The 48,286-nt window shown below is 61.8% G+C and carries 39 protein-coding genes; 21 read left to right on the forward strand and 18 right to left on the reverse strand.

The annotated features are described in order from the left end of the window. Positions 1-1,275: serine/threonine transporter (locus tag JV201_RS16375; protein ID WP_008433015.1), on the reverse strand; the 1,275-nt coding region annotated here is incomplete at its 3' end. A gap of 252 nt (positions 1,276-1,527) precedes the next feature. Here JV201_RS16375 and JV201_RS16380 point away from each other — a divergent pair. The 3 genes from JV201_RS16380 to JV201_RS16390 all read left to right on the forward strand — a co-directional run bounded on the left by JV201_RS16380 (position 1,528) and on the right by JV201_RS16390 (position 3,313). Further along, the gene (locus JV201_RS16380) at positions 1,528-1,911 is read left to right on the forward strand and encodes a tautomerase family protein (RefSeq protein WP_003210790.1); all 384 of its coding nucleotides are present in this window, start codon (positions 1,528-1,530) and stop codon (positions 1,909-1,911) included. 52 nt (positions 1,912-1,963) lie between these two features. Beyond that, positions 1,964-2,560, forward strand: a complete 597-nt coding sequence (locus JV201_RS16385; RefSeq protein ID WP_102369272.1) for a TetR/AcrR family transcriptional regulator — start codon at positions 1,964-1,966, stop codon at positions 2,558-2,560. A gap of 216 nt (positions 2,561-2,776) precedes the next feature. Beyond that, positions 2,777-3,313 (forward strand): cysteine hydrolase family protein, encoded by a 537-nt coding sequence (locus tag JV201_RS16390; RefSeq protein ID WP_087692888.1) that lies wholly within the window; start codon positions 2,777-2,779, stop codon positions 3,311-3,313. Positions 3,314-3,328: 15 nt separating this feature from the next. Here JV201_RS16390 and JV201_RS16395 read toward each other — a convergent pair whose 3' ends face one another. After that, on the reverse strand, positions 3,329-3,655 hold the full coding sequence (locus JV201_RS16395; protein ID WP_003210784.1) for a hypothetical protein: 327 nt from the start codon (positions 3,653-3,655) through the stop codon (positions 3,329-3,331). After that, positions 3,652-4,137, reverse strand: a complete 486-nt coding sequence (locus tag JV201_RS16400) for a hypothetical protein (RefSeq protein WP_177123106.1) — start codon at positions 4,135-4,137, stop codon at positions 3,652-3,654. Before JV201_RS16400 ends, JV201_RS16395 begins: the two co-directional genes overlap by 4 nt. A 29-nt stretch (positions 4,138-4,166) precedes the next feature. Between JV201_RS16400 and JV201_RS16405 the strand changes: the two genes are divergently transcribed. The 6 genes from JV201_RS16405 to JV201_RS16430 all read left to right on the forward strand — a co-directional run bounded on the left by JV201_RS16405 (position 4,167) and on the right by JV201_RS16430 (position 11,028). Next, a complete protein-coding gene (locus tag JV201_RS16405) occupies positions 4,167-5,117 on the forward strand; it encodes a 2-hydroxyacid dehydrogenase (protein WP_087692887.1) in 951 nt (316 codons plus the stop codon). A gap of 91 nt (positions 5,118-5,208) precedes the next feature. Beyond that, complete coding sequence (locus tag JV201_RS16410; protein ID WP_219405726.1) at positions 5,209-7,065, forward strand: pilus assembly protein TadG-related protein; 1,857 nt, start codon at positions 5,209-5,211, stop codon at positions 7,063-7,065. A gap of 130 nt (positions 7,066-7,195) precedes the next feature. Further along, positions 7,196-8,263, forward strand: a complete 1,068-nt coding sequence (locus JV201_RS16415; RefSeq protein ID WP_177008208.1) for a phosphotransferase family protein — start codon at positions 7,196-7,198, stop codon at positions 8,261-8,263. Between the two features lie 19 nt (positions 8,264-8,282). Then, on the forward strand, positions 8,283-9,050 hold the full coding sequence (locus tag JV201_RS16420; RefSeq protein ID WP_003210776.1) for an SDR family oxidoreductase: 768 nt from the start codon (positions 8,283-8,285) through the stop codon (positions 9,048-9,050). A gap of 59 nt (positions 9,051-9,109) precedes the next feature. Next, positions 9,110-10,543, forward strand: coding sequence for a PLP-dependent aminotransferase family protein (locus tag JV201_RS16425; RefSeq protein WP_219405727.1), 1,434 nt, complete (start codon positions 9,110-9,112; stop codon positions 10,541-10,543). An 83-nt stretch (positions 10,544-10,626) separates the two neighbouring features. After that, a complete protein-coding gene (locus JV201_RS16430; protein WP_003210770.1) occupies positions 10,627-11,028 on the forward strand; it encodes a cupin domain-containing protein in 402 nt (133 codons plus the stop codon). Positions 11,029-11,162: 134 nt separating this feature from the next. Here JV201_RS16430 and JV201_RS16435 read toward each other — a convergent pair whose 3' ends face one another. After that, entirely contained in the window at positions 11,163-11,792 is a 630-nt protein-coding gene (locus JV201_RS16435; protein WP_023658908.1) for a DNA-3-methyladenine glycosylase I, read from the reverse strand. A 232-nt stretch (positions 11,793-12,024) separates the two neighbouring features. Here JV201_RS16435 and JV201_RS16440 point away from each other — a divergent pair, with 232 nt between their 5' ends. The 3 genes from JV201_RS16440 (at position 12,025) to JV201_RS16450 (ending at position 14,889) form a co-directional block, all read left to right on the forward strand. Further along, positions 12,025-13,335 (forward strand): C4-dicarboxylate transporter DctA, encoded by a 1,311-nt coding sequence (locus JV201_RS16440; protein WP_008433031.1) that lies wholly within the window; start codon positions 12,025-12,027, stop codon positions 13,333-13,335. Between the two features lie 145 nt (positions 13,336-13,480). Beyond that, the gene (locus tag JV201_RS16445) at positions 13,481-14,185 is read left to right on the forward strand and encodes a FadR/GntR family transcriptional regulator (protein ID WP_003212959.1); all 705 of its coding nucleotides are present in this window, start codon (positions 13,481-13,483) and stop codon (positions 14,183-14,185) included. A gap of 17 nt (positions 14,186-14,202) precedes the next feature. Then, complete coding sequence (locus tag JV201_RS16450; protein ID WP_219405728.1) at positions 14,203-14,889, forward strand: GntR family transcriptional regulator; 687 nt, start codon at positions 14,203-14,205, stop codon at positions 14,887-14,889. A 196-nt stretch (positions 14,890-15,085) separates the two neighbouring features. Here JV201_RS16450 and JV201_RS16455 read toward each other — a convergent pair whose 3' ends face one another. Then, complete coding sequence (locus JV201_RS16455; RefSeq protein ID WP_003212956.1) at positions 15,086-19,945, reverse strand: NAD-glutamate dehydrogenase; 4,860 nt, start codon at positions 19,943-19,945, stop codon at positions 15,086-15,088. A gap of 468 nt (positions 19,946-20,413) precedes the next feature. Here JV201_RS16455 and JV201_RS16460 point away from each other — a divergent pair, with 468 nt between their 5' ends. From JV201_RS16460 to JV201_RS16490, 7 genes are all read left to right on the forward strand, one after another. Further along, the gene (locus JV201_RS16460) at positions 20,414-20,770 is read left to right on the forward strand and encodes a hypothetical protein (protein WP_003212949.1); all 357 of its coding nucleotides are present in this window, start codon (positions 20,414-20,416) and stop codon (positions 20,768-20,770) included. 310 nt (positions 20,771-21,080) lie between these two features. Next, positions 21,081-22,040 (forward strand): MoxR family ATPase, encoded by a 960-nt coding sequence (locus JV201_RS16465; protein WP_003218556.1) that lies wholly within the window; start codon positions 21,081-21,083, stop codon positions 22,038-22,040. Positions 22,041-22,045: 5 nt separating this feature from the next. After that, positions 22,046-22,978, forward strand: a complete 933-nt coding sequence (locus JV201_RS16470; RefSeq protein ID WP_003218540.1) for a DUF58 domain-containing protein — start codon at positions 22,046-22,048, stop codon at positions 22,976-22,978. Beyond that, positions 22,975-23,469: a DUF4381 domain-containing protein gene (locus JV201_RS16475; protein ID WP_003218539.1), complete on the forward strand. Its 495-nt coding sequence runs from the start codon at positions 22,975-22,977 to the stop codon at positions 23,467-23,469. The genes JV201_RS16470 and JV201_RS16475 overlap by 4 nt, the downstream gene beginning before the upstream one ends. Beyond that, positions 23,462-24,550: a VWA domain-containing protein gene (locus tag JV201_RS16480; protein WP_003218538.1), complete on the forward strand. Its 1,089-nt coding sequence runs from the start codon at positions 23,462-23,464 to the stop codon at positions 24,548-24,550. The genes JV201_RS16475 and JV201_RS16480 overlap by 8 nt, the downstream gene beginning before the upstream one ends. Beyond that, positions 24,547-26,289, forward strand: a complete 1,743-nt coding sequence (locus JV201_RS16485; RefSeq protein WP_102369281.1) for a tetratricopeptide repeat protein — start codon at positions 24,547-24,549, stop codon at positions 26,287-26,289. The genes JV201_RS16480 and JV201_RS16485 overlap by 4 nt, the downstream gene beginning before the upstream one ends. Further along, the gene (locus JV201_RS16490) at positions 26,286-27,926 is read left to right on the forward strand and encodes a BatD family protein (protein WP_219405729.1); all 1,641 of its coding nucleotides are present in this window, start codon (positions 26,286-26,288) and stop codon (positions 27,924-27,926) included. The genes JV201_RS16485 and JV201_RS16490 overlap by 4 nt, the downstream gene beginning before the upstream one ends. A 170-nt stretch (positions 27,927-28,096) precedes the next feature. Here the strand turns inward: JV201_RS16490 and JV201_RS16495 are convergent, their stop codons facing one another. Genes JV201_RS16495 through JV201_RS16520 form a run of 6 tightly spaced genes read right to left on the reverse strand, consistent with a single transcriptional unit; the run spans position 28,097 to position 34,023 of the window. Then, positions 28,097-29,839: an ABC transporter substrate-binding protein gene (locus JV201_RS16495; protein WP_003218534.1), complete on the reverse strand. Its 1,743-nt coding sequence runs from the start codon at positions 29,837-29,839 to the stop codon at positions 28,097-28,099. Positions 29,840-29,874: 35 nt separating this feature from the next. Further along, entirely contained in the window at positions 29,875-30,147 is a 273-nt protein-coding gene (locus JV201_RS16500; RefSeq protein WP_003218532.1) for a DUF2160 domain-containing protein, read from the reverse strand. Between the two features lie 10 nt (positions 30,148-30,157). Further along, positions 30,158-30,958 (reverse strand): carbohydrate ABC transporter permease, encoded by an 801-nt coding sequence (locus JV201_RS16505; RefSeq protein ID WP_008433050.1) that lies wholly within the window; start codon positions 30,956-30,958, stop codon positions 30,158-30,160. A 10-nt stretch (positions 30,959-30,968) separates the two neighbouring features. Further along, on the reverse strand, positions 30,969-31,835 hold the full coding sequence (locus JV201_RS16510) for a carbohydrate ABC transporter permease (RefSeq protein WP_003218527.1): 867 nt from the start codon (positions 31,833-31,835) through the stop codon (positions 30,969-30,971). Continuing rightward, entirely contained in the window at positions 31,832-32,929 is a 1,098-nt protein-coding gene (locus tag JV201_RS16515) for an ABC transporter ATP-binding protein (RefSeq protein ID WP_219405730.1), read from the reverse strand. Before JV201_RS16515 ends, JV201_RS16510 begins: the two co-directional genes overlap by 4 nt. Next, positions 32,929-34,023 carry an ABC transporter ATP-binding protein gene (locus JV201_RS16520; RefSeq protein WP_003218524.1) on the reverse strand — a complete coding sequence of 365 codons (1,095 nt, stop codon included), beginning with the start codon at positions 34,021-34,023 and terminating at the stop codon, positions 32,929-32,931. The genes JV201_RS16515 and JV201_RS16520 overlap by 1 nt, the downstream gene beginning before the upstream one ends. 237 nt (positions 34,024-34,260) lie before the next feature. Here JV201_RS16520 and JV201_RS16525 point away from each other — a divergent pair, with 237 nt between their 5' ends. Next, positions 34,261-36,087 (forward strand): sigma-54-dependent Fis family transcriptional regulator, encoded by a 1,827-nt coding sequence (locus tag JV201_RS16525; protein ID WP_177029348.1) that lies wholly within the window; start codon positions 34,261-34,263, stop codon positions 36,085-36,087. A gap of 134 nt (positions 36,088-36,221) precedes the next feature. Here JV201_RS16525 and JV201_RS16530 read toward each other — a convergent pair whose 3' ends face one another. The 7 genes from JV201_RS16530 to JV201_RS16560 form a co-directional block, all read right to left on the reverse strand. Next, the gene (locus JV201_RS16530; protein ID WP_219405731.1) at positions 36,222-37,754 is read right to left on the reverse strand and encodes a sodium:solute symporter; all 1,533 of its coding nucleotides are present in this window, start codon (positions 37,752-37,754) and stop codon (positions 36,222-36,224) included. Beyond that, positions 37,751-38,005, reverse strand: coding sequence for a hypothetical protein (locus tag JV201_RS16535; protein WP_219405732.1), 255 nt, complete (start codon positions 38,003-38,005; stop codon positions 37,751-37,753). Before JV201_RS16535 ends, JV201_RS16530 begins: the two co-directional genes overlap by 4 nt. 130 nt (positions 38,006-38,135) lie before the next feature. Then, positions 38,136-39,071, reverse strand: coding sequence for a choline kinase family protein (locus JV201_RS16540; protein WP_003218516.1), 936 nt, complete (start codon positions 39,069-39,071; stop codon positions 38,136-38,138). Next, positions 39,068-40,024: an aminoglycoside phosphotransferase family protein gene (locus JV201_RS16545; protein ID WP_008433059.1), complete on the reverse strand. Its 957-nt coding sequence runs from the start codon at positions 40,022-40,024 to the stop codon at positions 39,068-39,070. Before JV201_RS16545 ends, JV201_RS16540 begins: the two co-directional genes overlap by 4 nt. Before the next feature lie 8 nt (positions 40,025-40,032). Next, complete coding sequence (locus JV201_RS16550; protein WP_219405733.1) at positions 40,033-41,313, reverse strand: M20 family metallo-hydrolase; 1,281 nt, start codon at positions 41,311-41,313, stop codon at positions 40,033-40,035. After that, positions 41,291-42,049, reverse strand: a complete 759-nt coding sequence (locus JV201_RS16555) for a DeoR/GlpR family DNA-binding transcription regulator (protein WP_008433061.1) — start codon at positions 42,047-42,049, stop codon at positions 41,291-41,293. The genes JV201_RS16550 and JV201_RS16555 overlap by 23 nt, the downstream gene beginning before the upstream one ends. A 212-nt stretch (positions 42,050-42,261) precedes the next feature. Beyond that, entirely contained in the window at positions 42,262-43,665 is a 1,404-nt protein-coding gene (locus JV201_RS16560; RefSeq protein WP_219407191.1) for an amidase, read from the reverse strand. A 365-nt stretch (positions 43,666-44,030) separates the two neighbouring features. Here JV201_RS16560 and JV201_RS16565 point away from each other — a divergent pair. Further along, positions 44,031-48,286, forward strand: a 4,256-nt coding sequence (locus JV201_RS16565; RefSeq protein ID WP_219405734.1) for an RHS repeat-associated core domain-containing protein, incomplete at its 3' end; no start/stop codon positions are given.

The following is a 48,286-nucleotide window of genomic DNA, read 5'->3' on the forward strand; positions in this document are numbered from 1 at the left end:
GGACATCAACGAGTAGATCAGCGCGGTGATTGCCACCAAGCCCACCGCCGTGACGAACACGTTGGACGCCTGGCCACGGTACTTGGCCATCGCCGGTACCTTGCGGATCGCGTACATCGGCATCAGGAACAGGATCGACGCAATGATCGGCCCGCCCAGGGTCTCGATCATGCCGAGGATGCTAGGGTTGAGGGTCGCGACGATCCAGCACACCACCAGCATGAAGGCAGCCGTCATGCGGTCCAGGGTCTTGGCAGCCGGGCGACGGCCACTTTTGAGCACCAGGCCCTTGAGGCCTTCACTGGCGCCGATGTAATGGCCCAGGAACGACTTGGCAATCGCCACAAACGCGATCAGCGGCGCGGCGAACTCGATGGTCGGGTTGCTGAAGTGGTTCGCCAGGTAGGACAGGATCGACAGGTTCTGCGCCTTGGCTTCGGCCAGTTGCGCCGGCGACAGGGTCAGTACGCAACTGAACACGAAGAACAGCACCATCACCACCATCAGGATGTGTGCCCGGGACAGGATCTGCGAGCTGCGTTCCTCGGCGTGTTCGCCGTACTGGCGCTTCTGGTCCACCGCAAAGGCCGAGATGATCGGCGAATGGTTGAACGAGAACACCATCACCGGAATCGCCAGCCACAGCGTGTGCAGCAGCGCCGACGGGGCAGGCACGGTGCTGGCGGTGCTGAGGATGCCGCCGTTCCAGTGCGGCACCAGGTACACGGCGAGGAACAGCAAGGCGACGATAAACGGATACACCATCAGGCTCATGGCCTTGACGATCACCTGCTCGCCACACCGCACCACGGCCAGCAGGCCGAGGATCAGCACCAGCGACAGGATCGCCCGCGGTGGCGGCGCGATGTGCAGTTGATGCTCCATGAAGCTGCCGACGGTGTTGGTCAGCGCCACGCTATAGATCAGCAGGATCGGGAAGATCGCGAAGAAGTACAGCAAGGTGATCGCGGCGCCGGCCTTGAGGCCGAAATGTTCTTCGACCACGTCGGTGATGTCCGAGCCTTCACGGCCCGAGAGCACAAAGCGGGTCAGGCCACGGTGCGCGAAAAACGTCATCGGGAATGCCAGCAGCGCGAGGATCACCAGCGGCCAGAAACCGCCAAGGCCCGCGTTGATCGGCAGGAACAAGGTGCCGGCGCCGATGGCCGTACCGAACAGGCCGAGCATCCAGGTGGTGTCCTGGCGGCTCCAGCTTGTGAGGGTTGCAGGTGTCGTTGCGTAGCGTTCGTCGACGCTATTGGCCTGATCATTCATCCGTTCGGATCTCCGCATTCACTCAGTCGAGACGAGTCAGAAAAACCTGACAGGCAGCGCCACGACCGAAACAGGGGCGCGATTGTCCGGGATTCGCTTGAAGAAGCAAAGACTTAGCTGAGGAATGGTTGTGCAGTGCAGAGGATTGAAGACGTTTCCGGCAGCGTCAATTTTACATTTCACAAGAAATCTATTTTATAAATTCATCACGTCATGTATTTTTAAAGCACGCCCCTCACTGGACTACCTGCCATGCCAATCGTGCGCATCGACCTTCGGAAAAACCCCGACGTCACCTACGCCAAGCGCGTCGGCGTATTGATCTACAACGCCATGCACACGGCCATCGGCGTGCCTGAGCACGACAACTTCCAGATCCTCACCGAGCACGATGAACACCACTTCATCTATGACCCGGAGTACCTGGGCATCCAGCGCACCGACAACCTGGTGATCATCCAGATCACCCTGAATGAAGGCCGCAGCACCGAGCAGAAAAAGCTGTTGTACAAGACCATCGCCGAGAGCTTGAACCGTGAACTGGCGGTGCGCCTGGAAGATGTGTTTATCAGCCTGGTGGAGGTCAAGAAGGAAAACTGGTCGTTCGGCAACGGGATCGCGCAGTACGCCAGCTAAACGTTTTATGATGCCACCCATCACTGCCACCACCTGATCCAGAGAGCCCTCGATGCCACGCGTGTCCCGCAAACAAGCCGAACTCAACCGCGAAATCATCGTCGAGGCCGCCACGCGGCTGTTTCGTGAACGGGGCATCCATGGCATCAGCGTGTCGGACGTGATGGCCGCCGCCGGGCTGACCCATGGCGGTTTCTACGGGCACTTCGAGTCCCGCGAGGCGCTGGCCACGGAAGCCTGCAACCGGGCATTCGAGCAATCGAGCGAGCGCTGGCAGGCCAGGGTCGAGCAAAGCCCTGATCCCGAGGCTGCGCGCCTGGCGTTGATTGATCCGTATCTGTCGGCCGCCAATCGTGACAACCCCGGGGACAGTTGCCCGGTTGCGGCTTTTGCCGGGGAGATGTGCCATGAAGCCGCCGACAGCGCGTTGCAACGCAGCTTTATCCGGGGCTTTGAAGCGTCCATGGGCATCCTGGCCGCTACCCAGGCCACCGGAACCCCCGAAGGTGACCGGCAGGCCGCCATTGCCCAGTACGCGACGATGGTCGGCGCCCTCACCCTGGCCCGTGCGACCAAAGGCAACGGCCTGTCTGATGAATTCCTCGCTGCCGCCAGGAATCTCCTGATCCCGGAAAAAAACCTCGGCTGACGCGTTGACAGCCAAACGCCAGCGCCAGCATGATCGGCCCATGAACCTTATTCAGCTGGCCCTCACCCGCACCACCACCACGACCGCTTCCGGCGGGTCGTGTGGTAGCGGTGAGTGGCGCGCAAACTAAGCCACCCGGATTTACCCAAGGCCCCGCCAGCAATGGACGGGGCCTTTTTATTGCTCCGCCATCTGGCAAACACAAGGAGCAGTACCATGCCTGACAACAAGCGCCCCGCCCTGCTGATCATCGACATGCAGACCGGTCTGTACGATGGTCCGGAAAAACCCTACGAACGCCAGCGCGTGCTCGACAACATCAACCAGCTGATTCAGCGCGCCCGACACGCTGGCGTGCCGGTTTTCGCTGTACGTCACACCGGCCCTGCGGGTTCGCCCATCGAGGTGGGCAGCCCGTTTTGGCAACTATGGCCAGCACTGGAGGTTGATGAAGCTCGCGACACGGTTTTCAATAAAACCCGGCCCAGCTGTTTTCTCGGCACCGAGCTGTCGCAGCAACTGGCGGCGGCACAGGTGAATGAACTGGTGATCGTCGGGATGAAAACCCAGTACTGCATCGACACGACGTGCCGAGTGGCCGTGGAGCTGGGGTTCTCGGTGCTGCTGCCGGAGGATGCCCATACTTGCATGGACACTCCGGCGTTATCGGCCGCATCGATTATCGAGCACCATAACGCAACCTTGGCCGGGGCATTTGTGCAGCGTGTGAAAGCTGACGATATCTGCTTCTAAAGCCTGGAGCTTTACCTAAGCCGAGGTTCTCAATACGTTGCGCAGTTCGCCATTGATCGCGCTCTGCGCAACAGCCAGTTGCTCCACCAGATCACCGGCTGCGTGCGCCGTTAACGCAATCACTGGGCGGTCCCAGTCGTAATTTCTTATTACATTGATGCGGAACCCACCATGGGTATCGAAGGAGGGGTACCAGCCGACATCCAATATAAGCCCACCGGCGTATTCAACCTGAAGCATGTCCTCTTTCAACAGGTGAACCTGACTCTCCATCGCCCCATCCTGCAAGATGGAGAGATCATCATGGGTGACGTTTCCGTCAATAAAGCCTAGTGAGATCAACTTGTTAACCTCCTGAATTCCTGCTCGGAAATCGGATGACCATGTATGACGCCCGCGCTTGACTCAATTCGAACCCAGTAACTGGGCTTGCCATCACTGGCACCTATGACTTGCGGATACTCCCTGAGTTTCCAGGGTTTTGCATGAGTGCTTGGCACTCCATTTTTATAGGCTTCTCGCTCAAGCTTTTCAATATTTATACCGGGCTTGTATTTGGCCGGGCCGTATCGGGTGCTGCTGACAATATCTTCCCAAGCTAGGTTTTTTGATGGGCTGTGCTTGTAGCCATAAGGGGTCCACTCGACGATTTCGGGGGTGGCAGGAACATGCATCCATGACGTCTCTGCTAAGGAAAGTCGTCGAAGTCTGCGGCAGTAAAAAGGCCTGGGACGAGCGGTCTGGAAAATCAGATTAGGCTGGTGAGAAATGAAATTTTTCTGCGGTAAAGAAACGATCGGGACTACAAATCCCGCATAATCCAAGCCTCTAATCCTTCAGGAAGAACCTTCCGATGCCCGTCACCGTTCTGGTCCTGGTTGAAACCATCAACGACTACCTGCCGATCATCGAAGGCAATGGCTTTCACGTGATTCTTGCGCCCACCCCGGCCGAACGCGCCAAGGCCATCAAGACCCACGGCGGGCAGGTCCAGGCGGTGCTTACCCGTGGCCCGCTGGGCCTGTACGCCGAGGAAATCGCCGCGCTGCCGCTGCTTGAGATCATCTGCGTGATCGGCGCCGGGTATGAACACGTGGACCTGCAAGCCGCCAGCAACCGTGGAATCGTGGTCACCAATGGCGCCGGGGTGAATGCGCCGTCGGTGGCCGACCACGCCATGGCTTTGCTGCTGTGCCTGGTGCGGGACATTCCCCGGGCGGACGCAGCAGTACGGCGCAGCGAATGGCCCAAGATAATGCGCCCTTCCCTGGCCGGCAAACAGTTGGGCATTCTCGGCCTGGGCGCCGTGGGCCTGGAAATCGCCAAGCGGGCCGCCCTGGGTTTTGGCATGGAGGTGAGTTATCACAACCGCCAGCCCCGCGAGGACGTGGACTACACCTACTGCGCCACCGCCGTGGAACTGGCGCGGGCCTCGGACTTCCTGATCCTGGCCACCCCGGGCGGCGCCAGCACGCGACATTTGATCGACCGCCAGGCCCTCGACGCGCTGGGCCCCAACGGCTTCCTGGTGAACATCGGGCGCGGCAGCGTGGTGGTCACCGCCGACCTGATTACCGCCCTGGAGCAACGGCGCATCGGCGGCGCGGCACTGGACGTGTTCGACGATGAACCCAACGTGCCCGACGCGCTCAAGCGCCTCAGCAATACCGTGCTCACGCCCCACGTCGCCGGCCTGTCACCGGAAGCCGCTCATGACACCGTGCAGCGCGTGGCGGACAACCTGCTGGAATACTTTGCCGGCCGCCCTGTGCTGACGCCCGTGGCACTGCCTCCGCGAAAATAATGGCCAATAGCCATAAATCCTTGCAAAACCTGACTACACTGCCTGAGGGGATACTCAGGATGCCGGTACTGGACCGGCGAAGGAACGCAGGATGGTTTGCCAAGGACCCGGCTCGGTCCGCCAACGCGGCGCAATAGGACTGATGGGTGCGATGACCCTGGGGATCGCACTGTTGTTCCTGTTGGTGGTGGTCGACAGCGGCCGGCTGTACCTGGAAAAGCGCAAGCTGCAACGGGTTGCCGACACCGCGGCCCTGGAAGTGGTCACCCGCGGCGGCGCCTGCGTGACGCCGAATACCAACGCCGCGCAATTCGCGATCCAAAGCGCAGCCCGCAATGATTTCCCGCTCAACGCAGACCGTACCCTGGCGACCACCTGCGGCACCCTGGTCACCGGGGCTGACTTCATGCGCGCCTTCAGCCCCAATCCCTCAAGGTCCGATGCGATCCAGGTCATCGCCACCCACCGCGTCGTCACCAGTATCGCCAACCGCCTGTTCATGCTGCTCTCCACCGGCCCTTTCGAGCCGACCATCCGGTTGCAGGCAGTGGCCGTGGCCGCCGTGCCCGCGCCCCCGGTGGCCGTACTGACCATCCGCAGCACCTTGCTGACAGTGGACAGCACCAAGTCCGCCGCACTCAATGCGTTGATCGGCGGACTGCTGGGGGGCAAATTGCAACTCGACGCGGTGGGCTGGAAGGGCCTGATCAATACCGATATCAACCTGCTCAGTTACCTGGACGCGCTGGCGATTCAATTGAAGGTCAGCGCCGGCAACTACGACGAGTTGCTCAAGACCGACGCCAGCGTCGGCGATCTGATCCAGGCCGCGATAGATGTACTCAAGCTGGGGGGCGATGCGGTCAAGGTGGTGATCAATAACCTGGAAGCGATCAAGCTGATTGCACCCGGCACCAAGATCCTGCACCTGGGCGACCTACTGACCATCCAGAACGGCACCGACAAGAGCGCCCTGGACGTTAACCTGCAACTATTCAACCTGATCCAGGGGTTTGTGCAACTGTCGAACAAGTACAACGCGGTCGCGGTGGAGCTGCCGGTGGATGTGCTGGGACTGCTGAATATCACGGTCAAGACCAAGGTCATTGAACCGGCACAGGTTTCCGCCATAGGTAACCCCAAGCTGATCGCCACCCAGCCGATCTACGTCAGGACCGCGCAAGTCAGGACGTTGATCTCGGTGAAACTGCCGGCAATCGGCGCGGTGAACGATTTACTGGGCGGGGTAACGGCGCTGGTGGGCCTCTTGTTAGGCAGCTCCTTTGACCCCAAAATCGGCCAGCAAATCGATGTAGCACTGGAAGCCGCCAGCGGCAGCAGCACGGTCACCGGATATCGCTGCAATGGGCCTGCGGACAAAGCCTTGTCGGTGCTCGGTACCACCTCGGCGGTTAGGCTGATGGTGGGCCAGATCGACCCAAAAAACCTGTTTTCCTCCACAGCACCACTGAACGTTGACGAATTCCCATTACTCGACCTTGGGGTGAAGACCTGTAGCAACGGTGTCTGCGATCCCCGGCAACCGTATGGCGTGGGTGGCATCAGCCTGAAGATCGACAGCAGCGTGGCCAAGACCGTCCGGAACCACACTTACCTGTCGCCGCCCGAGTTGAAAAGCCCCCCGGACTACTTCAGTTTCAGTTCCAACAACGTGGTGGGCAGCTTGAGCAACACCCTCAATGGCATCCAGTTGATCAACCATCCACCGACACAGGGCGGACTGATTGGGCTGGTGCTGAACCTGGTGGTCGGCCTGGTCACCGGCGTACTGAATCTGCTCAGCGGCATCATCTCCGGACTGCTCAGCCCGCTCCTCGACCCGCTGGTCAATAACCTGCTCGCCGGCCTGGGCATCGACCTGGCAAAAGTCGAAATCGGTGCCAACCTGTCCTGCAACCCCGGCGGGCGCGCAGTTCTGGTGATCTGAGCACATCAAGCCCGCTGATCATCGGCCAACACGCTAACCTATTAAGCCGCCCCAACCTTGTGGCTTGGCGGCCGCGCGCATTAGATTAGCCAATAGTCCAAGGCCTTAAGAATAAGCAGAAGGGATAAGCATGGCGCTTAATGACCAATCGACCCAGATTCGCCCCGGCGAAGAACTTGATGCCAGCCTCATCGATCCCTACCTCAAGGCCCATATCCCGGGCTTGAGCGGCAGCGTCAAAATCAGCCAGTTCCCCGGGGGTGCCTCCAACCTGACGTACCTGCTGGAATACCCCGGCCAGGAATTCGTGCTGCGCCGCCCGCCCTTTGGCCACAAGGCCAAGTCCGCCCACGACATGGGCCGCGAATACCGGATTCTCAACCAGCTCAAGGACGGTTTCCCGTATTGCCCCAAGGCCTACGTGCACTGCACCGACGAGTCGGTGATCGGCGCCGAGTTCTACGTGATGGAGCGGGTCAAGGGGATCATCCTGCGCTCGGACCTGCCGCCGGAACTGGGCCTGGACGCGGCGAAAACCGAAGCCTTGTGCAAAAGCTTTATCGACAAGTTCGTCGAGCTGCACCAGGTCGACTACAGCGCCTGCGGCCTGGCCGACCTGGGCAAGCCCGAAGGTTATGTGGAGCGGCAGATTCGCGGCTGGAGCGACCGCTACGAAAAAGCCCTGACCCCCGACGCCCCCAGCTGGGAAGCGGTACGTGCCTGGCTCAACGACAAGATGCCGGCCGACCACCCCACCTCGAGCATCGTCCACAACGACTACCGCTTCGACAACGTGATTCTCGACCCGCATAACCCGATGCAGATCATCGGCGTGCTGGACTGGGAACTGACCACCCTCGGCGACCCGCTGATGGACCTGGGCAACACCCTCGCCTACTGGATCGAAGCGGCCGACCCGGCCCCGGTGCAACTGATGCGCCGCCAGCCGAGCAACGCCCCCGGCATGCTTACCCGCCGCCAGTTCGTCGACTACTACGCCGAACGCTCCGGGATCCAGATCGACAATTTCGACTTCTACTACACCTACGGCCTGTTCCGCCTGGCCGGCATCGTGCAGCAGATCTACTACCGCTTCTTCCATGGCCAGACCCAGGACAAACGCTTTGCACAGTTCATTCACATGAACAAGCTGCTTGAGCAGATGAGCCTGAATGTCATCAAACAGTCTTCCCTCTGACCCTCTTCAAGGAAAAACCATGTCCAAGACCCAACTGTTCGACCTCGACGGCAAGATTGCTTTCGTTTCCGGCGCCAGCCGCGGTATCGGTGAGGCCATCGCCAAGTTGCTGGCCCAGCAAGGCGCCCACGTGATCGTGTCGAGCCGCAAGATCGACGGCTGCCAGCACGTGGCCGACGCGATCATCGCCGACGGCGGCAAGGCCACGGCAATTGCCTGCCATATCGGCGAAATGGAACAGATCACCAACGTGTTTGCCGCGATCCGCGAACAGTTCGGCCGCCTGGACATCCTGGTCAACAACGCCGCCACCAACCCGCAGTTCTGCAACGTGCTGGACACCGACCTGGGCGCATTCCAGAAGACCGTCGACGTGAACATTCGCGGCTACTTCTTCATGTCGGTGGAAGCCGGCAAGCTGATGCGCGAGAACGGTGGCGGCAGCATCATCAACGTGGCCTCGATCAACGGGATTTCGCCGGGCGTATTCCAGGGCATCTACTCGGTGACCAAGGCCGCGGTGATCAACATGACCAAAGTCTTCGCCAAGGAATGCGCGCCGTTCGGCATTCGTTGCAACGCACTGCTGCCGGGCCTGACCGACACCAAGTTCGCCTCGGCGCTGGTGAAGAACGACTCGATCCTGAAAATGGCCCTGGCGCAGATCCCCCTCAAGCGCGTGGCCGACCCGAGCGAGATGGCCGGCGCGGTGCTGTACCTGGCCAGCGACGCGTCGAGCTACACCACCGGTGTATCGCTGAATGTAGACGGTGGTTTCCTGTCCTGATTCGGCTGGCGGGTGACTTGCGGTAATCTTGCGGGTGATTGCTTGCCTCTGGATGAAACATGGAACTGCACGTCGTTATCAAGGGCCGCAAGGACCTGGCCGAACAGCTTTACCAGCAATTGCGCGCGGCCATTGAGTCGGGACAACTGGTGGCCGGGGCGCAATTGCCTCCCAGCCGCTTGCTGGCCCTGCAACTGGGCGTGTCGCGCAAGACAGTCTCAGACACCTACGCGGCGCTGACCTACGAAGGGTTGTTGGTCGGCAGGATCGGCCGTGGCACGTTCGTCAACGCCTGGGCCACGCGCCGCGAACACCTGCAAAGTGCCGCCGACCTTGCCTGCGCCGCCAACCTGGCCAAGTGGCAGGCCCTTCCCGCGCCCATGGGTCACCCCAACCGTGAAACCCGCCCGAGCCGGGACTTTATCGGCGGTGCCACCGCCCGCAGCCAGTTCCCCCAGGATGAATGGCGGCGCTGCACCCTCGATGCCTTGCGCCGTATCTCACAGGACAGCGGCTTCTACAGCCGGCCGGAAGGCTTGCCGGCCCTGCGCAGTGCAATCGCCGGGCATATCGCATTTTCCCGTGGGGTCAGGTGCAGCGAAGACGACATCGTAGTCACCAACGGCGCCCAGCAGGCGCTTGACCTGATCGCCCGCGTGGTGCTGGAACCGGGCACCGTCGTCGCCATGGAAGACCCCGGCTACACCCCGGTGCGACTGATGTTCGACGCCATGGGGGCGACCGTGGTGGGCGTGCCGGTGGACGAACACGGCCTGCGGGTCGACTTGATTCCCGACGGCACGCGGCTGATCTACGTGACACCGTCCCATCAGTTCCCCCTGGGCATGCCCATGAGCGTGCCGCGCCGTGAGGCGTTGCTGGCACGTGCGCTGGCGTTGGGCGCCATCGTGATCGAGGATGACTACGACAGCGAATTCCGCTACGAGGGCCGCCCCACCGACTCCCTGCAAAGCATGGACACCCGCGGCGTGGTCGCCTACGTCGGGACCTTCTCGAAAACCCTGCTGCCGGAGTTGCGCCTGGGCTACACGGTGTTGCCGCCGGCGATTTTCGGCGCGGTGCTCAAGGCCAAGCAACTCACCGACCAGCACAGCTCCACCCTGCCGCAATGGGCCCTGGCCAAGTTCATCAGCGAAGGCTACCTGCTCAAGCACATTCGGCGCTGCCATGGGGTATATGCCGGGCGCCGGGAACGGATTCTGCAGCGCCTGGCGGGGGACCTCTCGCCGTGGTTCGACGTGGTGCCCACCGTGGCCGGGTTCCATCTGGCCGCACTGTGCAAGGTGCCGGTGAATATTCCGCAGCTCACCCAATTGGCACGGGAGGCTGACGTGGGGCTCTATCCGCTGAGCGTGTTTTTCCACGACACACCGGTACGCGAGGGACTGAAGATCGGGTTTGGCGCGATCGAAACCCTGGACATTGACCCGGCGCTGGACGTGGTGCGGGATATCCTGCGACAGATTGGCTGAGGGAATTTCCGCCGGATTGGCTATTGGTCAAATCCGGATCGGGGCCTAGGGTGAACGGGTCTCGACTCACTCGGAGCCTCACCATGAAAGTACTGCTCGGCACCACCCTGCTGCTGGCCTCGTTAAGCGCCTTTGCCCACGACCCGGTGTACAACCAGGAAAAGATCAACGTGTTGCAGGAACACGCCCTGGCCAACGTACCCGGCAAGAAAACCGTGATGCTCACCGTGGACTATGCGCCGGGCCAGGCCACCGTGCCCCATAGCCACACCGGCACGGCCGTGGCCTATGTGCTGGAAGGTGCAATCACCTCGCGGGTCAACGATGAAAAGGCGATCACCTACAAGGTCGGCCAGTCGTTCTATGAACCTGCCGGCTCGCGGCACTTTGAATCCAGCAATGCCAGCCAGACCCAACCGGCGAAACTGCTGGTAGTGATGGTGATGGATGACAAGGCCGACGTGCTCACGCCGCTGCCCCACTAACCCGCGCCACCGCACCCTCCTGTGGGAGCTGGCTTGCCGGCGATGGCGGTGCATCAGACACAGTTGTGTTTGCTGATCCACCGCCATCGCCGGCAAGCCAGCTCCCACAGTTTTAACCGCGCACAGTCAGTGGCTCAGGGTCGTTTGAAGTGGTGGCGCAGGTGTTCGATTCGAGACCGGCAGGTACAGCCTTCAAGGTGGTCGTTGACCATGCCCATCGCCTGCATGAACGCATACATCGTGGTCGGGCCCACATAGCTCCAGCCACGTTTCTTCAGGGCCTTGGACAAACGTGTTGACGCGGCTGACGTGGGGTTGGCCGTCCAGTACGCCATGTCCACCACCGCCGGGCGCTCATCGGCGGCCGGTTCAAACGACCACAACCACGCCGCCAGCGAGCCGGTCTCATCCACCAGCTCACAGGCGCGCCGGGCGTTGTTGATGGTGGACACGATCTTGGCGCGATTGCGCACGATACCCGGGTCGGCCACCAATCGCTCGATGTCCTGCTCGGTGTACTGCGCCACTCGGCGAAAATCAAAGCCCTCGAACGCCCGGCGAAACGCCTCGCGCTTGCGCAGGATGGTGATCCACGCCATGCCGGCCTGAAAACCTTCCAGGCAAATCTTCTCGTACAGCGCAATGTCATCGGCCACCGGCACGCCCCATTCGTGGTCGTGGTAATCCGGGTACTCCGGCGCCGCCGTGCGCCACGTACAGCTGGTGACGCCCGCCGCGTCCGTGATCAATCCTGGAATATCCATAACTCACCCTGTGAACCAAGCCCGGGATGATAAGCGAAAAAAATTCCGGGCCGCCAACCGCTCAAGTACGAACCTTGCGGACCAACTGGTCAGACCGGGACCTGCCATCCGCGTAATATTTACTTGCGACTTGAAAAAAACCGAGCGTAGACTGGCCCCGCACTGGACATACCGGTCAGACCACAACAATTAAGCCCTGGACCCACCAGGGCACCGAATAGAGATCCTTCCCATGCTCAGATGGTGCTCGCGTTCGATTTTCCTGCAAGTCGTGATTGGCCTGGTGATCGGCATAATCTGCGGCCTCGCCCTCCCTGAATTCTCCTCGCAACTCAAACCCCTGGGTGACGGCTTCATCAAGCTGATCAAAATGCTGATTGGCCTGATCGTATTCTGCGTGGTGGTCAGCGGTATTTCCGGCGCCGGCGACTTGAAGAAAGTCGGACGCATCGGCCTCAAGTCGGTGATCTACTTCGAAGCACTGACCACCGTGGCCCTGGTGATCGGCCTGATCATGGCCTTCAGCACCGGGATCGGCACCGGCGCCAATATCCACCTGGAGCAACTGTCGTCTGCCGGCCTGAATGAACTGGCAGACCGTGGCCAACACATCAAGGGTACCAGCCAGTTCCTGATGGACCTGATCCCCAACTCGGTGATCGGCGCCTTCGCGGACAACAACGTGCTGCAAGTGCTGTTGTTCTCGGTGTTGTTCGGCAGCGCACTGAACCTGGTGGGCGAAGCCGCTTCCGGCATCTCACGGTTGATCAACGAGCTGAGCCACGTGATCTTCCGCATCATGGGCATGATCGTGCGCCTGGCGCCCATCGGCGTGTTCGGCGCCATCGCCTTCACCACCAGCACCTACGGCCTGGATTCCCTGCAACACCTGGGCAGCCTGGTGGGCCTGTTCTACCTTACGTGCTTCCTGTTCGTCGCGGTGATTCTGGGGCTGGTGATGCGCCTGTCGGGCCTGCGGATGATGCCGCTGCTCAAGTACCTGCGGGAAGAACTGTTGATCGTGATGGGCACCGCGTCCTCCGATGCCGTGTTGCCACAGATCATGCGTAAACTGGAACACCTTGGCATTGGCAGCTCCACCGTGGGCCTGGTGATTCCGACCGGGTACTCGTTCAACCTCGATGGTTTCTCGATCTACCTGACCCTGGCCATCGTGTTTATCGCCAATGCCACCGGCACACCGCTGTCGATGACCGACCTGCTGACCATCCTGCTGGTGTCGCTGATCACCTCCAAGGGCGCCCACGGGATTCCGGGTTCGGCACTGGTGATTCTGGCGGCGACACTCACCGCAATCCCGGCGATTCCGGTGGTGGGACTGGTGCTGGTGCTGGCGGTGGACTGGTTCATGGGGATTGGCCGGGCGCTGACCAACCTGATCGGCAACTGCGTCGCCACCGTGGCCATCGCCCGCTGGGAAAAAGACATCGATATCCAGCGCGCCAACAAGGTGCTGGACGGTCAACAAGGGTATGCCTTCCAGGCCAAGAAACCGGTGCTGCCCGCCCACCAAGAGTTCTGATGAGACGGACTCACCCCCTGTGGCGAGGGAGCTTGCTCCCGCTGGGGCGCGAAGCGGCCCCAAAAAATGGGCCTGCTGCGCAGTCCAGCGGGAGCAAGCTCTCTCGCCACACCAAGCAGACAGTTCAATTTAAAGGGAGCCACACGTGATTACCTCGTCAACCGTCGTCAATTCAGTGGTAGAAAAACTGCGCGCCGCCCTGGCGAGGGGTCAGTGGCGGCGCGGCGAGATGCTGCCCGGCCAGCGTGAACTGGCCGAACAAATGGGCATCAGCCGCCCGAGCCTGCGCGAAGCGGTGATCGTGCTGGAAACCCTCGGCCTGGTGCGCTCCATGCCCGGCAAGGGCGTGGTGGTGCTGGAAACCACCCTCAGCGAATCCCAGGCCCAGGACAGCGGCGTGGCGGACGCCAGCCTTGAAGACATCCTGCAACTGCGCTACACCCTCGAGCCCTTTATCGTAGGTTTAGTGGCGCAATCCATCAGCAGCAAGGAAGTCGGGCAACTGCGCCTGACCCTGATGGACATGCGCGAAGCCCTCGACGCCGGCGACAGCGAAGCCGGGATGAACGCCTACATCGCGTTCCACGAAGAACTGTTCGCCCTGACCTCCAACCCGATCTTCCAGAACGTGGTGCAACAAACCAGCAACGCCCTCAAGCAAAGCGCCCAGGTGCTGCGCAACTCCCCCGAACACCTGGCGGAACGCTTGCAGGAAAACGACGCCGTGGTGCGCGCGATCCGCAACAAAAACAGCGCCCTGGCCAGCGCCGAAATGCGCCGGCACATCCTGCAGGAAGGCTTGCGCATGGGCATTCGCTTGAACATCCCGGATGACCATCTGGGTAGCTGACTTCCAGGAGACCGCGCATGACCGCTCACGCCCTGCACACCCCTTTCCCCTTTACGCCGTTGCGCCTGGTGGGCAAGCCGAAACTCTCGGTGGACGACATCTACCCGGCACTGTTCGACGCCATTCTCGAGCAACGCATCGCCCCCGCCAGCCGTTTTACCGAGGAGAGCCTCGGGCAAAGTTTTGGCGTCAGCCGCAGCGTGATTCGCCGGGTGCTGGCGCGGCTGTCGCACCAGCAAGTGATCATCCTGCGGCCCAACCATCGGGCCCAGGTGGCGGCACCGGATGCACAACAGACCCAGCAGATTCTCGAGGCGCGACGCCTGACGGAAATCACCGTAGTGCAGTTGGCGTGTGCCCAGGCGAAACCGGCGCAGATCCGCCAACTGCGGGAGTTGATCGCACGGGAGCGCGACTGCATCGAGCGTGACGAGCGCGGGCCGGCGATTCGCCTTTCCGGGGAATTTCACCTGCAACTGGCAGCCATCGCCGGGAATGCACCGTTGGCACAGTTTCTCAACAGCCTGGTGCCGCTGACCTCATTGGCGATTGCGCAGTTTGAGGCCAAGGCTTGCACGTATTGCGCATGGCAGGAACATAGGGCGATTGTGGATGCGGTGGAGCATGGCGATGCCGGCAAAGCCGTCTACTTGATGACCCGGCATCTGGATCATCTGGAAGCCAAGCTACTACGCAGCAATTGATCACACTGTTTTAACCTGTGGCGAGGGAGCTTGCTCCCGCTGGGACGCGCAGCGGCCCCAAAAACGGGACTGCTGCGCAGCCCAACGGGAGCAAGCTCCCTCGCCACAAGTTGAGATAACACGCCGATAATCAAATGCAAAAAAGCCCGATATCTTTCGATACCGGGCTTTTTGTTTTAACGCTCAGTCAGACCCGTTACAGCACCGACTGGCCGCTCATCGCCAGGTCCAGCAACTCACGGTTGGCTACCGCGTACATGGCGTAGTCCGTGCCGACTGCAGCACGAATCTCCACCATCATGGTGCGCCAGCGATCAGCCATGTCCTGGTGCTGCTCAAGCCACAGGGCCACGCGGGCTTCCATGTCTTCTGGCGCATCGGCCATTTGCAGTACGGAAATGGTGATCGCCCGTTGCTGCCAATCCACGTCATCGCGGAAGGCTTCGCGGGCCTGGGCCTGCCAGTTGTTGCCCACGGGCAGGCTGCTGATCTGCTGCAGGTACCACGGCAAGTCCAGGGCGCTGCCGACGGCGAAGTAAGCCTTCGCGACGTCTGCCGCACTCTGGCCTGTCACGTCGGCGGCTTCGATGATTGGCAGCAGGGTGTACAGGTGGGTAGTGCCTGCAACCATGCGCGCCAACAACTCCGGCACACCGGCTTCGACGTAAGCCTGGTAACGGTTCTGCCAACCTTCGCGGGTCGGGCCTTCCAGCAGTTCGTCGAGCTTGAGGCCCAGCGCGGCAAGGTGTGGACCGAAGTGCGCAACATCACGCCCGGCATCCTGTTCGTTGCGACGGCTGCGCAGGAACCAGCGCGTGGCACGGCGGCCCAGGCGCATCAGCTCGTCCATCAGCTCCAGTTGCACGTCGGCCGAGACCTGGTGGTCCAGGGCTTCGATCTGACGGAACCAGTGCGGGAGGTGGAAGATGTCACGCACGATCACGTAGGCGCCCGCCACGTTCGCCGGGCTCATGCCGGTGGACTCTTTGAGGCGCTGAACGAAGGTGATGCCCATGTGGTTGACCAGGTCGTTGGCGATCTGGGTGCTGACGATCTCGCGCTTCAGACGGTGGCGACGCATGGCTTCGGAGAACTTCGCCACCAGGCTCGGCGGGAAAGCGGTCTCCATGTCACGGGTCAGGTAGTCGTCATCCGGCACCAGGGATTTGAGCAACGCTTCCTTGAGGTCGATCTTGCTGTAGGAGATCAGTACCGACAGCTCCGGACGGGTCAGGCCCTTGCCCGCAGCGGCGCGCTCGTTGAGCTGCTCCTCGGTCGGCAGGTACTCGATGGCACGGTCCAGCTTGCCACGGCCTTCCAGGTCGCTCATCAGGCGCTTGTACTCGGCCACGCGCTCGAAGGCTTTGCGGGCAGCCAGGGACAGGGCCTGGGTTTGCTTGTAGTTGTTGCCCAACACCAGGCTGCCGACTTCGTCGGTCATGCTCGCCAGCAACTGGTTGCGCTGCTTGTCGGTCATGTCACCGGCCTGCACCACTTCGTTGAGCAGGATCTTGATGTTCACTTCGTGGTCGGAGCAGTCCACACCACCGGCGTTGTCGATGAAGTCAGTGTTGGAACCGCCGCCATTGAGGCCGAATTCCACACGACCCAGCTGAGTCATGCCGAGGTTACCGCCCTCGCCCACCACCTTGCAGCGCAGCTCGTTGCCATTGACGCGCAGGGCGTCGTTGGCCTTGTCGCCCACATCGGCGTGGCTCTCGGTGCTGGCCTTGACGTAAGTACCGATACCGCCGTTCCACAACAGGTCCACCGGTGCCTTGAGCAAGGCATTCAGCAGTTCGGTCGGGGTCAGCTTGTCGGCCTGGATGTCGAAGCGTTCTTTCATCTGTGGCGAGATGGCAATGCTCTTCGCGCTGCGCGAGAAGATACCGCCGCCTTCGGACATGATGCTGGTGTCGTAGTCGGTCCAGGCCGAGCGCGGCAGGTCGAACAGGCGCTGACGTTCAGCGAAGCTGTTGGCCGGGTTCGGGTTTGGATCGATGAAGATGTGCAGGTGGTTGAAGGCGGCGACCAGTTGCAGCTTGTCGGACATCAACAGGCCGTTGCCGAACACGTCGCCGGCCATGTCGCCCACGCCCACCACGGTGATGCTGTCTTGCTGGACGTTGATGCCGCGCTCACGGAAGTGACGCTGCACACCCACCCAGGCCCCCTTGGCGGTGATGCCCATTTTCTTGTGGTCGTAACCGGCAGAACCACCGGAAGCGAACGCGTCACCCAGCCAGAACCCGTAGTCGATGGCGATGCCGTTGGCGATGTCGGAGAAGGTCGCAGTGCCCTTGTCCGCGGCCACCACCAGGTACGGGTCATCGTTGTCGTGGCGCACCACGTTCAACGGTGGCACCAGGGCGCCGTCTTTCAGGTTGTCGGTAATGTCCAACAGGCCGGAAATGAAGATGCGGTAGCAGGCGATGCCCTCGGCCGCGATCTCGTCCCGGCTGCCGCCCAACGGCAGGCGACGCGGCAGGAAACCGCCCTTGGCGCCCACCGGCACGATCACCGAGTTCTTCACTTGCTGGGCTTTTACCAGGCCCAATACTTCAGTGCGGAAGTCTTCTTCACGGTCGGACCAGCGCAGGCCGCCGCGAGCGACGTTGCCAAAGCGCAGGTGCACGCCTTCAACCCGAGGCGAGTAGACGAAGATTTCAAACTTCGGCACTGGTTTGGGCAGCTCAGGAATCGCGTGCGGGTTGAACTTGAAGCTGAAGTACGACTTGTTCTGGCCGTTGGCGTCAGCCTGGTAGAAGTTGGTCCGCAGGGTGGCCTTGATCAGGTCCAGGTAGCGACGCAGGATGCGGTCTTCGTTGAGCACCTGAACGTCGTCCAGGGCCGTGAGGATCGCTTGTTCCAGGCGTTGCTGCTTGTCTTCGAGGTCTTCGGCGGTGAGCTTGCGCGCCAGGTAGAAACGGGTCTTGAACAACCGGGTCAACTCGCGGGCGATGTCGGTGTGGTTGTTCAGGGTGCTGGCGATGTAACCCAGGTCGAAGCCCAGGCGAATCTGCTTCAGGTAACGGGCGTAGGCACGCAGCAGCGCCACGTCGCGCCATGGCAGGCCGGCCGTCAGCACCAGGCGGTTGAACGCATCGTTTTCGGCATCGCCGTGCACGATATGCACGAACGCGTCCTGCAGGGTGTCGTTCAATTGCTGGATATCGAGGTTCACGCCTTCGGCGGCGATGAACGCGAAATCGTGAATCCAGAACTCGCGGCCATTGGCATGACGCAGGCGGTACGGGAATTCACCCAGGACACGCAGGCCAAGGTTTTCCAGGATCGGCAGCACATCGGACAGCGCCAGCGGCGTATCGGCGTGATACAGCTTGCAATGCAGCTCGCGCTGGCCGGAAACCTGGCCCAGCGGCTGGTAGAAACTCATCACCAGCGGGTTGGCTTCGGTCAGGCTGAGCAAGTGCTGCATGTCGACCACGGCCGAATGCGCGGCGAAACGCTCGCGGTAGCCGGCCGGGAAACCTTTCGGGAAATCAGCCAGCACGTTGGTGCCATGGGCTTCGCCGAAGCTTTCCACCACCAGGCTGGAGTAGTCGTCCTGCCAGCTGCGGCAGGCCTGCACCACTTCTTTTTCCAGTTGCAGCGGGTCGATGTCCAGGCGGTTCTTCGGGTCTACCCGCAGGATCAACTGCACACGAGCCAGTACGGACTCGGAGAAGAACGTCCAGAACTCGCAGTCCGAGGCTTTCAGGCGATCCATCAGCACTTGCTGGATCTTCTGGCGCACCTCGGTGGAATAGATGTCCCGCGGCACGTAGGCCAGGCAGTAGCAGAAGCGGCCGTACGGGTCTTTGCGCAGGAACACGCGGATCTTGTTGCGCTCCTGGATCTGCACGATCGACATCACGGTGCTGAACAGCTCGTCCACCGGGGTCTGGAACAGATCATCGCGGGGCAGAACCTCGACCACCTGGGCCAGTTCCTTGCCCAAATGCGCCTTGGCCTGGAAGCCCGAGCGACGCTCGATTTCCGTCACCTTGCGACGGATGTAAGGAATCACCCGCACGCTTTCGCCGTACACCGAGGAGGTGTAGAGGCCCATGAAGCGGCATTCCTTGATGACCTTGCCGTCGGCGTCGATCTGGCGGATCGACACGTAGTCCGGGTAGGCCGGGCGGTGCACGCGGCTTGGGTGTGCAGCCTTGGCGAACGACAGCACGGCCGGCTCACGCAGATAGTTCACCGCGTAGTCTTCGATGCGCAGCTCGTCGGCCGTCAGGCCCGGGCGCAGCAGTTTGGTCAGACCGAGGAACGAGTTGGCGTCATATTCGATATGACCGCCGTCCGCCTCGTCACGTACCACAAACTCTTCATAGCCGAGGAAGGTGAAGTGGTTGCCCACCAGCCATTCCAGGAAGCTCTTGATCTCGGCTTTTTCTTCGCCGTCGATCACGTACGGGCTGGCGTCGATACCGGCCAGCAGTTCTTGGACCTTGGCTTTCATCGGTTCGAAATCGGCGACGGCAACGCGCACTTCGCCCAGTACCTGCTCAAGTTCCTTGCTCAGGACACTCAGCTCGGCGGCGTTGGCGCAACGGTCGATTTCCAGGTACATCAGCGATTCTTGCTGAACGTCTTCGCCCTGGGTGCCTTTGGGCAGGATTTCCAGCAGTTCGCCCTTCTTGCCACGACGCACGCTGAGTACGGTGGTTTGCAGGGTGTGGATGCTGTAGCCACGGCGGTTCAGCTCGGTACGCACCGAGTCCACCAGGAATGGCAGGTCGTGGTGCAGCACTTCGACCGCGGTGTGGGTCGATTGCCAGCCATGACGTTCGTAATCGGGGTTGTAGACCCGCACTTGCGGTTGGTTGTGATCAAAGCGCTCAAGCAGGCGCCAGGCAGACAGGGTGCAACCGGCCAGGTCGGACAAGCGACGCTGGGTCAGTTCATCCAGGGAAATGATGCCGAAGAATTGTTCAGCGAACAGCGCCACTTGTGGCAGTGCCTGTTCACTGATGTGCTGCGCCAGTGCCGCTTGCAGTTGGTGCTGGAAGTCGGCTTTGCTGGCTGCGGTGAAGAACGCCATCTGTGGTACTCCGCTTGGGCTTGTTATTGATGGAAGCGTCGCGTGTTATCCCCTTGCGGGGAGACCGTCAGCTCTGTTCGCGGTCTACAGTAACGAATTCAGAGTGACAGGTGGGTGAAGCTGGACAAGACAATGAGGTCACATTCAACTTCCATAAGATGCGCACCTTGCCAGGTGACGGTACGACGGGCAGGTCAGACTCCTGGCGAGGCACATCCGTTGCGCAGCTTAACGAGTGTAGGAAGCAAGCTGCTTGCGACGCTGCGACATATTCGGTCATCGGCACGCTGCCGGCGGGTTGCGACTTGGGCAACCGGGTGTTTTCGGAGAAATCCCGGGGCGCCGAGTACCGGAAATGACTGATATTGCCCGCCAGGTCATGCCACAAGGTCTGACACACGATGCAGCACAAAATTCGCCGCAATGGCACAATTGCCCTGCTTCGCCCTCCCCCAGACAGGATTAACCATGCCATTGCAACTCACCACCGCCCACCTGATCGTCAACCCGTGCGATGACGAAGAAGACAACATGGCCATGCTCTGCTGCCACGGCGACAAGGGCGAGATGTTCATGGTGACCCGTTATCCGGACGAGGACGAGGTGGAAGTCACCTGGGATTACGAGCCGTCGACCCTGGACGGGCTGAAGATCACCCTGAGTGCCACGACACTGTTGGTGGAGATTGGCGCGGCGGATGCCGATGCATTGGGCGGCCACGATCAATTGGCAATCACCCACGGCACCGCCGAGTCGGATCTGGCCGAAGTGGAAGAAACCCTGCAGAACATTCTCAAGGGCACCGGGACCTATATCCGGGCCTAGTTGCCAAATCCGCACAATGTGGCGAGGGAGCTTGCTCCCGCTGGGCTGCGAAGCGGCCCCAATCCAGCCAACTGCGTTCTGCCTGGAAAAACTCGGCAGCCTTGTTGGGGCTGCTGCGCAACCCAGCGGGAGCAAGCTCCCTCGCCACAAAGGCAGGCGCCTATCGGAAAAAACCTCAGACATTTCCCACATTTCCCGAAAAATACCCCCCGCGCCGTTAGTCTCCACCCCCTCCGATGCATTAAAGTAACGCCCCCAGGCCTGGCATTTTTCGCAATGCCCAGTCTCACCTCTCCAGGAACCGTCATCGATGGAACATCGTGAAGCGCTGCTTGCGCTGCGAACCTTTCTTTCAACGCAGATTCTCGGCCAGGAAAAACTCATCGAGCGCTTGCTCATTGCCCTGCTCGCCGATGGCCATATGCTGGTTGAAGGCGCTCCTGGGCTGGCCAAGACCAAGGCCATCAAGGAGCTTGCAGAAGGGATCGAGGCCCAGTTCCATCGCATCCAGTTCACCCCCGACCTGCTGCCCGCCGACATCACCGGCACCGAGATCTATCGCCCGGAAACCGGCAGTTTCGTGTTCCAGCAAGGCCCGATCTTCCACAACCTGGTGCTGGCGGACGAAATCAACCGTGCCCCGGCCAAGGTGCAGTCGGCATTGCTCGAAGCCATGGCCGAGCGCCAGGTCAGCGTGGGGCGCAGCACTTACGAGTTGTCGCCATTGTTCCTGGTGATGGCCACGCAAAACCCGATCGAGCAGGAAGGCACCTACCCGCTGCCTGAAGCCCAGCTCGACCGTTTCCTGATGCACGTGAAAATCGGCTTCCCGGACGCCGCCGTCGAACGCCGCATCCTGCAGCAGGCCCGTGGCGAAGCCCTCAACGGTGAAACCAAGCCCGAGCGGCGCGTCAGCCAGCAGGCGATCTTCGCCGCGCGCAAGGAAATCCTCGGCCTGTACATGGCCGATGCGGTGGAGGAATACCTGGTGCAACTGGTCATGGCCACTCGCACCCCGGCCAAGTTCGATCCGGAAATGGCCGAATGGATTGCCTATGGCGCCAGCCCTCGTGGCTCGATTGCCCTGGACCGCTGCGCCCGGGCCCACGCCTGGCTGGCCGGCCGCGATTTCGTCAGCCCGGAAGACATCCAGGCGGTGCTGTTCGACGTGCTGCGCCACCGCATCATTCTGTCGTTCGAGGCCGAAGCGGCCGGCATCGACCAGGACCGCGTGGTGCAACGCATTCTCGACGTCGTTGCCGTCGCTTGACGTCCATGAACGCTGGCGATGGAACCCGTGTCACCCTGAGCGAATTGATCGAGATGCGTCATCGCGTGCGGGAAGTGCAGCTGTTTTCCACGCCGAGCCAGCGCAGCCCGCTGATCGGCCTGCACCACTCGAAACTGCGCGGGCGCGGGGTCGACTTCGACCAGGTGCGGGTGTATCAGGCCGGCGACGATGTGCGCACCATCGACTGGCGCGTCACTGCACGCACCCAGGAGCCACACACCAAGCTGTTTCATGAAGAGCGCGAACGGCCGATCTTCATCATGGTGGAGCAAAGCTGCCGCTTGTTTTTCGGCTCGGGGCAGATGTTCAAGTCGGTGCTGGCGGCTCAGGCGGCGAGCCTGATCGGCTGGGCGGCGCTGGGCCATAACGACCGGGTCGGCGGGCTGGTGTTCGGTGACAGCGAGCACTACGAAATCAAACCCCGGCGCAGCAAGCAAAGCCTGCTGCAATTGCTCAACCGGTTGGTACGGGTCAACCAGAGCCTCAACACCGAACGCCGCCCCGAAGCCGACGCCCTCGGCATGGCCTTGCGCCGAGCCCGGGAAGTATTGCGCCCGGGCAGCCTGGTGATTGTGATCTGTGACGAGCGCGCCCTGACCGAAGGCGCCGAGCAACAGCTGAGCCTGCTGTCACGGCATTGCGACCTGCTGCTGTTGCCGGTTTCCGACCCGCTGGACCACGCCCTGCCCGCCGCCGGCCTGCTGCGCTTCGCCGAGCGCGGCGCACAGCTGGAACTGGACACTCTGAATTTTGATCTGCGCCAGGCCTACAAGGCCCAGGCCGAAGCCCGCAGCGCACGCTGGGAACTGCTCGCGCAAAAGCTGCGGGTGCTGTTGATGCCCTTGAGTACCCAGGGTGAAATGGTCGAGCAACTGCGCGAATACCTGAACCCGCAACGCCCGGTTAAAAAGCAATGAGCAGCCTCGACCAACTGCAACCCCTGATCGCCCCGCCGGTGATCGGCTTCTGGCCGCCGGCGCCGGGTTGGTGGCTGTTGCTGCTGATCATCCCGTTGGCGGGCTGGGGCCTGTGGTGGCTGCGCCGTTTCCTGCCAGCCAAGCGCCCATTGGCCCGTGCCGAACAACCCCTGGATCCGCTGCGCATCGCCGCCCTCGCCGAACTGGCCCTGATGCCCAAACCCTACGACGGCGCACCGGCCGGTGCCTGGCTGCAACAGCTCAACGGCCTGCTCAAGCGCCTGTGCCGCAACGACTACCCCTACAGCCAGAGCCACACCCTCAATGGCCGCAAGTGGCTGGCGTTCCTCGACAACCGCTGCCCCGCCGCCGGCCTGACCCGCTGGATGGTGCTGGTGGAAGGCGCCTACAAGCCCGAATGCAAACTCGACGACAAGGCCATCGCCGGGCTGACCCAGGCCGTCGACACCTGGATTCGCAAACATGTTTGAGTTCGCCTGGCCGTGGATCTTTGCCCTGTTGCCATTGCCCTGGTTGCTGCGCCTCATCCTGCCGGTGGCCGACAGCGGCGAACCGGCGCTGAAAGTCAGCTTCCTCAGCGACCTCGAAGGCCTGGCCCGCCGCCGCGCGCGGGTCAACCTGCCGGGATGGCGCCAGCAAGCGCCGTTTGTGTTCCTGTGGCTGCTGCTGTTGACCGCCGCCGCCCGCCCGGAATGGCTCGGCGAACCCTTGCCGATTGCAGCCAGCGGCCGCGACTTGCTGGTGGCGGTGGACGTATCCGGCTCGATGGACTTCCCCGACATGCAATGGCAAGACGAAGACGTCAGCCGCCTGAGCCTGGTCAAGCACCTGCTGGGAGATTTCCTGGAGGGCCGCGAAGGTGATCGCGTGGGATTAATCCTGTTCGGCAGCCAGGCCTATCTGCAAGCGCCGCTGACCTTTGACCGGCGCACCGTGCGCACCTGGCTGGATGAGGCACGGATTGGCATCGCCGGTAAAAACACCGCGATTGGCGACGCCATCGGCCTGGCCCTCAAGCGCCTGCGCCAGCGTCCGGCGCAAAGCCGGGTGCTGATCCTGGTCACCGACGGCGCCAACAATGCCGGCGAAATCGACCCGCTGACCGCCGCCCGCCTGGCCGCCGAAGAAGGCGTGAAAATCTACCCGATCGGCATCGGCGCAGACCCCGAGCAAACCGGCTCCCTGGGCATCCTCGGCGTCAACCCGAGCCTCGACCTCGACGAACCGGCCCTCAAGGCCATCGCCGAGGCCACCGGCGGCCGCTACTTCCGCGCCCGCGACGGCAACGAACTGCTGAAGATCAAGGAAACCCTCGACCAGCTCGAACCCGTGGCCCAGCAACCCACCCAGGCCCGCCCCGCCCAGGCGCTGTACAGCGCGCCGCTGGCGTTGGCGCTGATCCTCAGCATGCTGCTGGTGATCCAGGAACGCTGGCCGGATAACGCCCTGCAACGCCTGTTCAACAAACTCTCAAGCAAGGGCCGTTTCCTGCAACCCAATCCTGAATGGCGTGAACGCCTCAAACGCTTGCGTTTGCGGAGGCGTCGATGATCGCCCTGTGGCCGCACTGGTTCCGTCCCTGGTGGCTGTTGCTGCTGCCGCTGCTCGGCTGGTTGCTGTGGCAGTTGTGGCACCGCCAGAAACGCGCCGGGCGCTGGCAGATGATTCTGCCGCCGGCGTTCCACGCCGCGTTGCTCAGTGGCGGCAATGGTCGGGAGAGCAAATCGCCGTGGGTGGTGCTCGGCATCGCCTGGCTGCTGGCCGTGCTGGCGTTGCTGGGCCCGAGCTGGGAACGCGTCGAACAGTCCAGCCAGAAGCCCGCCGACCCGCTGGTGGTGCTGCTGGAACTGACCCCGGAAATGCTCGCCACCGACAGCCCGCCCAGCCGCCTCGAACAGGCACGGCGCAAGCTGTTCGACCTGCTTCAGGCCCGCAGCGATGCGCAGACTGCCATCGTGGTCTACGCCGGCAGCGCCCATACGCTGGTGCCACTCTCGGACGACCTGGCCACCAGCCATAACCTGCTGGAAGCCCTGCGCCCCTCGATCATGCCCGAGCCCGGCCACCGCGCCGACCTGGCCGTGGAGAAGGCCCTGAGCCTGCTTAAGCATGGCGGCCTCGGCCAGGGTCGGCTGCTGCTGATCGGCTCGTCGCTGTCCAAGCAGGAACGCCAGGGGATCCGCCTGCAGCTGCAAGGCAACCAGGCGCCGAGCTTGTCGATCCTCGGCATTGGCAGCCGCGAAGGCACGCCGGTGACCCAGGAAAGCGGCGAATTCCTCAAGGACGCCCAAGGCGCAATCCTCGTACCGCGTCTCGACAGCCCGACCCTCAAGGCCTTCGCCAGCGAAATGGGCGGCCTCTACCGCCAGGCACGCCTGGACGACAAGGACCTGCGCCACCTCGGGATGCTGGACGGCCCGCAAAGCCTGCGCAATGACGGCCAACTGCTGCACCTCGACACCTGGGCCGACCAGGGTTACTGGCTGCTCTTGCCACTGCTGCTGCTCGCTGCCTGCGCCGGGCGCCGGGGCTGGCTGTTCTTCCTGCCGTTGCTGCTGTTGGGCGCGCCGCAGCCCAGCTATGCCTTCGACTTCCAGGACCTGTGGCTGCGCCCCGACCAACAGGGCCAACTGCTGCTGAAGAAAAAACGCCCAGCCGAAGCAGCCGGACATTTCGAAGACCCGCAATGGCAAGGCGTCGCACTGTATGAAGCGGGCAACTATGCCGAAGCCGCCAAGCGGTTTGCCGAAGGCAGCGACGCCTACTCCCACTACAATCGGGGCAATGCCCTGGCCAAAAGCGGCGAGCTGGAAGCGGCGATCGATGCCTACGAACAAGCCCTCGAAGCCCAGCCAGACTTGCAGCCGGCGCTGAAGAACAAGGCGCTGGTGGAAAGCCTGATGCAACAGGAACCGGAAAAAACCGAGCCGGCCAAGCCTGCAAAAAACGAGGATGACGAAACCACCCAACCCGGCCAGACTGCGCAACCGGGCGCCAGCAGCCAGACCGCCACCGGTGGCGAGCAGACGTCCCAAGGCCAGGGCCAGCCCGGCGCGACCGACACGCAAACCGGGGCCACGCCCCACGCCGGCAGCAACGAGGTACCCGGCAGCGAGTTGGGTGATGAACAAACCACCACCCCGCCCCTGCGCCCGGTCGACGGCACGCTTGAAGGCGAGCAGCGCCAGGCCCTGGAACAATGGCTGCGGCAGATCCCGGACAACCCCGGCGAGCTGCTGCGACGCAAATTCTGGTACGAACAGCAACAACATCAGGACAAGACTCGATGAACCGCTGCACCGCCCTTCTTCTCACCCTCGCGTTGTGGGCCAGCCAGGCCCAGGCCGCCGGCCTGGTGGCCAGTGTCGACCGCAGCCGCATCAATTCCGGGGAGACGGTGGAACTGACGGTGGAATCCAACGACGTCACGCTGTTCGGCAAACCGGACCTGGCGCCGCTGGACCCGCTGTTTGAAGTGAGCGGCACGCGCCAGATCAACCAGCTCACCACCCTGGGTGGCGATAACCATGCCACAACCCGCTGGATCATCACCCTGCTGCCCAAGGAGAACGGCACCGTGGTGATTCCACCGTTGCAGATCGGCGAACTCAAGACCCAGCCGATTACCCTGCAAGTGGTGGAAACCGTCAGCCAGAACACCGAGGCCCAACTGGCTCCTGTGTTCATCGAAACCAACCTCGACCAGGACAGCGTCTACGTCCAGGCCCAGGCGTTGCTGACCGTGCGCGTCTACCACTCGGTGTCGCTGTATGACGACAGCAGCCTCACGCCGTTGCAGGTCGCCGATACGCGCATCGAGCAGTTGGGCGAGTCGCGCACCTACGAGAAAGTCATCAACGGCATCCGCCACGGTGTGATCGAAACCCGCTATGCCATCTACCCGCAGCACAGCGGCACGCTGACCATTCCGACGCAGACGTTCAGCGCCACCCTGGTAGAGCCACGGCCCGCCCAGGACAACAACCCCCAGGGTTCCAAGCCCGGCAAGCTGATTCACGTCAGTTCGCCGGAGCTGTCGTTGACGGTCAAGGCCAAGCCTGCGCTGTACCCGGCGGATGCTCCCTGGCTGCCGGCCCGCAGCCTGACCCTCACGGAAAGCTGGAACCCCGAGCCCGATCACGTACAGGTGGGCGACTCCCTGACCCGCAGCCTGACCTTGAAAGCCGAAGGCCTGGCCGGCGCGCAACTGCCACCGCTGGCACTGAGCGACATCCCCGGCCTGCGCCGCTACCCGGACCAGCCGGTGCTGAGCAACCAGAACAACGACCGTGGCCTGATCGGCAGCCGTGAAGACCGCGAAGCGCTGGTGCCCAACCGCGTTGGCGCGCTTGAACTGCCGGCGGTGGACGTGGTGTGGTGGAACACCCACGAAGACCATCTGGAACGCACCAGCCTGCCGGCGCGCACCCTGCAGGTGGCGACCAACCCGAGCCTGATCGTGGACACGCCGGCCAGCCCGACCGTGATCACCGCGCCGGACAACGACAGCCTGTGGATCTGGCAACTGACCAGCCTGATCCTGGCCTGCACCACCCTGCTGGGCTTCGGTTTGTGGTGGCGTGCACGCTGGCAGCCGGCGATTTTGCGTGCCGCGCAAACCGGCCCGAGCCCGCGTACCTTGCTGGACGACCTCAAGCGGGCGAGCCAGGCGAATGACCCGCAGGCTACGCGTCAGGCGCTGGATGCCTGGGCGCGACAGCAGCCGGAGACCCTGGCGGATATGGCGGCGCGGTTTGTGCCATTGTCGGATGCGCTGGATGGGTTGAACGGCGCGCTGTACAGCGAGAGTGGGCAGTATTGGCAGGGAGAGGAATTGTGGCGGGCGGTGAAGGCGATTCCGATGGCGGAGCGCGAGCAGGACCCTGCGGGGGACAGCACCAGCTTGCCGCCGCTGTATCCCAAATAGCCCCCCTCAGAAACACCGCAAACCCAATGTGGGAACNNGGCTTGTGTGGGAGCTGGCTTGCCTGCGATTGCATCACCTCGGTGTAACTGACACATCGAGGCGCCTGCATCGCGGGCAAGCCCGGCTCCCACACAAGCCNNNNTCCCACATTTTGATCTGCGGCGTCTGGGTTACTTGCGCGCCGCCTCCCACGACTTCAGCAACTCGTTATAACTGACCGTCTCACCCTGCGGCTTCTCATTCGCCAGCTTCGGTTTCGGCGCACCCGGCTGGTCAAACCAGTATTGCGCGTCCCGTTCCTCGTTCATTTTCGGCCCGCAAATCGGCTGCACCTTGGAGCGTTCCAGGCGCGTCATGATCGCGTCCTGATCCTTGGCCAACCCATCCAGCGCCTGCTGCGGCGTCTTCTCTCCGCTGGCCGCTTCCGAAATATGGCTCCACCACAATTGCGCCAACCGTGGATAGTCCGGCACGTTGGTGCCGGTCGGGGTCCACTCCACCCGGGCCGGGCTGCGGTAGAACTCCACCAACCCACCGAGTTTCGGCGCCAGGTCGGTCATGGCCTGGGAGTTGATGTCGGACTCACGAATCGGCGTCAGGCCAACGATGGTTTTCTTCAGCGACACGGTTTTCGAGGTCACGAACTGCGCGTACAGCCAGGCCGCCAGTTTCTGCTTCTCGGGCGTCGACTTGAGGAACGTCCAGGAACCTACGTCCTGATAGCCCTTCTTCATGCCCTTTTCCCAGTAAGGCCCGACGGGCGATGGCGCCATGCGCCATTTCGGCGTGCCGTCGGCGTTGACCACCGGCAGGCCCGGCTTGGTCATGTCGGCGGTAAACGCGGTGTACCAGAAGATCTGCTGGGCGATGTTGCCCTGGGACGGCACCGGACCGGATTCGGAGAAGGTCATGCCCGCCGCTTCCGGTGGTGCATAGGCTTTCATCCAGTCCACGTATTTCTGCGTGGCATACACCGCCGCCGGGCCGTTGGTGTCGCCACCACGGGTGACGCTGGAGCCCACCGGGTGGCAATCCTCCACGCGAATGCCCCATTCGTCCACCGGCAAACCGTTGGGCAGGCCCTTGTCGCCACCACCGGCCATGGAGAACCAGGCATCGGTGAAGCGCCAGCCCAGGGACGGGTCTTTCTTGCCGTAGTCCATGTGCCCGTAGACGCGCTTGCCGTCGATTTCCTTGACGTCTTCGCTGAAGAATTTGGCGATGTCTTCGTAGGCCGACCAGTTCACCGGCACGCCGAGTTCATAGCCGTACTTCTCCTTGAACTTGGCTTTCAGGTCTGCCCGTTCGAACCAGTCGGCGCGGAACCAGTACAGGTTGGCGAACTGCTGGTCGGGCAATTGGTAGATCTTGCCGTCGGGCGCAGTGGTGAACGAAATACCGATGAAGTCCTTGATGTCCAGGGTGGGTGAAGTGAAGTTCTTGCCTTCGTTGGCCATCAGGTCGGTGATGGATTCTGTCTTGCCATAGCGAAAGTGCGTACCGATCAAGTCGGAATCGTTGACCCAGCCGTCATAGATATTCTTGTCGGACTGCATCTGGGTTTGCAGCTTTTCCACCACGTCGCCTTCCTGCAGCAAGTCGTGGGTCAGCTTGATCCCGGTGATTTCGCTGAAGGCCTTGGCCAGCACCTTGGATTCATACTCGTGGGTGGTGAGGGTTTCCGACACCACGTTGATCTTCATCCCGCGAAACGGCTCCGCGGCCTTGATAAACCACTTCAGCTCTTCAAGCTGCTGGGCTTCGGTGAGGGTCGACGGTTTGAACTCACTGCCGATCCATTTTTTCGCAGCGTCTTCATAAGCATCCGCCCAGGCCGCAGCACTGAGCCCGCTGAGCGCCAGCACGGCCGCCAATGAAATGCTATGTCGCAGCTTATTGTTTTTATCGAACATAGAGACCTCCTGGTTTTGGGGTTCAAAAGGGGCAGCTAGCCCCAACGCATCACAGACAACAGCCACACCAGAGACAGCGCGGACGCCACCCAGATGCTCCAGCCGGTTACGCCGATCACCAACAAATGCAGGTAGGCGCTGCCGAGAAGACCGATAAACAAACGATCACCACGGGTGGTGCTGATCGGTAAAAAGCCGCGCCGGGGGATACTCGGCGAGCGCAATTCCCAGGTCGTCATGCCCACCAGCAGCAGGCCGATCGCGGCAAAGAACAGTGCAGTCGGGGTGGTCCAGGCCATCCATTCCATCATCGACTCCTCAGACCCGGCCCAGGGCAAAGCCCTTGGCCACATGGTTGCGAACGAACCAGATCACCAGCATGCCCGGCAAAATGGTCAACACCCCCGCCGCCGCCAGCACGCCCCAGTCGATGCCGGAGGCCGAAACCGTACGGGTCATCACTGCGGCGATGGGTTTGGCGTTCACCGACGTCAGCGTGCGTGCCAGCAGGAGCTCGACCCAGGAAAACATGAAGCAGAAAAACGCCGTGACGCCGATCCCCGAGCCAATCAGCGGGATGAAAATCTTCACGAAAAACTTGGGGAAGCTGTACCCGTCGATGTAGGCCGTTTCGTCGATTTCCTTGGGCACGCCCGACATGAAACCTTCGAGAATCCACACCGCCAGCGGCACGTTGAACAGGCAATGGGCCAAGGCCACCGCGATATGCGTATCGAACAAGCCAATGGACGAATACAGCTGGAAAAACGGCAGCAAAAACACCGCCGGCGGCGCCATGCGGTTGGTCAGCAACCAGAAGAACAAGTGCTTGTCGCCGAGGAAGCGGTAGCGCGAGAACGCGTAGGCCGCCGGCAGCGCCACGCTCAGGGAAATCACGGTGTTGAGGCTGACGTAGTACAGCGAGTTGAGGTAGCCGGTGTACCAGCTCGGGTCGGTGAAGATCACCTTGTAGTTGGCGAAGGTGAAGTCCTGCGGAAACAGGGTCAGGCCGCCGAGGATTTCGGTGTTGCTCTTGAAGGACATGTTCAGCAGCCAGTAGATCGGCACCAGCAGGAACAGGATGTAGACCAGCAGCGGGATTACCTTGCGCTTGCTCATGTTGGCGGCCTCAGCGGTTGGCGTCGGAGTGGGTCATGGCGGTGTAGAACAGCCAGGACACCAACAGGATGATCAGGAAGTACACCAGCGAAAACGCCGCCGCCGGGCCCAGGTCGAATTGGCCTACGGCCATCTGGGTAAGCGTCTGGCTGAGGAAGGTGGTGGCGTTCCCTGGCCCGCCGCCCGTCAGCACAAACGGTTCGGTGTAGATCATGAAACTGTCCATGAAGCGCAGCATCACCGCGATCAACAGTACGCTCTTCAGTTTTGGCAGCTGGATATGTCGGAACACCGCCCAGCTGGACGCCCGATCAATCCGCGCCGCCTGGTAGTACACATCCGGGATCGCCCGCAGCCCCGAGAAACACAGCAGCGCCACCAGGGACGTCCAGTGCCACACGTCCATCACCAGCACCGTGACCCAGGCGTCCATGGTGTTGGCGGCGTAGTTGTAGCTGATGCCCATCGCATTGAGCGTGGAACCCATCAGGCCAATGTCGGCACGGCCAAAGATCTGCCAGATGGTGCCGACCACGTTCCACGGAATCAGCAGCGGAATCGCCATCACGATCAACACCAGCGACGACCATCGGCCCTTGGTGGGCATCGTCAGGGCAATCGCGATGCCCAGCGGAATCTCGATCAACAGCACACACGCCGAGTAGATGAACTGACGCAGCAGCGAGTCATGCAGGCGCGGGTCCAGCAGCACCTGTTTGTACCAGTCGGCGCCGACGAAGTAGCGGCTGGATTGGTCGAAGATGTCCTGCACCGAGTAGTTGACCACGGTCATCATCGGGATCACCGCGCTGAAGGCCACCAGCAGGAACACCGGCAATACCAGCCACCAGGCCTTGTTGTTCTGCACCTTGTTCATGGCTGCACCTCCAGCAAGTAGTCATCGGCATACACCATCAGCCACTGCCCCGGAAAGCTGATGGACGCCTGGCCCTCGGGCACCGGTTTGTCTTCGGCCAGGCGCACTTTCAACGGTGCGCCATCGAGGTTGAAGGTCATGATCTTGTAGGTGCCGAGGTCTTCCACATGGGTGACTTGCGCCTGCAGCGCGTCGGGATTGTACTCATCCCACACATGGATAAATTCCGGGCGGATGCCGACCTGCAGCCTTTTGTAAGGCGTTTCGCCAATGCGCTGCTGCAACGCCTCGGGCAACGCCAGATGTGTCCCGGCAAAGCGCACACCGCCCGCCTCTGCCTGCACCTCAATCAGATTCATCCCAGGGCTGCCGATGAAATAGCCGACAAAGGTGTGGCTGGGCCGCTCGAACAACTCCCGGGGCGTGCCGAACTGCACGATCTGCCCGCCATACATCACCGCGATCTTGTCGGCGAAGGTCGAGGCTTCCAGTTGGTCGTGGGTCACGTAGACCATGGTGATGTTGAACTGCTCGTGGATCTGCTTGAGCTTGCGCCGCAGCTTCCATTTCAGGTGCGGGTCGATCACCGTCAGCGGTTCGTCGAACAGGATCGCCGACACGTCATCCCGCACCAGGCCGCGGCCCATGGAGACTTTCTGCTTTTCATCGGCAGTGAGGTTGCGGGCCTTTTTGTCCAGCAGGTTTTGCAGGTCGAGCACCTCGGCAATTTCCTGCACCTTGCTGTGAATTTTCGCCTCGGCCATGCCCTGGTTTCGCAGGGGAAAAGCCAGGTTATCGAACACGGTCATGGTGTCGTACACCACCGGAAACTGGAACACCTGGGCGATGTTGCGTTTTTCCGGGGTCAGTTCGTTGACCACCTTGGCGTCGAACAGCACCTGGCCTTCGGATGGGCTGAGCAGGCCGGAGATGATGTTGAGCAAGGTCGACTTGCCGCAGCCCGACGGCCCCAGCAACGCGTAGGCGCCGCCCTGCTCCCAGACGTGGTTCATCTCGCGAATCGCGTAGTCCTCGGGGCCGTTTGGCTTTGAGCTGTAGCTGTGGGCCAGGTTCTGCAAATGGATCTCGGCCATCAGGCAACCCTCGCGACACGTCGGCCGGGGGCCTGGACCAGCCGTCCCTGGCCATCGAACACAAACAGTTTGTGGGTGGGGATATAGATGCGGATCGGCGCGTCGACGTCGTACTCGTGCACGCCGGGCAAATGCAGCACCAGCAGGAAGTGTTCGCTGCGCACATGAAGGAAGGTTTCCGAGCCACTGATCTCGGCGACTTCCACGGTCACTGCCAGCTCCAGGTCATCGTCGTTGCTCGGCACCAGGCTGATATGGCTGGGACGCACGCCAAAGCGAAACTCGCCCTCACCGATGGGCCGCAGGTCGACGTTCAGCGGGAAGTGCACGAAGTTGGCGAAGCTCACTTCATTGCCACTGATGCGCCCGGGCATCAGGTTGATCGGCGGCTCGGAAAACAGCTCGGCCGCCAGCACGGTCTGTGGCTGGTGATAGACCTCGGCGGCCTTGCCGCTCTGGATCACCCGGCCCTCATGCAGAATCGTGGTGGTGCCGCCCAGGGCCAGGGCTTCGTTGGGTTCGGTGGTGGCGTAGATCGCGATGGTATGGCGTGCCTTGAACAGCTCGCGCATTTCCTGGCGCAGTTCTTCGCGCAGTTTGTAGTCCAGGTTCACCAGGGGTTCATCGAACAGAATCAGCTCGGCATCCTTGACCAGCGCCCGGGCCATGGCGGTGCGTTGCTGCTGGCCGCCGGAGAGTTCCAGGGGGTGACGCTGGAGGAATTTCTCGATACGCAGCATTTTCGCGGTTTCGAGGACTTTGCTCTGGATCTGCTCGGCAGAGACTCCGGCCTGGCGCAGCGGCGAGGCGATGTTCTCGAACACGGTCATGGTCGGGTAGTTGATGAACTGCTGATAGACCATCGACACATTGCGCAGGCGCACCGGCTTCTGGGTGACGTCCACGCCATTCATCAGGATGCGCCCGCTGTCGGGCTTGTCCAGGCCGGCCATCAGGCGCATCAGGCTGGTCTTGCCGGAGAGCGTGCGGCCCAGCAATACATTGAAGGAACCGGCTTCGAAACGCAGGTTGGCGTCGTCGATCCAGGTTTGGCCTTCGACAACGCGAGTGACGTGCTCCAGGGTCAATGACATGACACGACCTTTTTATTATTGGAATGGTTCTGGCAGGAGCACAGAGCGAGTTCCGTGCCAACAACCCAAACCTCAGGCCGGTCAACGAGTTAGGCAAAACAGCGATTCGCCTCTGAACAGAAATGAACAGGTCAGGCTGAACAACTGAACAATCGGCGGGTTGACAATGAACAGTTCTGAACAACACTGAACGGGCCTTCCGCACCCCAGAACAACAATAAAGCAAGGGTCACCGCCATGAGCACACCGCTGGCGCACGATGCCATCATCCAGGACTCCTGGCGCCGCTGCCGGGCCTATGGCCTGGATCACCAGAGCACACCGAGCTTCGACCAACTGCCCGCAGACGGCGTCAGCCAGTTGCTGGAAAGCCAGCATTCCCTTGTGCAGACCACCCACCAGGAAGTGCTGCCCTACTACGAAAACATCCTCAGCAATTCCAACTGCCTGATCATGCTTGCCGACAACCAGGGCCAGGTGCTGACTTCGTGGGGCACCCAACGCTTTATCGACCCCAAGCTGGCCCGTGGTTTCAGCGCCGGCGCCAGCTGGATGGAGCGCTCCAGCGGCACCAACGCCATCGGCACCGCCCTGGCCTGTGCCCAGGCAGTGCATATCGAACATGACGAACACTTCCTCAAGGCCAACCGTTTCATGACCGGCTCGGCAGCGCCGATCTTCGATGCGCAGCGGGAAATCATCGCGGTGCTGGATGTGTCCAGCGACAGCTACCTGCCGCCCTCCCACACCCTCGGCATGGTCAAGATGATGAGCCAGACCGTCGAGAACCGGCTGATCCTCAACCTGTTTCGCGGTGAGCATTTCCAGCTGACGTTCAATACCGGGTTGAACAATCTCGACAGCCAATGGGCCGGGCTGCTGATTTTTGATGAAAGCGGCCAGGTACTGTCGGCCAATCGCCGGGCCGACAACCTGCTGGGCATCAGCCTGTCGCGGGTGTTGATCGACAGCCTGTTCAAGGTCTCGCTGCTGGAACTGCTCAACCAGCCCGAAGGCCTGCCCTTCTCGCTGCAAGCCGCCGGACGCAACCGTTTCCAGTGCCTGCTGAAACGGCCGAAACAGGCGCCAGTGCAGGCTCGCGTGTTTGTGGAAACGAAAAAGCCCCGCGAACCTGGCCCCACGGCCATCAGTCTCAAGACCCTGCACTTCGGCGATGCCCGCGTGGAAAAGGCCGTGCGTCAGGCCGAGCGCCTGCTGGAAAAGGATATTCCGTTGCTGATCCACGGTGAAACAGGTGTCGGCAAGGAAGTGTTCGTCAAAGCCCTGCACCAGGCCAGCTCTCGCAGCCAACAAGCGTTTATCGCGGTCAACTGCGCAGCGATCCCCGCCGAACTGGTGGAGTCGGAACTGTTCGGCTATGAAAAAGGCGCATTCACCGGCGCCAACCAGAAAGGCAGCATCGGGCTGATCCGCAAGGCAGACAAAGGCACGCTGTTCCTCGACGAGATCGGCGACATGCCCCTGCCGACCCAGGCCCGGCTGTTGCGGGTATTGCAGGAACGCTGTGTGCAGCCTGTAGGCAGCAGCGAGTTGTACCCGGTGGATTTGCGGATCATCTCCGCCACCAACCGCTCGCTGCGCGAACAGGTACAGCTCGGGCGTTTTCGCGAAGACCTGTATTACCGCATCGGCGGCCTGACCCTGGAGCTCCCGCCGCTACGGGAGCGCACGGATAAACAGGCGTTGTTCAAGCAGCTGTGGCAACAGCATCGCGAGCCGACGCAGTGGGCCGGGTTGAGTAACGAGGTGCTGGCCTTGTTTGAACAGCATCCGTGGCCGGGCAATCTACGCCAGGTGAGCAGCGTGTTGCAGGTGGCACTGGCCATGGCGGAAGAGCAGCCGATTCGGGTGGAACATTTGCCGGATGATTTTTTTGTGGATTTGAATGGGGTGGTGCCGGTGTGTGATGCAGTGGATGACAGTCTGGACCTGAATGAGCGACTGAAGGCGGTGGGCGGGAATATCTCTCACCTGGCCAGAGAGCTTGGCGTCAGCCGCAATACCCTCTACAAACGCCTGCGACAAAACGGGAATGCTGTGTAGAAACACAATCAAAAATGTGGGAGCGGGCTTGCTCGCGAATGCGGTATATCAGTCGCTGATGCTTTAACTGACAGTCTGCATTCGCGAGCAAGCCCGCTCCCACATTGGAACTACATTGGGTTAGAGAAGTGGGTTCAGTTCAGGACCGGCCTTGCCCCCATTGGCACTTTGCGCCCTGGCGCCGCCATCTCAAACAACTGCTCCACCCGAGCACTCTCCTGCGCACTCGGTTTGATCGCCAATGCACACGCCACAAAAATCCCCGCATTGACCACCAGCCCCACAATCCCGCTGGTCAACGACCCCAGCCCGGGAATGTCGTCCGGATACATCGTCGTCAGCACAATCGCCACCACAATCCCCGCCAGCATCCCGGCAATCGCGCCTTCCTTGTTGCCGCGGCGGCTGAAAATGCCGAAGAACAGCGGCACCGCCAATTGGATAATCCCCTGGTAGGAAATCTGCGCCAGTAATTGCAGTCGCGCGTAATCAAAGGTCAGGTATGCCAGCACCGAGGCGGCAACGATAAACACCACCATCCCGGACTTGGCCAACAGCGTCAGTTGCCGATCGGTACGCGGGGTGTTCCAGGTAGCCAGGTCGTTGGCGAACTGGGTGCCGCAGACCTGCACGCAGCCGTCGACGTGGCCGATGCTCGCCGCCAGTACGATGACGATAGCCAGCGCCAGCATCCACGGCCCGCCGATGTCGAACAGCGAGAGGAACCAACCTTGTTGCGGGTGCGCGATGACGTTCGGGTCCTGGCTGATGGCCGCGGCAAACAGCATCAGAATCCCGTAGAAACCACCCACCAACAGGATCGTGTACAGCGTGCCTTTCTTCACCGCCTTGACGCCGCTGGCGGTGTAGATGCGCTGGAAGCTCATGGGCCAGCACATCGAGCCGATCACGCCGGTGAAGATCAGGCTGAACATGTACAGCGGGCCGTAACCGGTGCCGCTGGCGCCGGGAATCAGCAACATTTTCGCCGGCAGGTGCGACAGGTTGGAGAACGACGCCTGGTCGCCGAACAGCAGGAACACACACAGCGCCGCACACACGACATAGGCGATCAGGCCCTGGAACATGTCGGTCATGATCAGCCCGCGCATGCCCATGCTCACGGTCCAGTACTGGCGCACCAGCACCACCAGCACGCCGGCGACCAGGCAGGTGGTGACGCCCCAGCGGCCGAAGCTGGCGAACTGGAACAGCATCGCCAAGGCCTGGATGCCCATCACCACCCACGGGAATACCGAGATGATGCCGATGATCGAGGCCACGCGCTTGACCACCGGGCTGTTGAAGCGCATGCCGAGCAAGTCCGGCTGGGTGCGCAGGTTGAAACGCTGGCCCCAGGTCCACGCGCGGCGGGCCATCAGGTACATTGCCGTCACGCCAAGGGTGGCGTAGACCATGCCGTAGAAGCCCAGGGCGCCGCCGATGGTCAGGGCGAAAAACGCGGTAAAGGTCGAGCCCGGCCACCACGAGTTGGTGTAACACATGGCGATGTACCACGGCCCATAGGAGCGCCCGCCTACGGCGTAATCGGAAAAACTCGTGCTCTCGCGGTTGGTGGCGTACAGCACGGCGATCATCCCGGCCAGGAACAGGCCGATGACGCCGAAGGTGATAAAGAGGTTGGCATCGCTGGCGGTGCTGATCATTGCGCATCCCCCTCTTCGGGTATTTCGCCGGCCTTCAATTCGGCGACGTACAACGCCCACAGGCCCAGGCCTGCGAGGACTGCAATGGCGATCCAGTAGAAGATCGGCAACGGTATGCCCAGTACCAACGCGGTACTGCCGCTCACGCTCAAATAGAACGGCGGGAATAAGGCGAGCATCAGCAACAGGAAAAAGTACACGCCGAAGAGTTGGCTTTTCAGGCGTCCGGATGGTGCGCTATCAGATTTCATGAGTCGGGTGCTCCTTGAATTTGTGGATCGTTTTTTTGTGTGATCAAACAAAAATCAAGCAGTGAAAACGCAGGCACCAATCAGCGCCCAAGTGACTTCATTCAATGCATTATTGTTGTCTGGCGCAGGCTCAAGCCTGTCTTAGCCAGGTTTCCCATTGCGAATCGTTGATGATGCTGCGGGCACGCATGTGCTTCCAGGTGCCGTATTTGTAGAAGTCGAAATCCAGCTGCGACACCGCGTGCTGCACCATCGCCCAGGTCGACCATTTGATGTCCGCCAGGGCCTTGTGCAACTTGATGCGCGCGAGGTTCTGCGGGGTGACCTGGCCGAAGTAATCCTCGATCAGGGCCAGTTCCATTTCATCAGTGAAAAACATCTCGCCGAACCACAGCGCCAGTTCGTAATGCCGGTCGTTGTTGGAGGCGTATTCGAAGTCCACCAGACGAATTTGCCGACGGTCGTTGAGCATGAAATTACCTGCCAGGGTGTCATTCATGCAGGGAGCCAGGTCGATGCCGGAAGCTTGCAGCACGCCCCGGGCGCGGTCGCATTGGCGGCGCAGCCAGGCGTCGTCGGCGGGCTTGCAGCCGTTGAGTTGCTCCACCTGCCGCTGGTGCTCGGCAATCATGTCGAACACGGTCTTGGTCTGCACCAGTGGCGGCTGGTCGTTGAACGCCTTGAGGGCGTGCAGCGCGTTGTGGCGCACGTCGCGGTCGAGGAAGTCGTGGTTGGAGGAGGCGCGCCAGCCCTCCATGAACTCGAAGACTTCCACGCCGAACTCTTCAAGGAACGCGAACACCGGCGCGCCATAGCCGGTTTGCGCCGCCTTGAGGCTGGCGTCGTGGGCCGTGCGGCGGTCGATGAACATCTCGGTGCCCACGCCCGGCACCTTGAAGAAATACGCAGTGTCGATCCCGGCCACTTCCACCCGCCAGTTGGTGTTGGAAATCCCGCCGCTGACCGGTTCATAACGAATGCCGGTGCCGCCCCAACTGGCAACCCCGCGCACCGCCGCTTCCAGCTGACACTCTTGTGGCGTACACGCCTCACCTAACGCTTTCATGCCTGCCCCTCCTGTACCTGACGTAGCCAACCTTCAAACCGCGGGTCTTGCAGACTTTGGCGGCAGCGCAACAGCGTCCACTGCCCTACCTTGGAAAACTCCAGCGGCCGCGCCGAGGTAGCGCCGACCCACAGGCCCCAGAGCGTCCAGAACCAATCGTTGATCAAGGCGTACAAGCGGCAGCGCGCATAGTCGCTTTCACGGCACTCGCCGGCCCAGGCATGGATGCCTTCGCGCCAGTCGTTTTCGAAGACGTACAACTCGTTAAGGCTGATGGCCACGTCGTACCAGGGATCACCACTGCCGGCGTAATCGAAGTCGATCAGTTGCAAGGCGCCGTCCGGGCCGATCATCACGTTGCTCGCCACGCCGTCGCCGTGCAGCGGCACCGAGTCGCTGGCGTTCAGTTGCAGCGAGGTCCAGGCCAGGTCAATGCAGGTGCTGATCCAGGCGTGGTCGATGGGCAAGGCCACGCTGTAGCGCACGCATAATTCGCGCAGGTGCTGGATGTCTTGCAGCGGCGAGCGGGCGAAGCCCGGCGAGGTGCCTTGGTGCAATTGTTTCTTCAGGGCCCAGAGCGCTTGCAGGCGCTGGGGCTGCATCAATTCGTCGAGGCGGGCCCAACGCCACTCGCTGGTGGGCAACGCATCCAGCAGCAACACGCCGGCCGTAGCATCTACCAGGCGCACACCCGGCGTCACGTCGCAATCAGCTGCCAGTTGGGTGGCGCGGGCAGTGCGTTCAATGTCGATCAACGCGCGCATGTCGTCATGCAAGACTTTGGCGTAACACTGGCCCCACGGTGCGCTGACGGTAAAACCGGCCCACTCGGTGGCCAGGCGTACCGGCGAGGCAATCCCGGCGGTGCCCTCTTCGACCACCACATGGGCGGACAAGCCGGCGGCCTCCAGGGCGCCCAGCAGCCGTGACTTTGCTTGCAAACGACTCGACATGGCAGACCTCAGCGGTAGGCGTTGGGGGTGGAACAGGCGCGGTGCAGCAACGCGGTCAGCATGTGCAGGCCGTTGCGCATGTCCTGTTCGCTGGTGAATTCCGCTTCGTTGTGGGACACGCCATTGCTGCTCGGGATAAACAGCAGGCACACCGGGTAATGCCGGCTCAGGCTGATGGCGTCGTGGCCTGACACGGTGACGCTGTTGCCGATGGGCAAGCGCAGTTGCTGGCCGACGCCGTAGGCCAGCTCGGCAAAACCGTGATGCAGGTGGCTCGGCTCACGCAGGGCGCGGCTTTCGATGCTGTAGTCAGTCGACGTGGCGCTGGCGGTGGCCTTGAGGCTGGCGTCCAGGCGCGCACCGGCTGCGGCCAGTAATTCGGTGTCGGGCGAGCGGTACTCGACATGCAACGTCACGCTGGAAGGCACCACGTTGGGGGAATTGGGATAGATCTCCAGGCGCCCCACCGAGCTGTGCAGTTGCACGCCGTGCAGGTCGGCCTCGGCCCGCACCGCAGTGATCGCGTGGGCGGCGGCCAGCAAGGCGTCCTTGCGCGCGGCCATGGGCGTAGGGCCGGTGTGGTTCTGTTCACCGATGAACCGAATCCGTTGCTTGAGGGCGGCCCAGGTGTCGCGGACCACACCGATGGCCAGCCCGTCGCGCTCAAGGCCATCACCTTGTTCGACGTGGATTTCCACATAACCGGCGACGCCCAGCTCGACGCGGCCCTCCCCCAGATAACCAATCTGCTGCAGCGCATGCTTGAGGCTGATGCCATCGCCATCGCGGCAGGCCCAGGCGTCCTGCAGGGCCAGGTCACCGGTGAACACGCTGCTGCCGATCAGGCTGGGCTGGAAACGCGCGCCCTCCTCGTTGGTCCAGTTCACCACCGCCAGGTTGCACGCCGGCGTTTCGCCGCGCTCGCGCAGTTGGCGAGCCAGGCTGGCCACCGCGACTGCGCCGGCCAGTACGCCATAGACCCCATCGAAACGCCCGGCACTCGGCTGGCTGTCCAGATGCGAACCACACAGCACGTAGGGCGCTTCTGGATTAAAGGTGATCAAACCGAACATGTTACCCACTGCATCCACACGCACGTCAAAACCGCGTTCAGTCAGCCAGGCCGCGAACAGGTCGCGCACGGCGCCGTCTTCGGCCGAGGCGGCGAGGCGATGCAGCCCACCGGCCTTGGTCGCGCCGATGGCCGAGGTGTCGCGGAACAGCGCCTCGAAGGTTTCAAGGTCCTGTTCACTGGGCACCAGCAACTCAGGGGTAAAGGATATCGACATGGGCTTGCTCCAGGCGGGTCGCAAAGTCGTTGGACGGCGCACGATTGGTGACCAGGGTCGTGATGGCGCTGAACGGCAGCGTATTGATAAAGGTGCGGTGGCCGAACTTGGCGTCATCGGCCAGGATCACGCTGCGCAGGCTGTGTTTGGTCAGTTCCCGGCGCAGCAGCGCCTCGGGCTCCTGGTAATCCATGAACCCCAGCTCAAGGTCGACAGCGCCGATGCCCATGAAGGCAATGTCGTAGTGGAACTGTCGGACGAATTCCAGGGTGTGGGCGCCAATCAGCGCGTTGTCGTTGCGGCGCACATCGCCGGGCACCACCAGCACCTGGTTGGCGCTTTGCTCGGTGATCAGGCGGGCGATGTCCAGGGAGTTGGTGATGATGCGCAACTGGCTGAACGCGGTCAGTTGCTGGGCCAGGGCCAGGGTCGAGGTGCCGGTGTCGAGGAACAGCACCATGCCTTCGCTCACCAGCTTCGCTGCACACACCGCGATACGCGTCTTGGCCTGGGGCTTGATGCGGCTGCGCACTTGCAGCGGCTGTTCTTCGTTGAGCCGCGGCAGGATCGCGCCGCCGTGGATGCGCCGCAGCTTGCCGGCTTCTTCCAGGTACTTGAAGTCGCGGCGGATGGTTTCTTCGGAGACGAACAGCGCCTGCGCCAGGTCCGACGCCTTGACGCGCTGGTGTTGGGTGAGCAGGAGCATGATTTCGTCGAGACGTGGCTGGTTGAGCATCAAAGAGGTATTCCAGGGCAGGTTCAGGCGGCCGGTATTGCGCGCCCCACGGCGAAACGCGGCGCGAGCCGGTCCAGCGGGGAGCATAGAACGTAATACAGCCATGGACAGGGTCACGGGTACCTCTCACTCATCAGGGTGTGAAAGGGCAGGACAACACAAAGCGTTTATCACGGGCGGGCTTCTTTTGAGCCCACTCCGGGTGCAATCAATCAGGGCATCAGCATCGGGGGGAGGTGCTGATCCCAGGGGGCGATGGCTTCGACGGCCGCGCAGAATTGCAGCACCTGGGCGTCGGCAAAACGTGGGCCGATCACCTGCAGGCCAATCGGCAAACCGCTCGGGCTGAAGCCGCAGGGCAGGCTGGCAGCGGGGTTGCCGGTGATATTGAACGGATAGGTAAACGGCGTCCAGCGGGCCCAGGGCACCGCGCCCTCCTCGCCCGGCCAGCCCTCGGGGGCAACCCGGTCGGCGGCGAACGGCAGGATCGGCATCGTCGGCATCAGCAGTAAGTCGTAGTCATTAAACAGCGCGTGTACCTGATTGGCGAACAGTGCACGTTGCTGCACGGCCTTGAGGTAGGCCGCCAGATCGTAATCGGCGGAGCGCTTGATCAGCGCAGCGAAACCCGGGTCCAGTTGGTCGAGGCGATCGGCCAGGGATTTGCCATAGGCGATCCCGCGCCCGCCGACCCACAGGGTTTCGAAGGTGGCCAGCGGGTCTTGCCAGTCCAGGTTCAGGGTGGTGACGGTGACCGGCAGCTCATCCGCAAGGTAATGCACCGCCGCTTCGACGGTGGCGGCGATGACCGGGTCCACCGGCGTATCGAACAAGGTCGGGCAATACGCCACACGCACAGGGCCCAGCGGTTGGTCGCAGCGCGCCAGGTAGGACTCGGTGGGCGCGGGCAAGGCCTGGTGATCCAGCGGATCGGGCCCGGAGAGGATATCGAAGAGCAACGCGCTGTCGCGCACGGTACGGGTGATCGGGCCGGCGTGGCTGAGCATTTCAGTGGCGGACCAGGGCCAGGTGGGGATGCGCCCCAGAGAGCCTTTAAGAGCGAATGCACCGCAAAAGGCGCCGGGAATGCGCACCGAACCGCCGCCGTCGGAACCCAGCGTGGCCGGGACCATGCGTGCTGCCACCGCAATGGCCGAGCCGGAACTGGATCCTCCGCTGGTGAGCTGGGGGTTCCAGGGGTTGCGGCCATTGCCGAAAACCCGGGAGGTGCTGGCGCCGGTCCAGCCGAATTCGGTGGTGGCGGTCTTGCCGAGGATGATCGCGCCGGCCTCCTTGAGGCGGCGGATGATCGGGGCGTCCTGGGTGGGGACGTTGTCCAGGCCGGTCAGCGAACCGCGGGTGGTGCGCAGATTGGCGGTGGAGAACAGGTCTTTGATGCCGAAGGGGATGCCGTGGAGCGGGCCACGAAATTGGTTGGCCTGCGCTTCTGCGGTCAGGATTTCAGCCTGCTCCCGCGCGGATTCGGTGTAGACGTCGCCGAAGGCATTCAGTGTGGGATTGTGGGTTTTGATGGCTTCGAGGCTTTGCTCGACCAGTTGCACAGGGGTCAGTGTGCCTTGGCGGATGCTTTCGGCTGCGTGCAGGACGCTGGGCATGTGGGTCAGTGAGGTATCAGTCTTCATTGAGCATCCTGGGACATCTGCGAAATGATCCAGCGGGTACGTCAATAGACGCCAAGGGAATGGAAGCTGTCAAGTTGGATTTGTTGCGTATGTGGGTTTTGTGGGATTTATTTTTGTCGGAGATTTGGCTTACGAAAACGGGTCGGTTTAGCCGGGGATTTGGCGAAACGTCCTATCAGTAGCAGTGGATAGCTCTGACTTCTTTCTCTTACAAACCTCTGCAAAGTCCTTCGCCTGATCACACAGTGCGAGGGAACGCCGATGTTTTTTTCGATTAAAGCCCTGCCCGATGGGGCTGCCTCTTGAATCCCGCCATAGGCAGGTTGGCCCTGGCTCCCATGGATGTGGAGACGAAGGACGTTGAAGCGGTCTTTCGTAACTTCAGGGAGTGCCTTAACACGTTTGACGATTGGGCTGAGAGCTTCTGGAGCTTTTCGTCGCTGGAAGTCGAGCAGGTGTTCAAGGTTGGGGATGAGGTCGCGCTGGTCGCGCCTGTTTCCTCTAAAGCCCCCAGTACCACCGTTGCAATGTGCAAACCCAATGGTGCGCTGACCCTGGTGCATATGTTTGAGAGCAAGCGGTTTGTGCCGATCGGCAACACGCCGGTCATGCTCCAGGCCATCGCCGAGGACGGCAGCCTGATCGGTCCCCCCATTCATAAAACCATCGGCCCCAGCGGCATCCTCGAAATCACCGACTGCACGCGCGACCAGCAGTATCAGGTCAGCTTCTACCCCGATGTTTCCAAAGATCACGTCAAGGCGCTCTACGCCTCCTATCAGTCGGTGATCAGCTCGCTGGAAAGCAGCTTGCGCAGTGAATGGACGAGCACCTTCGAAGAGCAGTGGAAACAGTACTCAAACGCCAGCGCCCTCGACCGTCGCAAGTTGATGGACGCCGCGTTTGTGCGAGGGATTACGAACACGCTGTACAGCCTTTGGGACGGTATTCCAAACCTGTACGACTGGCTGGCGGACATCAAACCCAATAGCGAAAAGTTGCTGCAGTACCTCTCCCAAGGCGAGCTTGAAGAGCTGTTGAAGCTCAGCAATGAGGCCATTGCCAACGGTCTTCTGGTGCTGAGCGATGAACCGCTGCTGTTCATCTATCTGTCGGCGATGTTCAGTTGGGCGCAATTGCTTCCGCCGCCGGACATGAACGAGCTGCTGGGGGAAGTGACTTCCGAGGTACTGCTCAACCTGCTGTTGCTGTTGGCCACCGGCGGCATGGGTGTGGCGGTGCGTTTGGGCCCGCAGGTGCTGGGCAAGGTCAGGTCCGGCCGGGCACGGGTGTTACTCGAGCAGATGGCCAAGTTGGGCGAGGCACCACGGTTGGACTGGCACCCCAGTGTGCTTAAGCCGGTGTCGCTTAAAAATGATCCAGTGTCGATCAAGGCAGCGGCCGTGCCGTTGAAGGCCGGTGTAAACGAGGTTTCGAATCCGGCAGCGCTGGTCCGAAAGCCTAAAGCGGCACGCACGGCGCTGGTGAAGCAAGAACATGTGGATGATGCCCCGGCTTCGGCGAAAAACCCCAATGGGGATGCTTCGGTCTGTTCGGCGAATACCTGTACCAATGGCTGCCCGGTATCGATGGTTACTGGTGAGGAACTGCTGACCCTCACGGATGGCTCGTTGGAGGGTGTGCTGCCATTTGCCTGGACGCGGTTGTATCGCAGCAGTGCCGTGGAAGTGGATTGCGGGTTGGGGTTTGGCTGGAGTCATGCGCTGGCGCAGCGCTTGGTGGTGAGCGGCGAATCGGTGGTGTGGACCGATCACGARAACCGCAGYACSACSTTTCCCCTGCCCTCTGCTGCACGGCCGGCSATCACCAATAGCCTGGCGGAAGCGGCGATTTATCTGGGYGCTTTGCCKGATGAATKRGTRCTGGCTCARRCSTCSCTTTTCTACCACTTCCGYRACGGTGTGCTGACGGCGATCAGCGACGCTTACGACAACCGGCTGCGCATTTCCCGCGACTATTCCGGGCGGATTCAGCGGATCGATAACCACGTTGGCCAGGGATTGCTGCTGCGGTATGAGCGCGGCCATATCGTTGCCGTCGACTATCAGGTGCAGCGGGAGCCGGGCTGGGTCACCGAACAGAACGTTGTTTCCTACACGTACGACGATGCCTGGCGGTTGGTTGAGGCGACCAACGCKGTMGGCGAAAGCGAGCGTTATCGGTACGACGATCAGCAGGTGATCCTGGAGCGSGARCTGGCCGGTGGGGCGAGTTTCTTCTGGGAGTGGGAACGGTCTGGCAAGGCRGCGCGATGYGTCCGSCACTGGGCCAGCTTTTCGCAGATGGACACRCGGTATGTGTGGGAYGACAACGGCACKGTCACCGTACACAACGCCGATGGCAGCCAGGAAGTCTACGTCCACGACCAGCGCGCWCGGCTGGTGCAGCGGATCGATCCGGACGGCGCGCAGCACTTCAAATCCTACGATGAAAAAGGCCGGCTGACGGTCGAGCAGGATCCGCTGGGGGCGGTGACGGCCTATCAGTACGACGAAGCCGGTCGGTTGATTGCGCTGTTTCCCGGGGACGATACGCCGACGTCCTACGAGCATGACAACGGGTTCGTACGGGTTGTGCGCCGCGGTGACGCGGTGTGGAAGTACCAACGTAACGATCAAGGCGATATCACCCGTAAGACTGATCCGGACGGCAATTACACCGAATACACCTACACCCAACACGGAAAGCTCAGCGGCGTCTGGTATCCGGATAACAGCAGCCAGCGTCTGATCTGGGACGAACGTGGTCAGCTCATTGAGGAGAAGCTGGCGAATGGTGGCGTAAGGCACTATCGCTACGACGACCTGGGGCGGCAGGTGGCTTGCGAGGATGAGCATGGTGCGCTGACCCAGTATCAGTGGGACGCCGTAGGTCGTTTGCTGAAAGTGATTCAGCCTGACGGGGCCACACGCGAATTCAGCTACAACCCGTACGGAAAAATCACTGCTGAGCGCGACGAGTTGGGCCGCGTCACCCGCTACGAATACGCCGACGGTCTGCACCTGATCAGCCGTCGGATTAACCCCGACGGCACGCAGCTCAAATACCGCTACGACAATGTTCGGTTGTTACTCACCGAGATCGAAAATGAGGTTGGGGAAACCTACCGGCTTGAGTACCACGCCAACGGCCTGATCCAGCAGGAGACCGGGTTTGATGGTCGCCGCACCGCCTATGTCTACGACCTCGCCGGGCATCTGCTGGAAAAGACCGAGTACGGCGACGATGGCAGTCGTCTGGTTACTGGTTATCAGCGGGACAGCGCCGGTCGCCTSGTAAGAAAAACCCTGCCYGACTGCARCACGGTYRATTACACCTACGAYCGCCTCGGCAATCTCCTCAGCGTCGACGACGGCCACTGGCCRCTGCAYTACGAATACGACCTGCAAAACCGCCTCACCGCCGARCACCAGGGCTGGGGCACSTTGCGCTAYSKCTACGACGAATGCGGCCAACTCAACTACCTGCGCCTGCCCGACAACAACCGCCTCACCTTCCACCACGAAAAAGGCGGCGACCTCTCCACCGTCAAACTCAACGGTAACCTGCTCACCTCGCACCTGTTCAAATCCGGCCGCGAACACCAACGCCAGCAAGGCCAACTCCTCAGCCATTACCACTACGACGACCAGGGCCGCCTGCACGCCCACGCCATCACCCAACAGGAACAACGCTACCAGCGCCGCCAATACGACTACGACAAACGCGGCAACCTGACCCGCATCCTCGACACCCGCAAAGGCCAGCACGACTACCACTACGACCCGCTCGACCGCCTGACCCGCGCCGACCACTCGCACGATCTGCAGGAACGCTTCGTCCACGACCCGGCGGGCAACCTGCTGATGCAAGACCGCGTAGGGCCCAGCGTCGTCAAAGGCAACCGGCTGTTGACGCAAGGCGACCGTCACTACGACTACGACGCTTTCGGCAACCTCCTGCGGGAACGCCGGGGTCGGGCGCAGCAGTTAGTTACCGAATACAGTTACGACTGTCGGCATCGCCTGATCAGCGTCACCCAACCGGACGGCACCCAGGCCAGCTATCGCTACGACCCGTTTGGTCGGCGTATCGCCAAAACGATAAAAAGCCAAACCACCGAGTTCTTCTGGCAAGGCGACACGCTGATTGCCGAACACAGTGCTGATCACCACCAAAGCTATATCTACGAACCCAACAGCTTTCGCCCGTTAGCGCTGCTGAAAGGCTATGGGCCGGGAAACGTAAAACCCTTCCACTACCAACTCGACCACCTGGGCACGCCACAAGAACTCACCGCGCCCGATGGCGAAATCGTCTGGTCAGCGCACTACCGCGCCTACGGCCAAATCGCGAAGCTCGACGTCAACACCGTTACCAACCCNNNGCGCTTCCAGGGCCAATACTTCGACCCGGAAAGCGGGCTGCACTACAACCGTCATCGCTACTACAATCCGGACATTGGCCGCTACCTGACGCCTGATCCGGTGAAACTGGCGGGCGGGCTGAACGGATACCAGTACGTGCCCAACCCGACGGGATGGGTGGATCCGTTGGGGTTGAATACCTGTCCGGGAGGGGATGGGTGTAAGCC

This window comes from Pseudomonas sp. Colony2 (genome assembly GCF_019382755.1).
Lineage (GTDB): Bacteria > Pseudomonadota > Gammaproteobacteria > Pseudomonadales > Pseudomonadaceae > Aquipseudomonas.

Coding starts and splice junctions, on each gene's coding strand:
- JV201_RS16380 (WP_003210790.1), top strand. CDS start 1,528: ATGCCAATCGTGCGCATCGACCTTCGGAAAAACCCCGACGTCACCTAC.
- JV201_RS16385 (WP_102369272.1), top strand. CDS start 1,964: ATGCCACGCGTGTCCCGCAAACAAGCCGAACTCAACCGCGAAATCATC.
- JV201_RS16390 (WP_087692888.1), top strand. CDS start 2,777: ATGCCTGACAACAAGCGCCCCGCCCTGCTGATCATCGACATGCAGACC.
- JV201_RS16405 (WP_087692887.1), top strand. CDS start 4,167: ATGCCCGTCACCGTTCTGGTCCTGGTTGAAACCATCAACGACTACCTG.
- JV201_RS16410 (WP_219405726.1), top strand. CDS start 5,209: ATGGTTTGCCAAGGACCCGGCTCGGTCCGCCAACGCGGCGCAATAGGA.
- JV201_RS16415 (WP_177008208.1), top strand. CDS start 7,196: ATGGCGCTTAATGACCAATCGACCCAGATTCGCCCCGGCGAAGAACTT.
- JV201_RS16420 (WP_003210776.1), top strand. CDS start 8,283: ATGTCCAAGACCCAACTGTTCGACCTCGACGGCAAGATTGCTTTCGTT.
- JV201_RS16425 (WP_219405727.1), top strand. CDS start 9,110: ATGGAACTGCACGTCGTTATCAAGGGCCGCAAGGACCTGGCCGAACAG.
- JV201_RS16430 (WP_003210770.1), top strand. CDS start 10,627: ATGAAAGTACTGCTCGGCACCACCCTGCTGCTGGCCTCGTTAAGCGCC.
- JV201_RS16435 (WP_023658908.1), bottom strand. CDS start 11,792: ATGGATATTCCAGGATTGATCACGGACGCGGCGGGCGTCACCAGCTGT.
- JV201_RS16440 (WP_008433031.1), top strand. CDS start 12,025: ATGCTCAGATGGTGCTCGCGTTCGATTTTCCTGCAAGTCGTGATTGGC.
- JV201_RS16450 (WP_219405728.1), top strand. CDS start 14,203: ATGACCGCTCACGCCCTGCACACCCCTTTCCCCTTTACGCCGTTGCGC.
- JV201_RS16455 (WP_003212956.1), bottom strand. CDS start 19,945: ATGGCGTTCTTCACCGCAGCCAGCAAAGCCGACTTCCAGCACCAACTG.
- JV201_RS16460 (WP_003212949.1), top strand. CDS start 20,414: ATGCCATTGCAACTCACCACCGCCCACCTGATCGTCAACCCGTGCGAT.
- JV201_RS16465 (WP_003218556.1), top strand. CDS start 21,081: ATGGAACATCGTGAAGCGCTGCTTGCGCTGCGAACCTTTCTTTCAACG.
- JV201_RS16470 (WP_003218540.1), top strand. CDS start 22,046: ATGAACGCTGGCGATGGAACCCGTGTCACCCTGAGCGAATTGATCGAG.
- JV201_RS16475 (WP_003218539.1), top strand. CDS start 22,975: ATGAGCAGCCTCGACCAACTGCAACCCCTGATCGCCCCGCCGGTGATC.
- JV201_RS16480 (WP_003218538.1), top strand. CDS start 23,462: ATGTTTGAGTTCGCCTGGCCGTGGATCTTTGCCCTGTTGCCATTGCCC.
- JV201_RS16485 (WP_102369281.1), top strand. CDS start 24,547: ATGATCGCCCTGTGGCCGCACTGGTTCCGTCCCTGGTGGCTGTTGCTG.
- JV201_RS16490 (WP_219405729.1), top strand. CDS start 26,286: ATGAACCGCTGCACCGCCCTTCTTCTCACCCTCGCGTTGTGGGCCAGC.
- JV201_RS16495 (WP_003218534.1), bottom strand. CDS start 29,839: ATGTTCGATAAAAACAATAAGCTGCGACATAGCATTTCATTGGCGGCC.
- JV201_RS16500 (WP_003218532.1), bottom strand. CDS start 30,147: ATGGAATGGATGGCCTGGACCACCCCGACTGCACTGTTCTTTGCCGCG.
- JV201_RS16505 (WP_008433050.1), bottom strand. CDS start 30,958: ATGAGCAAGCGCAAGGTAATCCCGCTGCTGGTCTACATCCTGTTCCTG.
- JV201_RS16510 (WP_003218527.1), bottom strand. CDS start 31,835: ATGAACAAGGTGCAGAACAACAAGGCCTGGTGGCTGGTATTGCCGGTG.
- JV201_RS16515 (WP_219405730.1), bottom strand. CDS start 32,929: ATGGCCGAGATCCATTTGCAGAACCTGGCCCACAGCTACAGCTCAAAG.
- JV201_RS16520 (WP_003218524.1), bottom strand. CDS start 34,023: ATGTCATTGACCCTGGAGCACGTCACTCGCGTTGTCGAAGGCCAAACC.
- JV201_RS16525 (WP_177029348.1), top strand. CDS start 34,261: ATGAGCACACCGCTGGCGCACGATGCCATCATCCAGGACTCCTGGCGC.
- JV201_RS16530 (WP_219405731.1), bottom strand. CDS start 37,754: ATGATCAGCACCGCCAGCGATGCCAACCTCTTTATCACCTTCGGCGTC.
- JV201_RS16535 (WP_219405732.1), bottom strand. CDS start 38,005: ATGAAATCTGATAGCGCACCATCCGGACGCCTGAAAAGCCAACTCTTC.
- JV201_RS16540 (WP_003218516.1), bottom strand. CDS start 39,071: ATGAAAGCGTTAGGTGAGGCGTGTACGCCACAAGAGTGTCAGCTGGAA.
- JV201_RS16545 (WP_008433059.1), bottom strand. CDS start 40,024: ATGTCGAGTCGTTTGCAAGCAAAGTCACGGCTGCTGGGCGCCCTGGAG.
- JV201_RS16550 (WP_219405733.1), bottom strand. CDS start 41,313: ATGTCGATATCCTTTACCCCTGAGTTGCTGGTGCCCAGTGAACAGGAC.
- JV201_RS16555 (WP_008433061.1), bottom strand. CDS start 42,049: ATGCTCAACCAGCCACGTCTCGACGAAATCATGCTCCTGCTCACCCAA.
- JV201_RS16560 (WP_219407191.1), bottom strand. CDS start 43,665: ATGCCCAGCGTCCTGCACGCAGCCGAAAGCATCCGCCAAGGCACACTG.